We start from the raw sequence: 55,955 nt of genomic DNA on the forward strand, positions 1-55,955 counted from the left end.
GCGGCTCGGGCCGCGTGCGCGTGCTGAAGATCGACGGCGTCGACCTGCAGCCGTGCGGCGGCACCCATGTACGCAACACCGCCGACGTCGGCCCCATCGTCATCACCAAGATCGAGAAGAAGAGCGCCAAGACCCGCAGGGTCGTGCTCGGCATCGCCGAGCCAGCCGCAGGCTGACGCGCTTCGGTCGTGCGCCGCTTTGCCGCTCAGCCGGGAAAAAACGGCCTGAGGGAGGCCGTCCTTTGCCGACTCGGCGGTTCACTGTTCCCGATAGGCGTCGTGGCATGCTTTGCACGTTTGTGCGGCAGGCCCGAAGCTGGCCTTGATCTGCGCCAGGTCGCCGGTCTTCGCCGCTGCGTTCAGCTTGGCGACGGCATCCTGCATCTGCTGCGCCTTCTCGCGGAACTTGGGCATCTCCTTCCAGATCTCCGGCTTGGCCTTGGTCTCGCCCAGGTCGGTCTCCGGCCCGAACGCGGCCCACGGCAGCTTCGAGACGAACTCGACCACCGCGGCATTCTCGGCCGCAGCTTTCGCGTCGAAAGGCACGCGGCCATTGGCCATCGCGCCGATGCGGCCGAAATGCTGTCCCATCACGAACAACGCGCTCTTGCGGTATTCGATCGCATGTTCGGGTTTCGCGAACTGGGCGGCGGCTGGTGCAGCCATGGTCAGTGCGGCCAGGGCCGCCAGGCAGGAGAGCAGGTGTTTCATCAGGAGCGGCTCCTTGTAAAGGGCAGGGGTGGTGGCGTGGGGGCCGAGCCGTCTCGGCTGCGAAGACTGCATCGGCCCCCGGTATACGCACCAGGCCCCGTACTTATTCCCTTGCGGCGAACGGCCGGCCCCGGGTAAAAACTCGTGGTCGATCGACCGGAGCCGCCATGAAGACGAGAGTCTGGGATCTGCCCACCCGCCTGTTCCATTGGGCGCTGGCGGCCTGCGTGATCGGTCTGGTGGTCACGTCGAAGATCGGCGGCCATGCGATGGCCTGGCACTTTCGCCTCGGCTACGCGGTGCTCGCACTGCTGCTGTTCCGCCTGGTGTGGGGGATGGTCGGCGGGCACTGGTCGCGCTTCGGCAGCTTCCTGTATGGGCCGGGCACCATCGTGCGCTACCTGCGCGGCCAGGGCGAGGCCCGGCATCGCGTCGGCCACAACCCGCTCGGCAGCCTGTCGGTGTTCGGGCTGCTGGCCGTGCTCGCCGCGCAAGCCGGCACCGGGCTGTTCGCCGACGACGAAATCGCGAACATGGGCCCGCTTGCGCGTTTCGTGTCCACCGAGCTGAGCCTGCGCCTGACCTGGTATCACAAGGTCGTCGGCGAGCCGCTGGTGCTGGGGTGGGTCGCGCTGCATCTGCTGGCGATCGTCTTTCATGCCGTCGTCAAGCGCGAGCGACTGGTCGTACCGATGATCACCGGCGACAAGGAGCTGGCGCTGCCGGCCCCAGGTTCGGCCGACACGGCAACATCACGGCTGCTCGGTCTGTGCATCCTGATCGTCTGCGCCGGCGCGGTCGCCTGGCTCGTGAGCCTTTAGACTAGGGCCTGTCAACGAGGCAACGCCGCTTTCCCGCCTGATGGAATCGCCCCAGATACGACTCGTCAGCCCCGATTCGCCGACGCTGTACGACGCCACCCGTGAGATCTTTCGCGAGTACGCGCAGTCGCTCGGGGTCGATCTCGGTTTCCAGGACTTCGAGCGCGAACTCGCGACGCTGCCCGGCGAGTACGCGGTGCCGGCCGGCCGGCTGCTGCTGGCCTTCGTCGACGAGGAACTGGCCGGCTGCGGCGGCTTCCGCCCGATCGCCGATGTCGACTACGCCAATGCCTGCGAAATGAAGCGGCTGTACGTGCGCAAGCCGTTCCGCCGCTTCGGCCTCGGCCGCACCATCGCGCAGCAGCTGATCGACGATGCGCGCCGCAGCGGCTACTCGGTGATGCTGCTCGACACGCTCGACGAGATGGAAGCGGCGCGCACGCTCTACACGACGCTGGGCTTCGAAGAAATTCCTCCGTACTACTACAACCCGCTGCCCGGGGCGCACTACCTGAAGGCCGTGCTCGACTGAACACGGTGCAGCCGCAGGCGTGAAAACTGCTGCGTTGCCCTCCTGCGGCAGGGTTTGTCTTGATGGACGCATGCCGCTCATCCGCGACGATGGGCCGGGCGCCCGTTGACGCTCGTCAGCACGCATCGCAGGAGGACCGATGAACGCCTTCAAGCACCTGCTCAAGACCGCCGGCAGCCACCCCCCGGTCGGCACCTGGATCCTGTCGGCCGACCCGCTCGTCGCGGAAGCGATCGGCCATGCCGGTTTCGAATGGGGGGTGCTCGACATGGAGCATGCACCGGCCGACATGATGGACGTCGTGCATTTGTTGCAGGCCGTCACGTCGACCCGCATGGTGCCGGTGGTGCGCGTGCCATGGAACGACCCGGTGACAGTCAAGCGCGTGCTCGATGCCGGCGCAACGAGCGTGATGTTCCCGTTCATCGAAAGCGCCGATCAGGCGCAGCGCGCCGTGGCGGCCACGCGCTATCCGCCGCGGGGCGTGCGCGGCGTGGTCGGCATGAGCCGTGCGAGCCGCTTCGGCACCAACCTGCAGTATCTGACGCACGCCGACGAAGGCCTGTGCACGATCGTCCAGATCGAAACGCCGGATGCGGCGGAACGGGCCGAGGCGATTACGACGGTCGATGGCGTCGATGCGGTCTTCGTCGGGCCGGCCGATTTGTCGGCGGCGATGGGCCACATCGCCCACCCGGCACACCCCCAGGTGCTCGATCTGATGAGCCGCATCGTGCAGCGTTGCAAGCGCGCCGGCGTGCCGGTGGGCACGGTCGGCGGCACGCCGGATGCCGTCGCGCAGTACCGGGCGATCGGCTTCGATTTCGTCGCTGTCGGCTCCGACCTGGGGCTGATGATGCGCGGCGCAATGAACGCCCTGTCGGCGCTGAAGACGCAAGATGTCGACATCGTTCACTCGGTGACGGTCGGCACGCTGACCGGCGCCACCAGCCACGGATCGTGAACGGCCTCGGTTACAGCGAGGTACGCCCTTAGCATCCGTGTCGCCCCATCCTTGGGCTTTCCGAACTTCTGCGACGACCCTCCATGACCTCTACTGTGACGACGCTTGAGCTGCGCGCGGGTGCGCTGCGCGTGGCACTGCGACCCGACCTCGGCGGCTCGATCGCCGGCTGCTGGCACCACGACACGCCGGTGCTGCGCTCGACCGAACCGAACGCGCTCGAGACGCCGCGGGCGGCAGGCTGCTACCCGCTGGTGCCGTACTCCAACCGCATCGCCCAGGCCCGCTTTCCGTGGGCCGGCCGCGAGCACCGCGTGCGCGCCAACGTGGAGGAGGGCAGCCCGCATGCATTGCATGGCGTCGGATTGCGGCGCGCCTGGACGCTGGTCGAGGCCGGCGAGCGGCATGCACAGCTGCAGCTCGATCACCCGGGCGACGAGGACTGGCCCTTCGCCTTCACGGTCACCCAGCAGGTCACGCTCGACGAACACACGCTCGAACTGGCGATGCATTTCGTCAACCGTGATGCCGAGGCCGCGCCGGCCGGCCTCGGCTGGCACCCGTTCTTCCCCAAGCGCAGCCGCAGCCGCCTGCATGCCGAACTGTCGGGCCGCTGGGACACCGACGACGAGCGGCTGCCGTCGCGCCACGTGCCGCAGGCCGGCATCGACGCCGACGTCGCCTACCTTGACTTCGATCACTGCTTCACCGGTTGGCAAGGCAGCGTGCGCATCCGCGACGAGAGGTTCTCGCTGCTGCTCACGTCGGCGCTGCCCTGCCTGGTCGTCTACACGCCGCCGTTGCGCGACTGCTTCGCCGTCGAGCCGGTGAGCCACGTGACCAACGCGCTGAACATGCAGCCCCCGCAGGCGCACGGCATCGTCACGCTCGCGCCCGGCGCCGCCATGTCGGCGGCGATGAAACTGAACATCCAGGAGGTGCATGCATGAGTGCCGCTCGGCCGCCAGAAGGCGCGAATTCCCTCCCCGAGAGACAGGCGCATGGCGCCAAGGGGGCCCCATGAGCGGCTCCCCGGCGCACGAGGTGAGGCTCGCCGTCGAACAGCCGGCGCTGCTCGGGGAGTCGCCAATGTGGCACCCGGTCGAGCAGGTGCTGTACTACTGCGACATCCCCGGCCACAAGCTGCATCGCTTCGACCCGACGAACCGCGCCCTCGACACCTGGAGTTTCGACACCGATGTCGCCTGCTGCGCGCCCGCGGCCAATGGCACGCTGCTGCTCGGCATGCGCGATGGGCTGTGGCGCTTCGACCCTGCCACCGGCCGTCGCGCCCAGCTTGCGGCAGCGCCCTACGATCCTGCCACCGAGCGCTTCAACGACGGCAAGTGCGACCCGGGCGGACGCCTGTGGTGCGGCACGCTCTACGAGCCGCGCAAGCCTGCACTGGCGGCGCTGTACCGGCTCGACGCCGAGGGGCGGTTGACCCGCGAGGGCGACGGCGTGACCGTCTCCAACGGACTCGCATGGAGCCCCGACGCACGCACGATGTACTGGACCGACACCACCAGCCACACGATCTTCGCGCTGGATTTCGACGTTGCGAGTGGCATCGCCACCGGCCGGCGCGTGTTCGCCAGCTTCGAGCGCAAACACGATGGCCAGCCGCTCGACGCCTATGGCGGCCGGCCCGATGGTGCGGCTGTCGATGCCGAGGGCAACTACTGGGTGGCGATGTTCGAGGGCTCGCGCCTGCTGCAGTTGTCGCCGCAGGGCGCCGTGCTGCGCGAGGTGCGGCTGCCGGTGCGCTGCGCGACGATGCCGTGTTTCGGCGGCGCCGACATGAAGACGCTGTATGTCACGACCTCGCGCGAGAAGCGGCCCGCCGACGAACTCGCGGCGCAGCCCTGGGCCGGGTGCGTGCTGCAGTTGCGCGTCGATGTGCCCGGGCTGCCGGCCAACGTCTACGCCGGGTAGCGCGGCGTGCTGCGACGCTGTGTCCGTTGGCGCATGCGCAGCGTCAGCTTGAGCCGCCAGGCCATCTTGACGCCGACGTAGCCCAGGCCGGCACCGACCACGGCGAACAGTGCCATGCCGACCAGTGCCGGCACGCCGACCGCATGCAACCAGCCCATCAGCCCGATGTCGCCCGTGGGCACCAGCGGCGGCGGCGCCTGCACGAGCAGGCTGCCCACCTGATAGGCCAGCCACAGCCAGCCGCCGACGGTCAGCGGGTTGGTGACGAAGGTGATCGCCGCGGCCACCGGGATGTTGCCGCGCCACCAGACGCAATGCAGCGTCGCAAACACGATCTGGGCGAACGGGATGATGAAGGCCCAGAACACGCCGACCGCAACGCCTCGTGCAACGGTTTCGCCGCGCATGCGCCACAACTCGGGCGCGAGCAGGTGTTGCGATACCGGGCGCAGCCAGCGGTTGCGCGCCAGCTCCTCACGCCGGGGCAGCGTGTCTTTCAGGCGTCGCGCCAGCAGGTCCTTCATTGATGCCATCCGCGCATCCTCTCATGTCGCACGCACGTGCGAGCACCTTCATGTGCGCAGGCAGTGCCCGCCGTGGTGCACGAAGGAAACGACAGCCGGCCGCGAAGGGGCCCCGTGAAAGCCGTCTGACAGGGTGACGGACCGGTGCGGGTTTCCACGTATAATCCCGCGGATTTGCCGCAATCAGCCCGTTACCGAGCGCCATGACCGCGAAACATGCCGACCATGGTGAACTCGATACGCGCCCAGGTGCGGACGACGAAGCGACTTTCAAGTCCCTGAGCCACGAAGAGGCCCAGGCCTTGATGGCGCAACACCCGCCGCTCTCACCCTGGCGGGTGGTCGCGGTGCAAGCCGCGGCAGGCGTGGTGGTGGCGGCCTTGTGGTTCGCCGCCACACGTGAGGGTGGGGCGGCCTGGTCGGCACTGTATGGTGCCGCCGCCGTGGTGCTCCCGGGGGCCTTGATGGCCCGTGGGTTGACCAGCCGGATTTCCAGAGCCAGTCCCGGCGCGGCCGTGTTCGGGTTCCTGTTCTGGGAGTCGCTGAAGATTGCGCTGGCCGTCGCCATGCTGGTGGCGGCCGCAAAGGTGGTGCCCGATCTGAGTTGGCCGGCGTTGCTGGTCACGATGGTCGTGTGCATGAAAGTCAGTTGGCTGACCCTGCTGCGGCGAGGTCGGCGGAAACAAACGTCATAACGACAGTTCGAGAGAAACGATGGCTGCCGAAGGACAAGGACCGACCCCCGGTGCATATATCCAGCACCACCTGGAGCATTTCCAGAACCGCACGCAGGAAGGCATCGTCAACTTTTCGTTGAGCGAGCCGGTCCTCAAACTGGATTCGCTGTTCTGGGCCATCGTGCTCGGCGTGATCGGCTGCTTCTTCCTGTGGCGCGTCGCCCGCGCAGCCACCTCCGGTGTGCCGGGGCGCCTGCAGGGTTTCGTCGAGATGATGGTCGAGATGGTCGACACCCAGGCCAAGGGCATCATCCACAACGAGGCTTCGCGTCGTGCGATCTCCCCGCTGGCCCTGACCGTCTTCGTCTGGATCTTCCTGATGAACGCCATGGACCTGCTGCCCGTGGACCTGATCCCGCGCATCTGGGAAGGCGCCTATGCCGCCGCGGGCCACGACCCGCACCACGCCTACATGCGCGTCGTGCCGACCGCCGATCTGTCGATCACGCTGGGCCTCGCGATCACCGTGCTGCTCGCCCGCATCTACTACAACATCAAGATCAAGGGCGCGGGCGGCTGGATCAAGGAGCTGTTCTCGGCCCCGTTCCACGCTCATGGTTTCATGGCGGTCGTGCTGGCGCCGGTCAACTTCATCATGCAGATGATCGAGTTCACCGCCAACACCGTCTCGCACGGCATGCGGTTGTTCGGCAACATGTTCGCCGGCGAGCTGGTGTTCATGCTCATCGCGCTGCTTGGCGGTGCGGCGGCCCTGTCCCTGGGCGGCTCCTTCCTGTTCGCCGGCCACGTCATCGCCGGCACCATCTGGGCCATCTTCCACATCCTGATCATCACGCTGCAGGCCTTCATCTTCATGATGCTGACGCTCGTGTACCTCGGTCAGGCGCACGACAAACATTGACGCGTCGCTGCAGTACTTTGTTTTCTCTTTTTTTCGTCCGTCAACTCACTTCTCTATCTAAATAGGAGCAATCATGGAAAACGTGTTGGGTCTCGTCGCTCTGGCTTGCGGTCTGATCATCGGCCTGGGCGCCATCGGTGCCTGTATCGGTATCGCGCTGATGGGCGGCAAGTACCTCGAAGCTTCGGCCCGTCAGCCCGAGCTGATGAACGAACTGCAAACCAAGATGTTCCTGCTGGCCGGTCTGATCGACGCGGCGTTCCTGATCGGTGTCGGTATCGCGATGCTGTTCGCCTTCGCCAACCCGTTCGTCGTCGCCGCCTAAGCGCTCCTTTCTCCTTAAGCAACTTTCCCAAGTTCTAACCGAGAGAGGTCGAAGCCGTGAATCTGAACGCAACGCTGTTGGCGCAGATCGTCGTCTTCGCGATCCTCTGGTGGTTCACGATGAAGTTCGTGTGGCCGCCGATCACGAAGGCGCTCGATGAGCGCGCCAAGAAGATTGCCGATGGCCTGGCCGCGGCCGACAAGGCCAAGCTGGAGCTGACGGCAGCCAACAAGCGCGTCGAGGAACAGCTCGCCCAGACCCGCGAAGAATCCACCAAGCGGATCGCGGACGCCGAAAAGCGTGCGCAAGCCATCATCGACGAGGCCAAGAAACGGGCCGACGACGAGGGCGCCAAGATCATCGCCCAAGCCAAGGCGGAAGCCGAGCAGCAGGTGATCCAGGCGCGCGAGGCCCTGCGTGAGCAGGTGGCCGCGCTGGCCGTCAAGGGTGCCGAGCAGATCCTCAGGCGCGAAGTCAACGCCGGCGTTCACGCCGAGCTGTTGGGTCGCTTGAAAACCGAGCTTTGATCATGGCCGAGCTCGCAACCATCGCGCGTCCCTATGCCGAGGCCCTTTTCGAAGTGGCCGGCAAGGGGGACCTGAACCAGTGGGCCGCCCAGGTCGATCAACTGGCGGCCGTGGCGTCCGATGAACAACTGCAGCAATACGCCGACCACCCCAAGGTGTCGGCGCAGCAGGTGTTCGACGTGATCGTCTCGGTCGTCAAGACGCCGCTGTCGGACGGTGCGAAGAACTTTCTTCGCGCGCTGATCGACAACGGCCGGCTGGTCGCCCTGCCTGAGATCGCCGCACAGTTCCATGCGCTGAAGAACGCCCGCTCCGGCGTGGCCGACGCGAAGGTGTACAGCGCCTTCCCGATCGAGCAGGCGCAGTTGGCGGAACTGACGGCGACGCTCGAGAAGCGCTTCGGCCGCAAGCTGCAGCCCACCGTCGAGCTCGATCCCGAGCTGATCGGCGGGGTGCGCGTGGTGGTCGGCGACGAGGTGCTCGACACCTCGGTCAAGGCCCGCTTGGAACGCATGAAGGTCGCGCTGACCGCCTGAGGTCGCGCCGCTGGGGTGTACGTAGGACCTGGGCTGGCCCTCGAGGGCAAGCCCAGGGACATTCGGGCGTGAGCCCGGACAGCCGTTGCGGCCGAAGGCCGAGGACGAGACTGGGAGCAAGCAATGCAACTGAATCCCGCTGAAATTTCTGAACTGATCAAGAGCCGCATCGAGGGTCTCGGCGTGGCTGCGGACATCCGCAATCAAGGCACCGTGGTATCGGTGACGGACGGCATCTGCCGCATCCACGGCCTGTCCGAGGTGATGGCGGGTGAAATGCTCGAATTCCCGGGCAACACCTTCGGCCTCGCGCTCAACCTCGAGCGCGACTCCGTCGGCGCGGTGATCCTGGGTGAGTACACCCACATCTCCGAAGGCGACACGGTCAAGTGCACCGGCCGCATCCTGGAAGTGCCGGTCGGCCCCGAGCTGGTCGGCCGCGTGGTCAACGCGCTCGGCCAGCCGATCGACGGCAAGGGCCCGATCAACGCGAAGATGACCGACGTGATCGAGAAGGTCGCGCCGGGCGTGATCGCACGGCAGTCGGTGTCGCAGCCGCTGCAGACCGGCCTGAAGTCGATCGACGCCATGGTGCCGATCGGCCGCGGCCAGCGCGAGCTGATCATCGGCGACCGCCAGACCGGCAAGTCGGCCGTCGCGGTCGACACGATCATCAACCAGAAGGGCCAGGGCGTGACGTGCGTGTACGTCGCGATCGGTCAGAAGGCCTCGACGATCAAGAACATCGTGCGCGCGCTGGAGCAGAACGGCGCGATGGACTACACCATCGTCGTTGCCGCTTCCGCTTCCGAGTCTGCCGCGATGCAGTATGTGTCGGCCTACTCGGGCTGCACGATGGGCGAGTACTTCCGCGACCGCGGCCAGGACGCGCTGATCGTCTATGACGACCTCTCGAAGCAGGCTGTCGCCTACCGTCAGGTGTCGCTGCTGCTGCGCCGCCCGCCGGGCCGCGAAGCCTTCCCCGGCGACGTGTTCTATCTCCACAGCCGCCTGCTCGAGCGCGCCGCCCGCGTGAACGCCGACTACGTCGAGAAGTTCACCAACGGCGAAGTCAAGGGCAAGACCGGCTCGCTGACCGCACTGCCGATCATCGAGACGCAGGCCGGCGACGTGTCCGCGTTCGTGCCGACCAACGTGATCTCGATCACCGACGGCCAGATCTTCCTGGAAACCAACCTGTTCAACGCCGGCATCCGTCCCGCCATCAACGCGGGTATCTCGGTGTCGCGCGTCGGCGGTGCGGCCCAGACGAAGCTGATCAAGAACCTGTCCGGCGGTATCCGTACCGACCTGGCGCAGTACCGTGAGCTGGCGGCCTTCGCGCAGTTCGCCTCCGACCTCGATGAAACCACCCGCAAGCAACTCGACCGCGGTGCCCGCGTGACCGAACTGCTGAAGCAGGCCCAGTACTCGCCGCTGCCGATCAGCCTGATGGCTGCCTCGCTGTTCGCGGTGAACAAGGGTTTCATGGACGACATCGACGTGAAGAAGGTGCTCGCCTTCGAACACGGCCTGCATCAGTTCCTCAAGACCAGCCACGCCAAGCTCCTCGACAAGCTCGAGGCCGACAAGGCGCTGGACAAGGACGCCGAGGCCGAACTGCAGGGCGCGATCGCTGCGTTCAAGAAGAGCTTCGCCTAAGCACGTCTGAACAAGGAGTCCCGTCATGGCGGCAGGCAAGGAAATACGCGGCAAGATCAAATCGGTGGAGAACACCAAGAAGATCACCAAGGCCATGGAGATGGTTGCCGCGTCGAAGATGCGCAAGGCGCAGGACCGCATGCGTGCGGCCCGGCCTTACGCTGACAAGGTGCGCAACATCACGGCCAACCTCGCCCAGGCCAACCCTGAGTACCGGCCCGCGTTCCTGCAGAAGAACAGCGGTACCGGCCAGGTGGGCATGATCGTTGTCACCACCGACAAGGGCTTGTGCGGCGGCCTGAACACCAACATCCTGCGCGCCACCACGGCCAAGCTGAAGGAACTGGAAGCCCAGGGACTGAAGGCGCAGGCGGTGGCGATCGGCAACAAGGGTGTCGGTTTCCTGGGCCGCATCGGCGCGAAGGTCGTCTCGCAAGTCACGCAGCTGGGCGACAAGCCGCATCTCGACCGCCTGATCGGGCCGGTCAAGACGCTGCTCGACCAGTACGCCGAAGGCAAGCTGGATGCGGTCTATCTCTGCTACACCCGTTTCATCAACACGATGAAGCAGGAACCGGTGGTGATGCAGTTGCTGCCGCTGGCGGCCGACACGCTGCATGCCGACAAGGGCAGCCATGCGTGGGACTACCTCTACGAGCCCGACGCGCCGACCGTGATCGACGAGCTGCTGGTGCGTTATGTCGAGGCGCTGGTGTACCAGGCGGTGGCCGACAACATGGCCTCCGAGCAGTCCGCTCGCATGGTGGCGATGAAGGCTGCGACCGACAACGCAGGCAACCTGATCAGCGAGCTGAAGCTCGAATACAACAAGACGCGTCAGGCGGCGATCACCAAGGAATTGGCAGAGATCGTCAGCGGTGCGGCCGCCGTCTGACAGCGCGGCTGTCGTAGGCTTCCAACGGAATATTGATTGAAGGAACGAAAAATGGCTGAAGGCAAGATCGTTCAGTGCATCGGCGCCGTGGTGGACGTGGAGTTTCCGCGCGACGCGATGCCCAAGGTGTACGACGCCCTGAAGATGGAAGGCGGCGCGCTGACCCTCGAAGTGCAGCAGCAGCTGGGTGACGGCGTGGTCCGCACGATCGCGCTGGGCTCGACCGACGGCCTGCGCCGCGGGTTGATGGTGCGCAACACCAGCGCGCCGATCACGGTGCCGGTCGGCAAGGCGACGCTGGGCCGCATCATGGACGTGCTCGGCAACCCGATCGACGAGCGCGGCCCGGTGAGCCACGAGCTGGCCGCCTCCATCCACCGCAAGGCCCCGGCCTACGACGAGCTGAGCCCGTCGCAGGACCTGCTCGAGACCGGCATCAAGGTGATCGACCTGATCTGCCCGTTCGCCAAAGGCGGCAAGGTGGGTCTGTTCGGTGGTGCCGGCGTCGGCAAGACCGTGAACATGATGGAGCTGATCAACAACATCGCCAAGGCCCACTCGGGTCTGTCGGTGTTCGCGGGCGTCGGCGAGCGCACCCGTGAGGGCAACGACTTCTATCACGAGATGATGGAAGCCGGCGTCGTGAACAGCGACAACCTGAGCGAGTCGAAGGTGGCGATGGTCTACGGCCAGATGAACGAGCCGCCGGGCAACCGTCTGCGCGTGGCGCTGACCGGCCTGACGATCGCCGAGTCCTTCCGCGACGAAGGCCGCGACGTGCTGTTCTTCGTCGACAACATCTACCGCTACACGCTGGCCGGCACCGAAGTGTCCGCGCTGCTGGGCCGCATGCCTTCCGCCGTGGGCTACCAGCCGACGCTGGCCGAGGAAATGGGCAAGCTGCAGGAGCGCATCACGTCGACCAAGGTCGGCTCGATCACGTCGATCCAGGCCGTGTACGTGCCTGCGGACGACCTGACCGACCCGTCGCCTGCCACCACCTTCGCCCACCTGGACGCCACCGTCGTGCTGTCGCGTGACATCGCTTCGCTGGGCATCTACCCCGCGGTCGATCCGCTCGACTCCAACAGCCGCCAGGTCGACCCGAACGTGGTCGGCGAAGAGCACTACAACACCACCCGCGCGGTGCAGGCGGTGCTGCAGCGCTACAAGGAACTGCGCGACATCATCGCGATCCTGGGCATGGACGAACTGGCGCCGGAAGACAAGCTGGCCGTGGCCCGTGCGCGCAAGATCCAGCGTTTCCTGTCGCAGCCGTTCCACGTGGCCGAGGTGTTCACCGGCGCCCCGGGCAAGTATGTGCCGCTGAAGGAAACCATCCGCGGCTTCAAGATGATCGTCAACGGCGAGTGCGACAGCCTCCCCGAGCAGGCCTTCTACATGGTCGGCACCATCGACGAAGCCTTCGAGAAGGCCAAGAAGATGCAGTAAGCGGCGCATTCGGCGCCCGGGCGTCGTTGCCGTGCTCGCCGGACAGGAAGTCCGGCTGTGCGCGGCGCCTAGCCCGGACACCGACTGCTTGCTTTCTGCACCTTCTTGTACGCTAAGCAAGGACTGACCATGGCAACCATACAAGTCGACGTCGTCTCCGCGGAAGAGTCGATCTTCTCGGGCGAGGCGAAATTCGTCGCGCTGCCGGGCGAGGCGGGCGAACTGGGCATCCTGCCGCAGCACACGCCGCTGATCACCCGCATCAAGCCGGGGGCGGTGCGCATCGAGCGGGCCGACACCGGCGAGGAAGAATTCGTGTTCGTCGCCGGCGGCATCCTGGAGGTGCAGCCGAATGCCGTCACCGTGCTGGCCGACACCGCGATCCGCGGCAAGGATCTCGACGAAGCCAAGGCCACCGAAGCCAAGCGCCTGGCCGAAGAAGCGATGAAAAACGCCAAGAGCGACATCGATTTCGCCAAGGCCCAGAGCGAATTCGCGGCGATGGCCGCGCAGATCGCCGCACTGCGCAAGTTCCGCCGCAAGTAAGCCGCGGCCCTCGCGCCCGAACGGCGACGCCCGCCGGCCGCAAGGCCTGAGCGGGCGTTTCTTTTGGGCAGGGGCGCTCAGTCGACGGAGCGTCGCCCTGATCGGCCGCGACGGTCCGGCCGGGCCGGCACGTCAGCCGACATGCGGCCGATTCACCAGTTCATTGGGATTGGTTTCGCCTTGGCTCAGCGGGAAGTGCCGCACCAGCAGTTCGGTCACGGCATCGACGGCCCGCACCAGCCCTTCTTCGATGTGCCCGGCGCGAAAGGTGTCGCTCATGCCGTGCACGATCTCGTCCCACTGCGCCGGCGACACATGGCGTGCCAGGCCGCGGTCGGCGACGATCTCGATGCGGTGCTCGACCAGCAGCAGATAGATCAGCACGCCGTTGTTGAACTCGGTGTCCCAGACCTGCAGCTTGCCGAACATGGCAAGCGCGCGTTCATGCGCGGTTGCGCCGCGCCACAGGTAGCTGAGCGGCAGCCCGCCTTCGATGCACAGGCGGATCTCGCCGCTGTGCCGGGCCTCGCTGGCCTGCACTCGCTGCTCGAGCCGCTGCAGGGCGTCGGTGCCCAGCAGCCGGCGGGTGTCGGCATCGTCCCACCAGCGGTGCTTGAAGAGTCGGATCAGTTTATTCATCGGTGCGGTCCTTCTTACCAGCCACCGGACGCGCCACCGCCACCGAAGCTGCCGCCCCCGCCGGACGAGAAGCCGCCGCCGCCGCCACCAAAACCGCCCCCGCCGCCGCCCCAGATGATGGGGGTGCCGTGCCGGTAGCCCCGTCCCCGGCCGGGGCGAGCGCCGGCACCGACACCCAGCACCAGCACCAGGATCAACCCGACGACGGCGGCGGCGCCGGCGATGACCAGGCTGGAGGTGAACCACCAGCCGATCGCGCCTATCGCGCCACCCGTCCCGAGCGCGCCCAGTTTGCGGCCCAGCATGCCGGTGAGGACGGCACCGATGATCGGCGCACCGACGAAAAGAAAGACGGCCAGGTCGCCGAACTGCAGGCCCGGCGCGTCGGTGGCGCCGTTCCGCTCGGGCAACGGCAGGCCTTCGCCGGCGATGCGCGACGACAGGTGGTCGATCGCAGCAGACAGTCCGCCGGCGAAGTCGCCGGCCTGGAAGGCCGGCTTCATGACCTGGTCGATGATGCGCCGTGCGATCAGGTCGGGGATGGCGCCTTCCAGCGCCCGCGCCACCTCGATGCGCATGCGCCGGTCGTTCTTGGCGACCACCACCAGCACGCCGTCGCCGACGTCGCGACGGCCGATCTTCCAGTCGTCGGCCACACGGTAGGCGTAGGCGGCAATGTCTTCCGGCGCCGTGGTCGGCACCATCAGCACGACGATCTGGCTGCCGCGTTCGGTTTCGACCGCCTGCAGCTTGGCTTCGAGTGCGGCACGGTCGGGCCCGCTCAGCGTGCCGGTCTGGTCGATCACGCGGCCGGCCAGCGCGGGCACCGGCAGCACGTCCTGTGCCGACGCCGGAGCACCGGCGACCAGCAGCAACAGGAGCACCAGGCAGCGCGCCAGCCAGGGGCGCAGCGCCGCGGTCATCGGCTGCGTCCCGCTCAGCGCGACGCGCCGAAGTCGACCGTCGGGGGCGCCGAGATCGCGGCTTCGTTCGCCACGCTGAAGTTCGGCTTGGGCTCGTAGCTGAAGACCATGGCCGTCAGGTTGCTCGGGAAGCTGCGTGCCAGCGTGTTGTACTGCTGCACCGCCTTGATGTAGGTGTTGCGTGCGACGGTGATGCGGTTCTCGGTGCCTTCGAGCTGCACGCGCAGGTCCTGGAAACCCTGGTTGGCCTTGAGGTTCGGGTAGGCCTCGCTGACCGCCATCAGCCGAGACAACGCGCCCGACAGCTCGCCCTGCGCCTGCTGGAAGCGGTTGAAGGCTTCGGGGTTGTTCAAGGTCTCGGGCGTCACCTGGATGGAGGTGGCCTTCGCGCGGGCCTCGATCACCCGGGTCAGCGTTTCCTGCTCGAAGTTGGCCTCGCCCTTGACGGTGGCCACGATGTTGGGGATCAGGTCGGCACGCCGCTGGTACTGGTTCAGCACTTCGGACCAGGAAGCGCTCACTTGCTCGTCCAGGCGCTGGAAGTCGTTGTAGCCGCAACCGCCCAGGCCGAGCACCAGGCTCAGTGCCAGCAGCCCGCGGGTCGTCAGTCGTCGTGCATTCATCGTCGGGTCTCCATCTTTCGATCTGTGTCGGCTAGACCGAGATGGGGATGCCTCGGCCGCGTTCAACAGGCCCCATTGTGCGGGGCCCGGCGGGGCACAGAGGTACCGGGCCGTTACGGCTCGATCGAGGCACCGCTCGCCGGTCGCCAGGCGGGTTGCCATTGCGGCAGGCGCTGCAGCTGGATGCGCCGCACCGCGGGCGGCACGGGCCGCAGCCCGTCGAGCACGAGGGCGACGCGTTTGCGGTCGATCTCGCCGGTGCGTCGCCAGTGTCGCACCTGCGCATCGGGGCTGCGCAGCAGGCTGGCGAGCCACGAGGCCTCGATCGGCGTCAGCTCGGCAGCCGGCTTGCCGAGGTAGCGCTGCGCTGGGGCTTCGCCACCGCAGCGTCCTTCGCCCCACGGCGCGAGCGACAGGTACAGCTGCAGGATGCGGGCCTTGCCGAGGGTGCGCTCCATCTCCACCGCATAGAGCAACTCGCGCAGCTTGCGCACATGGGTGCGGTCGTCGCCGGTGTAGACCAGCTTGGCGAGCTGCTGCGTCAACGTGCTGGCACCCCGCGTCGGCGCGTCGTCGCGCTGGTTGCGCTGCCAGGCGGCGTTGATCTCGGCAAGGTCGTAGCCGCCATGCTCGTGAAAGCGCTGGTCTTCCGCCGACAGCACGGCCAACGGCAACCAGCGACCCCAGCCCGCAGCGCCCTTCGGCGCGGCGCAGGCGCGCGGCGCACCGGCGCCGACCAGTGCTTCGGTGCCCAGCCCGTGGACCTGGAAGCCCTCGACCTGCGGGCGCAACTGCCAGGCGCCGGATGGCAGGCTGGTGCGCAGCTGCACGCTGGCCTCGCCTTCGATACGGGCCTGCTGCAGCTCGGGAATGTCGGTGCCGAACAAGGCGTAGTAGGACGCGATCGGTGCACGCTGCAGGTGAACCTGCAACGCCAGCGCACTGCCGCTCAACTGCCCGCGCCAGGCGCCGCGAACGGCCTGCTCGTCGCGGCCCAGGGCCAGCGTGCCGCGAAACTCGCTCTGGCCGTTGCGCTTGATCGTCCACGCAGCGCGGGGCAGGCTCACCGCCGTCTCACCGAGCGCCGGCAGCTTCAGCACGCACGGCTCGCAACGGCCGTACAAGGTCTGGCCGTCGCTGTACGCCTGCCACTGCACCACGCCGGCAGACGTGCGCAGCCGGCGCCCGTCCAGCAGCCACATGCCGAGCGGGTGCGTGCCGGCGCGGATCAGCGCGGGCACGCTCAAGCTCCGCTCGAACGGCCCGAGCCGGACGGTCGTCGACCATTCGTCAGGGCCGGCGGCCACGGTCCGCAGCATCAGCAGCAGCCCGGCCGCGGCAACGACGACGAAGGTCAGCGCGGCGACCCCCAAGCCGATGAGCCACTTTTTCGCACGGTTCATAGCGGTCTCGCGATCGTGATGGCCTGCCACGGGCCGGTGGAATGCCCGAGCGCGGCAGCCCAGAACCAGCCGGAGGTGTCGGTGTGGGCCAGGCCTTGCGCGTCGACGATGCGCTCGCAGACCCGCACCCTTTGGCCGTTGCGCTCGGCCACGAAACAGCGCCACAACCGTTGCTCGCCGTCGCGTTCCAGCCGCGCATCCGTCACCTCGTAGCCCAGGCCGCGGTAGCAGTCCGCAGCCGGGTGCAGCATGCGCGTCGCGGCACGCACCTCACGCACCACCAGCACGTTCTCACCGTCGGTCAGGCGCACGATGTGGCCGGGAAAGCGCTGCGCAAAGCGTTCTTCGACATCGCTGAGGCTCATCGGCCGCAACGGGCGGCCATTCCATTCGCGCGGCCATTCCGGCGACGAGGTGGTGGACGGTGCCGCCGCGGGGGCTGCGCCCCACCATGGCAGCAGCGCGCTCAGCACGAGCACCGCGGCCCACAGCAGCTTGCATTCGAGTCGATGACGAGGCGACTCAGCCATGGCGAGCGCTTCCTTTGAACATCACGGCCGCGACGGCGCCGCACACCAGCGTCAGCATGGCGAGGCCCACCGCTTCGTGTGCCCAGCCGGGGATGCCGTGCCACCGGGCTTCCATCAACACCAGCAGCGTGTTGCGCACGGCGTTGCCGAGCAGCACCAGCACGCCGACCCATGGCAGCTGGCTCAGCGTGCGGGCGTCGCGCGAGCCTGCCACCCAGGCCATCGCGCAGGCGGTGAAGTACGCCAGCCAGGCCATCTGCACGCCCGAGCAGGGCGCATCGACGATGACCCACTGGCCGTCGACCTGCATCGCGCTGCCGCTGCGTTCCGCGGCGACGCCGCCCAGCTGCAGTGCCCAGGTGCTCAATTGCGCAGTCAGCACGCGCAAGGGGTAGCCGGCATAGAACTGCAGCGACGAGACGACCGGCAGGGCCAGCACCGACAGGCCGGCGAGCGGCAGCACCGGCATGCCGGGCGGCAGCAGCGCGGCGACCGCGCAGGCCAGCGCGATTGCTGCGATCAGCGCACCGACCAGCGGCGGGGCGACCAGGTGCGCTGCGGTAGCTGCGGCGGTGGCGAGCAGGGCGCCCGCCAGGGCCCACGGCGCCGGTGCGGCGTGCATCTGCGGCGCCGCGCGCCAGATCGCCAGCAGCAGCACGCCGAGCGCGGCGAGCCCGAGCGGGTCGTCCGAGCCGTCGGCGACCCGCGCCGCGGCCCAGCGCCAGTGGGGCCACAGCGCGGCGGCCTGTGCGAGCAGCCAGACCCAGGGCGGCAGGCGGTCGAGACGATCGCGCCAGCGGCCGACCCGGGTGGTCGCGACCGGTGCGGGCCAGGACATCGAGGCGGAGGTCATCGCAAGGCTCCGGCGCATGTCATTCGCTGCGGTGGCGTTGCGCGGCGCGGCGGCGTGAGAACGCGGTTGCCGCGACGATGCCCAGCGTCACCAGCAGCGCCAGCCACGCGGCCGGTTCCGGCGTGCTCGGCACCGCAGCGCCGACCGCGAGGTTGCTGACGCCCTGCGGCATCGGGGACGGCTGGTCCACGCTGGCGCTCTGCTCGGGCCGAGGATTGCGCACGATGCGATCGACCGCGATGAAGCTGGTGTACTGCGTCAGCAGGCTGTAGCGCAGGCCGAGCTCGGTGATCGCGGTCTTGAACGTGTCGCCGCCTTCCAGCGCCTCCTGGTCGGACAACTGCGCGATGCGATGGCGTGCCCACAGGTAGCGCAACGCGGCCGAGGTCTGGTCGCTGCGGCCGGCCATCGCGAGTTCCTGACGGTAAGGCCCCTGTGCCGCCTGTCCCTCGACGACCAGGCGAGCGCCGGCGAGTGCATTCGCGTCGCCGCGCCACTTGCCGAACAGCACCACCGGCCGGCCGCCGAGCACGTCGGGCAGTTGCCTGGGTTCGATGTCGTACACGTCGATGCCTTCGAAGCGCGCTTGCACGCGCGTCAGCACCGGTGCTTCGATGATGCGGCGCAGGCGCTCGGCCTGTGCGGCGGCTTCGCCGACCTTGGTGACGATGAAGGCCTCGCCCTGGCCGGCCCGTGCGATGCCTTCGATCAGGTGCCGATTGACCGAGCTGCCGATGCCGAAGGCGAAGACGTTGGCCTGGTTCAGGTTCTTGCGCACCAGCTCGAACACTTCTCGTTCGACCGTCACGTAGCCGTCGGTCACGACGATCACACTGCGCGACAGATCATGGCTGCGCGGCAGCTCGGCGATGCGGCGCAGCGCCGGCACGATCTCGGTGCCGCCACCGCCGCGCACCTCGTCGATGGTGCGCAAAGCCTGGGCGATGTTGGCCGGCGTGGCGGGCACCGACTGTGGTGCGAGCATGCGGTTGCTGCCGGAAAACAGCATGACGTTGAAGGTGTCGCTCGGCCGCAGGTTGCCGATCAGGTGCTGCAGCAGCGTCTTGGCGGTGTCGAGCGGGTAGCCGTGCATGGAGCCCGAGATGTCGACCACGAAGATGTAGTCACGCGGGTTGATCTGCTGCACGGGGATCGCCTTCGGCGGCTCGACCATCGCGAGGAAGAAGTTTTCTTCTGCGCCCTGGAACAGCATCACGCCCGATTCGATGCGGTCACCGGCCAGCCGGTAGTCGAGGATGAAGTCGCGGTCGTTCGCCGGGCCGGCGTTCGGCGAGAGGTTGACCTGCGCGCGCCGTGTGTCGAGCCCGCTGACTTCGATGGCGTGCGAGGTCGAGCGCACCTCTCGCACGGTGATCGGGGCGTCGATGGCGAGTTGCATCTCGAAGCCGTGCGTCGGCGGCTCGTGCGCCTTCAGGTAAGGCGTCGCGACCCACTTCTCGTGGGCGCTTTCCGACGAGGGGCTGTTGTAGCGCGGTCCGACGACGGTCGGGAAGACGAACTGGTAGCGGCCCTCGGTCGGCACCAGCAGTTCGGTGTAGCGCAGTTCCACCGCCACGTCGTCGCCGGGCAGGATGTTGGCCACCTGCATCTGGAACACGTTGGGGCGATGCTGTTCGAGCAACGCCGCCGTCTGGCCGGCCGCCTTGGCCGCCTGGTATTCGATGCGGGCCTGCTGCTTCTCGCGGATGCTGGCCGTCAGCAGCCGCTCGCCGAGCCGCACGTTCATCGCGTAGACGGCCGACTGGGTCGAGCCGGGGAAGACGTAGCGTGCTTCGAGGGCGCGCTGGCCCTCGTTGCGATAGTGCTGCGTGACGGTGACGTCGGCGATCACGCCGGTGATGCGCACGTCGACCCGTGTCGACTTGAGCGGCAGGCGGTCGGTGGCCGGGTCGTCGCTGGCGACGTGGAAGTAAGGGCTCTCGGCCTTCGTTGCCTCCGAGTCGTCGGCGCGGGCGGGGTTCCAGGCCGTCAGTGCGAGCGTCGAGACGATCGCGATGAACAGGACGGTCCAGAGGTCCCAGCCGCGGGCGTTTCCCTCAGCGTGAGTGGGCTTGTTGTCTTGCACGGAGGCTCCTTCTGCGGGTCGCCGGTGGGGCGACGATGGGCGGAAGGATCGGTCGTGAGTACGAAGCGCGTTCGAAGCTGGTTGGCGGGTTTTGTGAAGTTCGGGTGAAGGGCGCGCGCGCGGCACCTACTGCCGACCCGTTCGCACCCCGGCTGCGCCCGAGTGCTACCGTGCCACCGGCAGCGACAACGTCGCCACGGCACCCTGCTCAGGCCCGTTGTGCAGAGCAGCCCGCCCGTCATGCAGCCCGGCCACTTCCTTGACGAACGCCAAGCCCAAGCCGGTGCTCTTCTTGCGACTGTGCGGCCGCGCCAGCGAATAGAACTTCTCGAACACCCGCCCCTCGGCGTAGGCCGGTATGCCGGGTCCCTGGTCCGTGACGACGACGTCGACGTGCCGGCCATGCCGCGTCAGACCGAGCCGCACCGTCTGCCCGGCGGACGAGAAGTCGATGGCGTTGTCGACCAGATTGGTGACGGCGCGCCGCAGCAGGAAGGCATCGCCTTCCACCGTCACGTCTGGCAGAGCGGCATCCAACACCACGGCCACCTGCCGCGGCGCTGCGATGCCTTGCGCGCTCTCTGCGATTTCCTGCACCAGGGGGCGCAGCGCCACGGGCGCGACATGGTCGAGCCGTCGGCGCGTTTCCAGTGAGGCCAGCTCGAGCATGCGATCGACCAGTTCCTGGATGCGCTGCGTTTCGCGCGTGATGTTGCCCAGAAAACGCTGCCGGTCGGCTTCGGGCATCGGCTCCTGCAGCAGTTCGGACGCACCGCGGATCGCCGACAGCGGGCTTTTCACCTCGTGCGTCAGTGTCTGCACGTAGTCGGCCACGTAGTTGCGCCCGGCGATGGCGTCGCGCATTTCGTCGTAGGCGGCGGCCAGCATGCCGGCCGCCCGGCGCGCCAGGCGCAGCGGGTTGAAGCCACGCTGGGAGCGCACGTAGCGCACGTAGTCGGCGATCAGCCCCAACGGCCGCACCAGCCACACTGACAGGATGACCGCGAGCAGCAGCACGGCCGCCACCGACGTGAGCCCGACCAGCAGTGTCTTGCGCCGCGCGACCTCGATGAACTGCCCGAAGCTCAGCACCGGCTTGCCCACCGTGACGACGCCGACGATCTCGTTGCGCAGCCGGATCGGCGCCGCGACGTACATCACCGCGGTGCGGTGGTTGCCGGCGATGTCGGGTGTGGTGCGGGCGCCGTAGCGGCCTTCGAGCGTCAGCTTCACGTCGCGCAGGTGCAGGAAGTTGGCGTTCTCGTTGCGGCCGGTGGAGTCGTACAGCACGCGGCCGTGGCGATCGGTCACGTAGACGCGCAGCTCGACGCGGCTCTTGATGAAGCCGTAGATGTCGGCCTCGAAGCGCTTGGCGTAGAGCGACTGGAACAGCGGCGCCAGACCGGCGACGTCGAGCGTGCCGTCCTGCTCGGACTGCTCGACCAGCGTCGCGAGCAGATGCGCGGTCTCGACCAGCGATTCCTCGGCCGACTCGCGGTAGCGCGGATCGATGTCTTCGAGCAGCCGCAGCATCAGCACGCCGACGCCGAGCGCGTAGACGAGCAGGATGCCGATGAAGATGCGGTTGCGCTTGGTCACCGGGAAGGCCGACGGCGCTACAGCGTGGCCGGCAGGTCCTCGGCCAGGGCGTAGCCGGTGCCGCGGTGGGTGCGGATCGGGTCGAGTTGCGGCGCCACGGCCTTGAGCTTGGCGCGCAGGGTCTTGACGTGCGCGTCGACGGTGCGGTCCAGGCTTTCGCCGGGGTCGTCCCAGACCCTCTCGAGCAGCACGTCGCGGGTGTACACGTGGCCGGGTCGCGAGACCAGCGTCTTCAGCAGGCCGTATTCATAGCGTGACAGCTCCAGCACCTGCCCGTAGTAGCGGATCTGCCGGCGGCCCTCGTCGACCTGGAAGGGCGCCGGCGCGGCCGCTGCATCGGTGGCCGCGCGTTCCTGGCGGCCGGCACGGCGCAGGATGGTGCGCACGCGGGCGACCAGCTCGCGCGGCGAGAAAGGCTTGGCGACGTAGTCGTCGGCACCGAGCTCGAGGCCGACCACGCGGTCGATCTCGTCGCTGCGGGCGGTCAGGAAGACGATCGGCAGGTCCCACTGCTCGCGCACGCGCTTGAAGATCTCGAAGCCGTTGTGGTCGGGCAGCCCGACGTCGAGCAGCATCAGCGCCGGCAGCGGCGGCTGGCGCAGCTGTTCGAGTGCGGCAGCGCCGGTGGCGCACCACACCGGCTCGAAGCCGTCGGTGCGCAGCGCATACGCGAGGGTGTCGGCGATGCCGGGCTCGTCTTCGACGATCAGGATGCGGGGTTTGGCGGGCAGCATGATTCGAGCCGGATGATACGGCCCTGCCGGCGATAATCCACCGATGTTTGCCCCCCTCCAGAACGACTGCTTCCTGCGGGCGCTGATGCGCCAGCCGACCGACCACACGCCCGTGTGGCTGATGCGCCAGGCCGGCCGCTACCTGCCCGAATACAACGCCACCCGCGCCCGGGCCGGCAGCTTCATGGGCCTGGCGACGAATCCCGATTTCGCGACCGAGGTCACGCTGCAGCCGCTGCAGCGCTATGCGCTCGATGCCGCCATCCTGTTCAGCGACATCCTGACGGTGCCCGACGCGATGGGCCTGGGCCTGAGCTTCGCGGCCGGCGAGGGCCCGCGCTTCGCGACCCCGGTGCGCGACGAGCAGGCGGTCGCGAAGCTCGCGGTGCCCGACATGGCGAAGCTGCAGTACGTGTTCGACGCCGTGGCCAGCATCCGTCGCGCGCTGAACGGCCGCGTGCCGCTGATCGGCTTCTCGGGCAGCCCGTGGACGCTGGCCTGCTACATGGTCGAAGGCAGCGGCTCCGACGACTACCGGCTGGTCAAGACCATGCTCTACCAGCGCCCCGACCTGATGCATCGAATCCTGCAGGTCAATGCAGACGCGGTCGCCGCTTACCTGAACGCGCAGATCGAGGCCGGCGCGCAGGCCGTGATGATCTTCGATTCCTGGGGCGGCGTGCTGGCCGACGGCGCGTTCCAGAAGTTCAGTCTGGCCTACACGCAGCGGGTGCTGCAGCAACTGAAGAAGGCCCATGCCGGCCAGCACATCCCCCGCATCGTCTTCACCAAGGGCGGCGGGCTGTGGCTGGAGGCGATCGCGGCGCTCGATACCGACGCGGTGGGCGTGGACTGGACCGTCAACCTCGGGCAGGCGCGTGCGCGGGTGGGTGAGCGCGTGGCGCTGCAGGGCAACCTGGATCCGGCGGTGCTGTTCGCGTCGCCCGAGCAGATCCGTGCGGAGGTCGCGCGCACCCTGGAGAGCTTCGGTCCGTCGCTCAACGCGGACGGCTCGCACGCTGGCCATGTGTTCAACCTGGGACACGGCATCAGCCAGTTCACGCCGCCGGACCGCGTCAGCGTGCTGGTGGACGCCGTGCACGAATATTCGCGCGGCATGCGGGCACGGTGAGTGCTTCGCCACCCCGCGTTTCGGGGGCGGCGCCACGCGGAGAACAGGCATGAAAACCTCCTGCTACCAAGTCCGAACAGACCTTGCAGCAACTGGGGTTAACCCGAAAAATTTGGCGTTGACGCTTGACTTATCCCCAAAACGGGCGATGTGACTTTCGACACGACGTTTTGCGGCGGCACAGCATGGGTTTTTGTGAAGTGTGTGCTAAGTCCTTGATTTACTTAGGTATGAAGGATTGCCTTGTGCGGCGTCAAACCAGCGCAAGTGCCCGTCCCACAAGCAGTTAGCGCGCGTTTGCGCAGGTTGCCCACAAAGTTTTCCACAGGATCCGTGGATAGCTTTAAAAGCCGTTTTGAATCAAGCGCTTACGGGCCATTCTTGAGGGACTGGGAGAAATGACAGGGCTAACCGGACCGGGCGCACCAAGTCGTTTCGTGCGGGACGCGCACGAGAAGGGCCCGGCGTGGTAACGGTCGCAGTCGTCGTCGACACACCGCAGCACAGCACCGTGCGCGGCGCCCTGAGCTACGACGCGCAGGTGCCGCTGCCTGCCGGCTCGCTGGTCCAGGTGCCACTCGGGCGGCGCACGGTGTGCGGGATCGTGTGGCCGCAGGGCCCGCAGCCCGAGCCGGGTGTCGAGTTGAAGCCGGTCGGCGAGGTGTTGACGCAGTTGCCGCCCTTGCCGGCGGCCTGGTGCGCGCTGGTCGAGTTCGCGGCCGGGTACTACCAGCGCAGCGTCGGTGAGGTCGCGCATGCGGCGTTGCCGGCCGATCTGCGCAAGCTCGCCGACAAGCAGCTCGCGCTGCGGTTGAAGAAGCTCGCGAAGCTGCAGCCTGCCGGAGGCACCGCGCCAGCGCTGCCGACCCTCACGGCCGAACAGGACGCGGCGCTGGCCGGGCTGACGGGTGACGCCGCGCAGGTGGCCCTGCTGCACGGCAGCACCGGCAGCGGCAAGACCGAGGTCTACCTGCGCGCCGTGGCGCGGGCGCTCGATGCCGGCCGCCAGGCCATGGTGCTGGTGCCGGAGATCAATCTGACGCCGCAGCTCGAGGCGCGTTTTTCCGAGCGCTTTCCCGACCGCGTGATCGTTTCGCTGCACAGCGGTCTGACACCGGCACAGCGGCTGAGGCACTGGCTGGCCGCGCACCTGGGCCGCGCCGACATCGTGCTGGGCACGCGCATGGCGGTGTTCGCCTCGCTGCCGCGGCTGGGGCTGGTCGTCGTCGACGAGGAGCATGACCCGTCGTACAAGAGCCAGGAAGGCGCCCGCTACTCGGCACGCGACCTGGCGGTCTACCGCGGCAAGCTGGAAGGCGCGACCGTGTTGCTCGGCTCGGCGACCCCGTCGCTGGAAAGCTGGCACCAGGCCGAGCGCGGGCGTTACCTGAAGCTGGCGATGCCGACACGCGTCGGCGGAGGCGTCTTGCCGCGCGTGCGCTTCGTCGACATGAACCATGTCCCGAAAGACGTTGCGCACAGCCACGCGTTGTCGCCGCCGCTGCTCGACGCGCTGCAGCGACGTGTCGCGCAGGGCGAGCAGAGCCTGGTGCTGCTGAACCGCCGCGGTTACGCGCCGGTGCTGCAATGCCTGGAGTGCGCGTGGAAGAGCGGCTGCCCGCATTGCAGTGCGTGGCGGGTGTTCCACCGCGTCGACCGCACGCTGCGTTGCCACCACTGCGGTTACACCGAGCGCGTGCCGTCCGCCTGCCCGGAATGCGGCAACCCGGACATCCAGCCGGTCGGCCGCGGCACCGAGCGGCTGGAGGAGCAACTCGCCGTCAGCCTGCCCGGTGCGCGCGTCGCGCGCATCGATGCCGACACGACCCGGTTGAAGGGCACGCTGGAGGCCCAGCTCGCCAGCGTGCATGCCGGCGAGGTCGACGTCCTGGTCGGCACGCAGATGGTCGCCAAGGGGCATGACTTTCGCCGCGTGACGCTGGTCGCGGCGGTGAATCCCGATGCGGCGCTGTTCAGCAGCGACTTCCGTGCCGGTGAACGGCTGTTTGCCTTGCTGATGCAGGCAGCGGGCCGCGCCGGCCGCGACGCCGGGCAGGCCGAGCGCAGCGTGATGCTGGTCCAGACCTGGCATCCGACGCATCCGCTCTATGCGGCATTGCGGGCGCACGACTACGACGCGTTTGCCGCCGACACCTTGAAGGAGCGTGAGATGGCGGGCCTGCCGCCACACGCGCATCTCGCGCTGCTGCGCGCCGAGGCCCGTACGCAAGAGGCTGCGCAGGCCTGGCTGGCGGCGGCCAGCAGCACGGCCGACGAGATCGGCGCATCGGCCGCGGGCGTGACGCTCTATCCGCCGGTGCCGATGAGCGTGGCCCGAGTGGCCAACATCGAGCGCGCCCAGATGCTGGTCGAGTCCGGATCGCGGCCGGCGCTGCAGCGCTTCCTGTCGCAGTGGCTGCCGCAACTGCACGCACTGCGCGGCGAGCACAAGGCGCTGGTGCGCTGGGCGGTGGACATCGACCCGTTGGCGATCTGAAGCGTCCTCACGCTGTCCATCCCCACCCTGTTGGCTTGGATGCCGCCGCCTTCCGGGGTATCGTTGCGCGCCAACGAACCCGGAGGGAAGCCATGTCGACACCATTCAATTTCAGCCCCAGCGGCCCCTACAGCCTGATGCGCATCGGCGAGGCCTGGCGCAACCGCCCGGGCCTGCTGACGCTGTTGTGCACGTTCGTCGGCATGGCGGTGCTGTTCGGCATCGGCTTCGCGACCGGCGTGCCGGTGCTGGTGGCGCTGTTCATGCTGGCCGGCTATGTGCTGATGCTGCTGGGCACCGTGACCGCCGGCCACCAGTTCATGGACCAGGCGCAGGGCCGGCCGATCACGCCGACGCTGCCGGCCTTCACCGCCAGCCCGATGGTGGTGCTGCGCATGCTGGGGCTGTTGCTGATCCTCGGTGCGGCGCTGCTGGTGTGGTTCCTCGCCGCCGCGGTGCTGCTGTACCTGTGCAAGATCCCTGGCATCGGCGGGCTGCTGTTGATCGTCGTGCTGCCGGTCCTGACCTTCACCGGGGCGCTGCTGTTCCTCGGCCTGTATGTCGCCTGGGCGCTGTCGGCACCGGCGCTGTTCGAAGGGCATTCGCTCAAGCGCGCACTGTCGCAGCTGTGGGCCGTGGCCTCGCAGCGGCCCCTCGAAGCCTTTTTGCACCTGGTGCTGTTGTTCCTGGTGGTGGGCTTCGTCGCGATGCTGGTGGGCGGCTTCGTCGGCATGGGCTTCATGGCCAGCGCGGGTCTGTCGGCTTCGATCCTGGACGGCATGCCGTTCGGCGGCATGGGTTCGATGATGAACGGCATGGACGGCTACGGCGCAGTCGGTCCGTCGGTCAGCGTGATGTACGGCGGCATGATCGGCGCAGGCATCGTCTGGGCCGTGGTGGGCGCCGTGTTCGGTGCGTTGATGCTCTACGGGCTGTGCCTGACCTACCTGAAGCTGACCAGCGGCTTGAACGTCGAGGCAGCCGAAGCGGCCTTGGACACGGCGCTTGCGAAGACCCGCGAGAAGGCGCAGCAGGCGGCCGACGAAGCCCGCCGGCGTGCACAGGAGGTGCAGGAGGCGGCACGCCAGCGCGCCGAGCAGGCACGCAAGGCGGAGCCGTCCGCCACGACGGCACCTGCGGCCGCCGCCGCGCCGGCCCCTGCACCCCCCTCGGCTCCGGCCGCTGAGGAGCGCACGGTCATCATGCCGTCGCCTGCCGCACCGGCGGCGCCGGTGACGGGCAATGCGGCGCAGCTCGCCTGCCCGTCATGCCACTCGCCGATCTCGCCCAACGACGTGTTCTGCGGCAGCTGCGGGCACAAGCTGAAGTAGCGCCAGCAGTTCCGGGCGGGCAACCGTCCCCAGACGCCTAGCTCAGCACGGCGACACGCCCCCGGGCCGCGCTCAGCACGCCGCGCACCGTCTTTTCGTCGATGCCGGCCTCGCGCGCCAGCTGCGCCGCCGGCCGTACGGCCGATTCGCGCACCAGCCAGTCGATCAGCCGCTGCGTCATGCGGCGGCGAGATTGCACGCCCGCCATCGACGGTGTTGCCGTCTGCCCGCACGCGGCACAGCGCCAGCGTGTCAACTGGACACTGAGCCAGGTCGGGCGACCGTCGTGCGGCAGGTCGCGCAGCTGGCGCGTCAGCAGGCCGTGTCGCGACATGCGCGCCGCCGGACCGCAGCGCTCGCAGTGCGGCGCACGGACTTCGGCGCGAGCCGCGATGCGGCGGTCGGGGCCGATGTCGTGCACCGCATCGATGACGACCTCTATTTCGCGCCAACGCGCCCACGGGGCAGCTTCCATCGTGGTGCTCATCATGCGGCTGCCGGTCGTCGTGCCCACTGCGCGAAGGCGGCGTCCACTGCCTGCGGCTCGCGGGCGTGCCAGCGGTTGACGCCACTGACCAGGGCCAGGATCGACGCGCTCAGGATGCTGGTGTGCAGGCCGACACCGAAGGCGCTGCCGGCGATGCCGGGCCAGGCCAGCTCGACAAAGGCCACGGCTTGCGCATCGGAGCCGCCCTGCAATGCGCGCTCCTCGTAGCTGTCGATGCGCACAGGCAGCCCCAGCGCATGCACGGCCGCGTCCAGCGGGCCGTTGCCGCTGCCGTGCAGTTGCATGCGCCGGCCCGTCGCCTCCACCGTGAGCTGGATCTCGACACGGCCGTCGCGTTCGTGGCTTTCATGCGAGACATAGCGCAATGGCGGGCGCGATGCCAGGTATTCGTCGTCGAACAACTGCCACAGCGAGCGGGCGCTCAACTCGCTGCCGCTGGCGTCGGCCACGCGCTGCACCGCGGCGCTGAACTCGACCTGCAAGCGGCGCGGCATCACCAGGCCGTAGCCCGACTCGAGCAGGTAGGCAATGCCGCCCTTGCCCGACTGGCTGTTGATGCGCACGATCGAGTCATAGGTGCGCCCCACGTCGGCCGGGTCGATCGGCAGATAGGGCACCTCCCACACGGCATCCGGCCGTTGTGCGGCCATGCCCTTCCTGATGGCGTCCTGGTGGGAGCCGGAGAAGGCCGTGAACACGAGGTCGCCGACATAGGGGTGGCGCGGGTGGATCGGCAGCTGCATGCAGTCTTCCACCGTGCGCGCCACCTCGTTGATCTGCGAGAAGTCGAGGCCCGGGGGGACGCCCTGGCTGTACAGATTGAGTGCCAACGTGACCAGGTCGACGTTGCCGGTGCGCTCGCCGTTGCCGAACAGGCAACCCTCGACGCGGTCGGCGCCGGCCATCACCGCCAGTTCGGCCGCAGCCACAGCGGTGCCACGGTCGTTGTGGGGGTGCACGCTGAGCACCAGGCTGTCGCGCCGCCGCAAGCGGCGATGCATCCATTCGATCTGGTCGGCATAGAGATTGGGCGTGCTCATCTCCACCGTGGCCGGCAGGTTGACGATGGCCCGGTGTTCCGGCGTCGGCTGCCACACGTCCATGACGGCGTCGACCACCTCGCAGGCGAAGTCGAGCTCGGTGCCGCTGAACACTTCGGGGCTGTACTGGAAGGTCCAGTGCGTGCCGGGCTGTTGAGCGGCCAGGTCACGCACCAGGGTTGCGCTGCGCACGGCCAGTTCGCGCACCTCGTCGCGGCCCATGTCGAAGACGATGCGACGGAAGGCCGGTGCCGTGGCGTTGTACAGGTGCACGATGGCGCGCGGCGCGCCGCGCAGCGATTCGAAGGTGCGACGGATCAGGTCTTCGCGCGCCTGCGTCAGCACCTCGATGGTCACGTCCTCCGGGATGCGGTCCTCCTCGATCAGCCGGCGCACGAAGTCGAAATCCGTCTGCGACGCTGACGGGAACGCCACCTCGATCTGCTTGAAGCCGACGCGACACAGCATCTCGAACATGCGCAGCTTGGCAGGGCCGTCCATCGGCTCGAACAGCGCCTGGTTGCCGTCGCGCAGGTCGGTGCTCATCCAGATCGGCGGCTGCGTGATCGTGCGGCTCGGCCAGGTGCGGTCGGCCAGCGCGACGGGGGGAAAGGCACGGTACTTCGAGGACGGGTGGCTCAACATACTGAAGCTTTCGGTGGTGAAAAAGGAAGACGCAAAACGACCAGGGCCAGCTCGGAGGCTGGCCCTGGGTCGGGGGAAGATTCGGGGGAGGGGATCAGCGGCGCGTGAGGCGCGGCTTCCAAGACCCGAGGCGGCCCAGTCCAGCCAGCAATGAAGTGGCTAGCGCTAGTAGCAGCAGGGTCTTGGTGGAGGTCATGGCGGCAGTGTTGGCGAACGAGGCGGGCATTGTCAATCGGTCCACGCGAAAGTCCGGGCGCGACGGCAGGACAAGGGGCGCCCGGCGCCCAAAAAAGGGGCCCGCGAAACGACGCCGGGCCCCAAGGCGACAAGCGGTGTATCAGGCGGCCGAGACCCAGCGCGCGATCTCGTGCATCAGCGCGATCCAGCCGGTGGCGAAGACCGCCATGCCGGCCTTCCGGCGCCAGTCGTCCAGGCTTGCGGTTCTGATGCGGCTCATCTCGGTTCTCCTTTTTTCCAGGCGGCCTCGGCCGCCGTCGGCTTACTGCACGTCGGGCGCGGTCACGCCCAGCTTGCGCGCGATGGCGTCGCCGTAGTGCGGGTCGGCCTTGGCGAAATGCACCAGCTGGCGCTGGATGATGTCCAGCGGCACCCCCCGCATTGCGCCGGCGATGTTGCTCGTCAGGCGATCGCGCTCGTCTTCCTTCAGCACCCGGAACAGGTTGCCGGCCTGGGTGTACGGATCGCCGTCCACCGTGTGGTCGTAGCGGTCGGCGTCGCCGCTGACCTTCAGCGGCGGCTCCTTGTAGGCCGGGGCCTGCTTGGGAGCCGAGGCAAAGCGGTTCGGCTCGTAGTTCGGGCCCGAGCCGCCGTTGCCGTCGAAGCGCATCGCACCGTCGCGCTGGTAGGTGTGGTACGGGCACTGCGGCTTGTTGACCGGAACCTGCTGGTAGTTGGTACCGACGCGATACAGATGGGCATCGTGGTACGCGAAGATGCGGCCCTGCAGCATCTTGTCGGGCGAAAAGCCGATGCCCGGCACCACGTTGGCCGGCGAGAACGCCGCCTGCTCCACTTCGGCGAAGTAGTTCTCGGGGTTGCGGTTCAGCTCCAGCACCCCGACCTCGATCAGCGGGTAGTCCTTGTAAGGCCACACCTTGGTCAGGTCGAACGGGTTCCAGCCGGTCTTCTTCGACCAGCTCTCGGCCTCGACTTCGGGCATCACCTGCACGCACAGGCGCCACCTGGGGAATTCCTTGCTGTCGATCGCGTCGAACAGATCGCGCTGCGCATAGTCAGGGTCCTCGCCTGCCAGGCGCACCGCGTCGGCGACGCTCAGGTTCTTGATGCCCTGCATCGAGCGGAAGTGGAACTTGACCCAGAAGCGCTCGCCGACGGCATTCACGAAGCTGAAGGTGTGGCTGCCGAAGCCGTGCATGTGGCGATAGCCATCGGGCGTGCCGCGGTCGGAGAACAGCGTCGTGATCTGGTGCAGGGCCTCGGGAGACTGGCTCCAGAAGTCCCACATCATCGTCGGCGACTTCAGGTTGGTCTGCGGGTCGCGCTTTTGCGTGTGGATGAAGTCGGGGAACTTGCTTGGGTCCTTGATGAAAAAGACGGGCGTGTTGTTGCCGGCCAGGTCCCAGTTGCCTTCTTCGGTGTAGAACTTGACGGCGAAGCCCCGCGGGTCGCGCTCGGTATCGGCCGAGCCCTTCTCGCCGCCGACCGTCGAGAAGCGCAGGAACACCGGCGTCTGTTTGCCGACGGTGTGGAACAGGGCGGCACAGCTGTACTGGGTGATGTCGTTCGTGACGGTGAAGGTGCCGTAGGCCGCCGAACCTTTCGCATGAACGACACGCTCGGGCACACGCTCGCGGTTGAAGTGCTGCAGCTTTTCGATCAGGTGGAAGTCCTGCAGCAGCACCGGGCCGCGCGGCCCGGCGGTCAGCGAGTTCTGGTTGTCGGCGACGGGGATGCCGGAGGCAGTGGTGAGGGTGGTGCGGTGGCTCATGGTCGGCTCCTGGACGGTCAAAGGGCTTCAGCCAGGGCGGCCATCAGTTCGAGGACGAGTTCGTACATGGGCGGCTCCTTTGGCTATCGGGCAACGAATAGGTATTGCTCAATGCTATGGAGAGTACGCGCCCGATCAATTTCGAGGAAATTGATCCTCGAAAAATCGGCAATAGTCGAAAGTTATTGAGCAGGCGGTGCCGCCCGCGGCCTCACGGCGGCGACCAAGCCGGGGCGAGCAAGCCGGACAGGCAGGGCAGCAGATGATCCAGGTTCACCGGCTTGGCCAGCACCGCATTCGCGCCGGCCGCCAGCGTGCTGTCGCTCACGTCGGGCGCGGTGCTGGACGACAGCGCGACGATCGGTACTTCACGCAGGCTGGGCATCGCCCGCAGGCGGCGCACGACACCCAGGCCACCGAGGTCGGACATCGTGGTGTCGAGCATGATCAGGTCCGGCAGGATGGCGGGCGCCAGGGCCAAGCCATCGTAGCCGCCTGCGGCGTGGAACACCTCGAAGCCGAGCGGGCCGAGCAGGGTGGCGAGCTGCAGCCGGCTGGGCAGCGCGTCGTCCATGACCAGCACCTTGTGCCGCCGGCCCGCGTCGAGCAGGGGGGCGGCACCCTCCTCGGCAGAGATGCCGTTGCGCAGTTCAAACCAGAACGTATTGCCTTCCCCGAGCCGGCTGTGCACGTGGATGTCACTCCCCATCAACTGCACGAACTGTCGGCAGATGGCCAGTCCCAGGCCGGTGCCGCGGCTGCGCAGGTGGGCGTCGCCGACCTGCTCGAAGGGACGGAACAGGTGGTGGATCTGTTCTTCGCTGATACCGATGCCGGTGTCCGAGACCTCGAAGCGCAACTGGGCCGGACCGGTGCGTGCGACGCGCAAGGCAACCTGTCCACGTTCCGTGAACTTCACGGCGTTGTCCAGCAGGTTCAGCAGCACCTGGCGCAGGCGGCGCTCGTCGGCGTGGATGCGCAGCGGCAGGCCGGGCGTGCAGTCGCAGACGAAGCTCAAGCCCGGTTTCTGCTCGGCCTTCACGCGGATCAGGCTCGCGATGACACCGAGGAATCTGGGCAGCTCGACGTCGGTGGGCATCAGCTCCAGCTTGCCGGCCTCGATCTTGGCCGAGTCGAGGATGTCGTTGATCAGCGTCAGCAGATGCTCGCCGCTCTCGCGGATCGCGTTGATGCCGACGGCCTGCCGGGCCGTCAGCGTCTGGTCGCATTGCAGCAGTTGGGCGAAACCCAGGATGCCGCTGAGCGGCGTGCGCAGGTCATGGCTCATGTTGGCCAGGAAGACGCTCTTGGCCTTGTTGGCGACCTCGGCCTTCTCCTTGGCCGCCACCAGTTCGGCCGTGCGCTCGCGCACCACGTCCTCCAACTGGTCGCGGTGGCGTCTCAGCGCCTCTTCGGCCTGCGTGCGCACCGTGATTTCGGCGTGCAGCGCCTCGACTGCGCGCGCCAGTTCGGCGGTGCGCTCGGCCACGCGCACCTCCAGCTCGGCATGCGCCCGCCGCAGCGCCTCCTCGGCCTGGCTGCGGCCCATCGCGTAGCGGATCGTGCGTGCCAGCAGCCGGCTGTCCACGGCCCCCTTGACCAGGTAGTCCTGGGCGCCGAGTTGCAGCGCCTGCAGCGCGACGTCTTCGTCGGTGAGGCCGCTCAACACCACCAGCGGCGGTACGCGCGGCACCAGCGACAGCAGCCGCTGCACCGTCTCCAGCCCGGTGCTGCCGGGCAGGCCCAGGTCGAGCAGCACGACGTCGGCCGGCTGTCGGCGCAGGCTTGCGGCGCCGTCCTCCAGCAGCACCACCCAGCTCAGCAGGCAGCGCGGCCCGGGGGCCTGCGCCAGCATCACCTCGATCAGCCGGGCGTCGGCCGGGTTGTCCTCGATCAGCAGCACCGTGATCGGATCGTTCATGACCCGCTCCTGGGCGGCAGCGTGACGACCGACAGCCAGAATTCTTCTATCGTCTGCACGATGCGCATGAACTGTTCGAAGTCGACCGGCTTGGTGACGTAGCAGTTGGCATTCAGGTGGTAGGCACGGATCACGTCCTCCTCGGCTTGCGAGGTGGTCAGGATCACGACGGGTATGGTCTTCAGGGACGGGTCGGACTTGATGGTCTCGAGCACCTCGCGGCCATCCTTCTTGGGCAGGTTCAGGTCGAGCAGGATCAGGTCCGGTCGGGGCGCCTGCTGGTAAGGCGCGCGGCGATAGAGGAAGTCGAGCGCCGCGACGCCGTCCTCGGCCACGTGCAGCTCGTTGCGCACCTTGCCTTCCTTGAACGCCTCGCGTGTCAGACGCACGTCGCCGGGGTTGTCTTCGACCATCAGGATCTCGATGGCCCGGGGCGGTGTTCTGCTCGACATGTACGCCTCCCTCACGGCTGGATGCGTCGCCCCACTATAGCCATCCGGTACTCTGCCGGGACACCTGATTTCCCGGGGGGTTGGGGGCGGGAGTGCCAGGCGGGCACATTCAGGCCTCGCCGCGGAAGCCCTTGACCCAGTCCAGGATGGCGCGAGACTGGAAGTGCGCCGCCAGCTGGCGCAGCCGCTGGGCGAACGGCCGATATGCCGCGTCCAGGGTTTCGATGCGGTCGGCGTGGGCGCGGATGCTGCGCATGTTGCCGATCTGGGCCAGCCGATACAGCGCCTCGAGCTCGTCGGGGGGAGGGGGCGTGATCGCCTGCGGCGTCGCATGAGCTGCCGTCGGCCCGTCGGCGGGCCGCCAGGTCAGCCCCAGCAGCGAACCGATCTCGTGCAGCAGGCGGGTGAGGTCGATGGGCTTGGGCAGGAAGGCGTCGGCACCGGCCGCCAGGCTGTTGAGGCGGTCCGCCGGCGAGGCGCGCGCGGAGACGATGATCACGGGGATCTGCTCGCAACCCGGTGTGCGGCGCAGCACCTGGGTGGCTTGCAGTCCGTCCATGTCCGGCATCACGTTGTCCATCAGCACCAGGTCGGGGTGCACGGCCTGCGCCTGCTCAACGGCGGCGCGACCGTCGGCGGCCTCGCAGATCTCGAAGCCCAGCGGCTGCAGCAGGTCAAGCAGCATCGCCCGGTTGCCGGGAGTGTCGTCGACCACCAGCACCCGCTTGCGCGCGCCGACGTAGCCGACGTACGGCAGGGCCGCAGGCGGTGCTTGCGGGCTGCCGGTCGCCGGCCGCAGCTCGAGCGCAAAGCGGAAGCGGCTGCCTGCGCCCACGGCACTGTCGAGTTCGATGCTGCCCCCCATCATGTGTACCAGCTGGCGGCTGATCGCCAGGCCCAGGCCGGTCCCCTGCGGGCGCTGCTCGGGCGCGCCCGCCTGCTCGAAAGGCAGGAAGATGCGCTCGCGGTCTTCCTGGGGAACACCGGCGCCGGTGTCGGCCACCTCGAAGCACATGCGTTGCGGCGGCTCGAAGTGCACGCGCAGCCGGACGCTGCCGCGGTCGGTGAACTTCACGGCGTTGTCGAGCAGGTTGAGCAGCACCTGGCGCAGTCGCCGCTCATCGGCCATCACGGTATGCGGGATGTCGGAGGCGGCCTCGTAAGCGAACTCCAGGCCCTTCTGCTCGGCCTTGATGCGCATCATGTCGGCCAGCGACCGCAACAGGCGCGGCAGCGCCACCTCGGCGTGCTGCAACTCGAGCTTGTCCGCCTCGATCTTGGCGAGGTCGAGCACGTCGTTGATCAGCGTCAGCAGATGCTCGCCGCTGGTGCGGATGGTGCGCACCCGGTCGCGCTGAGCGGAGTCGAGCGCCGTGTCGTTCTCCAGGATCTGCGCAAAGCCCAGCACCGCGTTCAGCGGCGTGCGCAGTTCGTGACTCATGTTCGCCAGGAAGGCGCTCTTCGTGCGGTTAGCGACCTCGGCACGTTCCTTGGCGGCCTGCAGTTCGGCCGTGCGTGCCTGCACCAGCTCCTCCAGATGGTCGCGGTGGCGGCGCAGCTCTTCCTGGGCATCGTGCCGCTCGGTGATCTCGGTGCCGAACCCCTCCAGATACTGCAGCCGACCGGCATCGTCGCGCACCTCGCGCAGACTGACGGCCATCCAGATCGGCCGGCCGTCGCGGCGCAGCAGGTTGAGTTCGTGCGCGATCACGGCATGACGCTGGCGCAGCTGTGCCAGCAGCGCGTCGCGGTCGCCCGGCTCGACGTACAGCGACGCGACGTTGGGCACGTGCTCGAGCAGCTGCTGCGGCGAGTCGTAGCCGAGCATGCGCGCGTATGCGGGGTTGGCGCTCAGCAGGCTGCCGTCAGGGCCGACGCGCCAGATGCCTTCAAGCGCGTTGGCGTAGATGCCGCGGTAGTTCTCTTCGCTGCGCCGCAGGTCCGCGAGCGTGCACTGCAACTGCTCCGCCATCTGGTTGAACTTGACGGCCAGCACGCCGATCTCGTCGCGCGTGCCGACCCGCACGCGACTGTCCAGGTCGCCCGACGCGATGCGCTCCGCCGCCTGCGCCAGTTCGGCCACCGGTGCCGCGATGCCGCGCGCGAGCGACACCGCGGCGGCTGTGGCGGTGAGCGCCAGCAGCCCGCCCGCCGCAGCCAGCTGCAGCAGGATGTCCGACAGGATGGCCTGCTGCCGCCCGACGGCGGCCTGCAGGCGGTCCTGCGTCTGTTGCCACGCGTCCTGCTGCGCCGCTCGTGCGTCGCGCAGCGCGGCGTAGATGGCGATCAGGCTTTCGTTGCGCCCGCTCACGCCGGGTTCGCCGGGATGGCCGAGCGTGGCGGCCTCGCGGGCGATGGCGGCAAGCGCGCGGTTCAAGTCGCTGCCGGGCTCCAGCACCGCGATGTCGGCGCGCAAACCGTCGAGCCGATGCTGCACCGCCTGGCGACTTTCGTGCGACTCCAGCGTGGCCAGGCGTTCGATGTCCGCCTCCAGCGACGAGAAGTCCACGCGCATCGCCTGCAGGCGGCCCAGCCGCTCACTGAGTGGCGGCACCTCGGCCGACGCCGCCCCCACCTGCACCAGTTGATAGAAGCTGGTGCCCATGGCCAGGAACACCAGCGACACCACCAGGGCGAAGCCGAACAGGATCTTGCGTTGTACCGACGACCCGATCGCGCGCAGCATCAGCGGGTGCCCCGGTGCACGATGCCTGCGTTCTTGAGCATCGACGGGGCGAACGCGACACCCAGCCGATCGGCGAGTTCGAGGTTCAGGCCCAGCACCGCGCGCTGGTTCTCGGCCACGGGGATGTCGGCAGGGCGAGCGCCCCGGAGGATCTTCAGCGCCACGCCCGCCGCGTGCTCGCCCTGTTCCTCGGGGACCTTGCCCATCGTGACGAGCACCAGCGGTGTCATGTAGCCGTCCACGTAGCCGGTGGGGATGCGGGTGTTCCGCAGCATGAAGTCGCGTGCGGCGGCTTCGTCCCAGTCCTCGATGCCGGCGTAATTGCCGGTCAGGAGCATGTCGGCCCGGCCTTGCAGTTCGACGAAGGCCCGACGGAACGCCTCGAAGCTGCGCACCAGCCGGACCTGCATGCGGCCCTGGAAAAAACGTTCGTTGTAGATGGCGACCACCTTGGCCTGCGTTTGCGTGTCGCCGCTCAGGTAGGCCACCCGGTCGCCTTTGGCGTGCTCGCGCAGCGCGCGCACCAGCGGCGGCACCAGGTCGACCTCGATCATGCCGGTGACGTTCGGCGCCGGAAAGCCGTAGGCGCCTGCGTCCCAGTTGACGCCGGCGAACACCACCGGCAGCGTGCCGCCCCGGTAGAAAGGGGCCGCCAGGTACCGGGCCGCGGCGTCGTCGGTGACGATCAGCACGTCGGGCTTGAAGGACTCGACCGCGGCCTTGGCGCGCGCGGCCGCTTCGCGCGCATACGGCTCGCCGGCGCGGCGCGCGGTGTCCATGCGCTCGATGCGCAGTTCGACGCCGGAGCCCTGCAAGGTGGCGGCGATGCCGCGACCGATGCCGTCGTTCCAGGCGTTGCCTTCATGGTAGGAGTCGACCCACAGGATCTTCTTGCCGGCCAGCTCGGCGCGAGCCGGCTCGACCCTCGGCGCGGCCGGCGGCTGGCAGCCCTGCAGCACGGCCAGGCCGAGCGCGGTCGCGGCAAGCCGTGCTGCGGCGCGCTTGCGAAATGACAACAGACGCATGGCAGGTCTCCTCGGACCATGCGGGCCGGCCCTGCCGGCTCCGCTTCATATCGTCCCTGGTGATGTTCTCGGGCCCTCGTCGATGCCGGCGGCGGGCTCCATCGGCAGCGTGAAGTGGAAGGTGGAGCCGGTGCAGCCGTCGGAGTCGACCCAGATGCTTCCGCCATGCCGCTCGACGATCCGCTTGCACAGCGCCAGGCCGATGCCGGTGCCCGAGTATTCGGTGCGGCCGTGCAGCCGCTGGAACAGCACGAAGATCCGCTTGAAGTATTCCGGCGCGATGCCGATGCCGTTGTCGCGCACCCGGAAATGCCAGTCGGCGCCGCTTGCGCATGCGCCGACGTGCACTTGCGGGGGCGTCGCACGCCGGTACTTGATGGCATTGCCGAGCAGGTTCTGGAACAACTGCACCAGTTGCACCCTGTCTGCCGTCACCGTCGGCAGCATGTCGTGCGTGAGCTCTGCGCCGCTTTCTTCCACGGCCAGGCCCAGGTTGTCGATGGCCGCGGCGAGTGCGGCGTTGCAGTCGGTCGGCTCGAACGGCCGCGCCTTCGTGCCCACGCGTGAATAGGCGAGCAGATCGTTGATGAGCGCCTGCATGCGCTTGGCGCCGTCGACCGCGTAGCCGATGAATTCGTCCGCGTCCGGGTCGAGCCGGCCCCGATAGCGCTGGGCGACCAGCTGCAGGTAGCTCGCCACCATGCGCAGCGGCTCCTGCATGTCGTGCGATGCCACATAGGCCAGCTGCTCGAGTTCGGCGTTGGAGCGCTGCAACGCCTCCTGCACGCGTTCGCGCGCGGCGATTTCCCGCTGCAGCGAGGCATTCTGCTCGGCCAGTCGCCCGTGCAGGTCGCGCAGCGCGAGGTGTGTGCGCACTCGGGCCAGCAACTCGGCCCCGTCGATCGGCTTGATGACGTAGTCGACGGCGCCGGCGGCAAAGCCGGTGAGCTTGTCGTCGGTGCCTGCCAGGGCGGTCATGAAAATCACAGGGATGTCGCGCGTGCCGGACATCGCCTTCAGGCGCCGGCAGGCCTCGAAGCCGTCGGCTCCCGGCATCACGACGTCCAGCAGGATCAGGTCGGGCCGCACGAAATCTGCCCGCTCGACCGCCTCGTCGCCCGTCTGCGCGACCACGACGCCATACCCATGCTGCTCGAGATGGCCGGTCAGCACGCCGAGGTTGGCCGGCATGTCGTCGACGATGAGGATGGTCTTGCCGGCGGCGCCGGCAGTGGCGGCGTTCGTGTCCATTCCGGCCCTCGTCCTGCCTGCTTTCAGTGTAGGAACTTTGCCGCGCGACGGGCATGGGGCTTTACCAGGGGCTGCGTTGCAACTCGCGGTCGTGTTGCAATGCAGCCGGACGGCAAGGGAAGGAACGGCGGGTTGAAGCTCAAGCACATCGAAGTCCTGCACGCGATCATGGTGGCCGGCACGCTGAGCGGGGCGGCGCGCCTGCTGAACGTGTCGCAGCCGGCCGTCACGCAGACGCTGCAGCATGCCGAGCTGCAGCTCGGCTACCTGCTGTTCAAGCGCGTGCGCAACCGCCTGGTGCCCACGCAGGAGGCGCTGGCGCTGTACAGCGAGGTCGACAAGCTGTTCGGCCAGCTGCAGTCGGTGCGGACGCTGGCGGCCAACCTCAGGGACCCCGCCGAGCACGAGCTGCGCATCCTGATTCCGCCGTCGTTGTCGTCGCACCTGCTGCCGCTGGCTCTCAAGCGCTTTCGACGCAAGTACCCTGCGGTGGCCCTGAACATCCGCACGCTGCATTCGCGCGACATCGCGCTGGCGATCGCGTTGCGCGAAGGCGACGTCGGCGTCGTGTACGGCACCCATCCGCACCCTTCGGTGGAAGAAACACCCGTGGCGACAGGGCACCTCGTCTGCCTGTCGCCCGATGCACCAAAAGGGCGCAAGACGGTCGAGCTGTCGGAGCTGTCGGGCAAGCCGCTGATCCGCATCCACCCGCAGGACCCGATCGGTTTCGTGATCAACGACATGGTTCACCGGCTCGGCATCGAATTCGTCGGCGGCATCACGGTGCAGACCTACCAGACCGCGTTGTCGCTCGCGGAGCATGGCTTCGGCCCTGCGCTCGTCGACCTCTTCACGGTGGCCGGACGCCGCAGTGACACGCTGGCGATACTGCGCGTCGAGCCTGCGGTGCCGGTGCAGCTGAACGCCCTGTGGCCCCAAGCCGGTGCCGAGCTGAGCGCCTCGCGCTACCTGATCGAGTGCATCCGGCAGGTCGCGCAAGCCATTGTCGATGCCCGCTGACGGCAAGGCATAAGGCTGGCTTATAGACGCGCCCCGCTTTCATATTGGCGCGGCGCGCGCTCAATCCGTACAGTGCCCCTCATCCGTTGTCATCCTTCGAGGGGTTCATCATGGGTCTGCGTTCTACCTTCATCGCCGTGGCGGCCGCGCTGGCGTGTTCCGTTGCCGGCGCCCAGTCCGGCACCCTGGAGCGCATCGCGCAAACGGGCGCCATCAAGGTGGGGCACCGTGAGAGTTCGGTGCCGTTCAGCTACCTCGACGGCAGCAAGCCGATCGGGTTCGCAATGGACCTGTGCGCGCGCATCGTCGAAGCGGCAAAAACGCAGCTGAAGCGGCCCGACCTCAAGGTCGAGTACCAGCCGGTCACGTCGCAGAACCGCATTCCGCTGATTCAGAACGGCACGGTCGACATCGAGTGCGGATCGACCACCAACAACACCAACCGGCGCGAGCAGGTCGAGTTCGGCATCAACCATTTCTACACGGGCACGCGCCTGCTGACGCGCAAGAGCTCTGGCATCCAGAGCATCGACGACCTGAAGGGCAAGACGCTGGTGTCGACCACCGGCACGACCAACATCGCACTGCTGCGCAAGCATCTCTTCGAGCAGAAGATCGACGCGCAGCTCGTTCCCGCGAAGGACCACGCCGACTCGATGCTCTACGTCGAGTCCGGACGTGCAGCCGCCTTCGGGATGGACGACATCCTGCTCTACGGCCTGATGGCCAACGCCCGCAACCCGCAGGACTGGGCCGTGGTCGGCGAAGCCCTCCAGGTGGAGCCCTACGCGATCATGCTGCGCCGCGACGATCCGGGCTTCAAGAAACTGGTCGACGACACGCTGCGCAGCGTGATCAAATCGGGCGAGTTCGAGGCCCTGTACAAGAAGTGGTTCCAGTCGCCCATCCCGCCCAGGGGCACGAACCTCAATGTGCCGATGAGCGCCGAGCTGCGCAAGCACCTGGGTGCACCGACGGACCGCCCGGCGTTGTGAACCGGCACCGGGACCCGGACGTGACGATCATGCAAGGCATCAGGGTCGGCGCGCTGCCGCTGGTGGGTGTGCTGGGCGGCATGGGGCCTGCCGCGACGGCGGACTTCCACCGCAAGCTGGTCGCCGCGACGCCGGCCCGGCGCGACCAGGACCACGTGCCGTTGCTGATCCATTCGATCCCGCAGATCCCGGACCGCGCCGCCAGCATCCTCGACGGAGCCGACTCGCCGGCTCCTGCGCTGGTCTGCATCGCTCGCAGCCTCGAGGCCGCAGGGGCCGAGCTGCTGGTGATGCCCTGCAACACCGCGCACTTCTGGTATGACGAGCTGCGGCAGGCCGTCGGCGTGCCGGTGTTGCACATCGCCGATCCGGTGATCGAGGCACTGGTGCAAGGTGGCAGTTTCTCCCGCGTGGGCTTGCTCGGCACGCGGGCCACCGTGGCTGCCGGCTTGTATGCGAAGCGTGCTGCGCAAGGGCCGGCGCGTGCACGAGGCATCGAATGGCTGCAGCCGTCACAGGCCGAGCAGCATGAGGGAGTCGATCCCGGCATCGAGGCGGTGAAAGCCGGCCAGCTGGGACGTGCCGAATGGTTGCTGCGCGAGGCGGCGGAGCGCCTGGTCGACCAGGGCGTCGACGCCATCGTGCTGGCGTGCACCGAGATCCCGCTGGTGCTGCAGCACGCGGCCGTTCCGGTGCTCGATGCCACCCAACTGCTGGCCGAGGCCACCGTGCGCTGGGCGCTGCAGCCCGCACGCCTGGCCACCGTCACCTGAACCCGCACACAGGAGGGTCGGAAAATGAACGCACTGCTGCCGGTGCGCGGGCTGGGCCGCGCCATGGTGCTCGCTGCAACGGCGCTGGCGTGCCACGCCGCCGGCGCAGGCCCGGTGCTCGACCGCATCCGCCAGGCCGGCACGATCGTGCTCGCGCACCGCGAATCGTCGGTGCCGTTTTCGTACGTGGGGCCGAACGGCCAGCCCATCGGCTACGCGCTCGATCTGTGCACGCACATCGCGGAAGCGGTGCGCAAGCAACTGGGGTTGCCGGCGCTGGCGCGCCGCTACGTACAGATCACACCGGCCAACCGCGTGCAGTTCATTGCGCAGGGCCGGGCCGACCTCGAATGCGGATCGACCACCAACACCGCGGAGCGGCGCGAGCAGGTCAGCTTCACCGTGCCGCACTACATCACCGGGGCGCGCTATCTGGTGCGGGCCGACAGCGGCATCGAGAAGCTCGAAGACTTCGAAGGCAAGCGCGTCGTGTCGGTTCCCGGCACTGCGCCGATGAAGGCCATCGTGCGTGCCAACGCCGAACGGCTGCTGCGCATCACCGTGATCGAGGCACCGGACCTCGACGCCGCCACGGCGATGGTGGAAAGCGGGCAGGCCGAGGGCTTCGTGATGGACGACGTGCTGTTGTACGGCCAGCGCGCCAAAAGCCGCCAGCCGGGCTCGCTGCAGGTGGTGGGCAAGTTCCTGACCATCGACCCGCTCGCGATCATGCTGCCCAAGGGCGACGCCGAGTTCAAGAAGCTGGTCGACGCCGAATTGCGCCGGCTCATCTACAGCGGCGAGGCTCGGGCGATGTACGAGCGCTGGTTCGTGCAGCCGATCCCGCCGAAGAACGAGTCGCTGAACCTGCCGATGAGCTACCTGCTGAAGGACTTCTGGAAGTACCCGACCGACCAGGTGCCCTATTGAACGGTTTCACGCCGTCTTGCCGCCGAACAGGCCCACCGCGAACGAGAAGCTCAGGAAGGCGAGGGCCGTGGACCACAGGATGATGCGCGCGATGCGGCCGTTGTCGGCGCCGTAGCGCTCCGCCAGCAGCGAGACATTGCTGGCCGACGGCAACGCGGCCGCGAGTACCAGCACCGTCAACGAGAAACTGTCGAGCGGCACGCCGAGCCGGATGAACAGCAGCCCGATCGCCAGCACGAGTGCCGGGTGCACGACCAGCTTGACGAACACCACCGGCGCAAAGTGGGCGAACGGCGTTCGGGTGTGCACGGCCTGGTTGGCACGCCACAACACCGCGCCGATCGTGAACAGCGCCACCGGCGTGGCCGAGTCGGCCAGCATCTTGACGATCTGGGCCACCGGGCCCGGCAGCGACAGTTGTGCGACCGAGAACACGGCGCCGAGCGCGATCGACCACGGCAACGGGTTGCCGAGCGCACCGCGCAGTGCTTTCTGCACGCCTTGCCGCAAGTCGCCGGCACCATGGCTTTGTGCCAGCGCCAGACACAGCGAGCTGGTGAAGAACAGGTCCGACAGCACCGTCATGATGACCGGGCCGGCGGCGCGCTCGCCCATCAGCGCGACCAGCAACGGCACACCCATGAAGCCGGTGTTGGGGAAGGCGGCGACCAGCGCGCCGAAGGCCGAGTCCTTCAAGCCGATGCCGGTGGCCAGCGAATGGCTGACGGTGAGGAACACGACGAGCATCGCGCAGCCGACGTACAGCGCCAGCCAGATCGGATTCAGCAACTCGGCGATCGGTGTGGTCGAGCCGAAGCGGAACAGCATGCAAGGCAGCGCGAAGAACAGCACGTAGGCGTTGAGCCCCGGGATGGCCGCTTCCGGCAGCACCCGCGCGCGGGCGGCGAGGTAGCCGCACAGCACCAGCGCGAAGAAGGGCAGGGTGACGTTGAAGATGGCTTGCATGCGGGCGGCAGTATCGCAAGGGCGGCCAGGGCTTGCCTGACGTCCGGCTGAAAAGCGGCGCGGGGGCCGGAGATCGGTCGGGCGGGGGGTGTTCGGCCGTCGACGCGACAACTTGAGGGGCCGAAGCTCGTGCAGTGCTGCACGCTCGACGCCGTGCCGGCGCGCGCCGGGGGGTCGCTTCGGTATGATCGGCCGCTTCGCCGGTGCGCCGTTTCGGCGCGTCGCTGGTCCCGTGTTCCCTCCGTGTCGTCGCCTCCCCCCAGCCTCAATCCCGCCCAGCTCGAAGCCGTGCACTACCTGCAGGGGCCGTGCCTCGTGCTGGCCGGCGCCGGCTCGGGCAAGACGCGCGTGATCACGCACAAGATCGCGCGCTTGCTGCAGGCGGGCTACCAGCCGGGCCAGATCGCGGCCATCACCTTCACGAACAAGGCCGCCGAGGAGATGCGTGAGCGCGCGAAGGCGCTGGTAGGCCCACGCGCTGCGAAGCACCTCGTGATCAGCACCTTTCACTCGCTCGGCGTGAAGCTGCTGCGCGCCGACGGGCAGCGCCTGGGCCTGAAGGAGAAGTTCTCCATTCTCGACAGCGACGACGTGCTGTCCATCCTGCGCGACGCCGGCAGCACCACCGACGCCGCGCTGGCGCGCCGCTGGCAGTGGACCATCAGCCTGTGGAAGAACCAGGGCCTGAGCAGCGACCAGGCCGAGGCGGCCGTACAGAACGACGACGAACGCGTCGCCGCCCGCGTGATGCGGCTGTACGAGGAGCGTCTGCTGGCTTACCAGGCGGTCGACTTCGACGACCTGATCGGTCTGCCGCTGAAGCTGTTGCAGCGCGACGACGAGGCTCGTGCCAAGTGGCAGGACACGCTGCGGTACGTACTGGTCGACGAATACCAGGACACCAATGCGGTGCAGTACGAGCTGCTGAAAGCCCTGGTCGGCGAGCGCGCGATGTTCACCGCGGTGGGCGACGACGACCAGTCGATCTACGGCTGGCGCGGCGCGACGATCGAGAACCTGAAGCGGCTGCCGCAGGAATACCCGCAGCTCAAGGTGATCCCGCTGGAGCAGAACTACCGCTCGACCGGCAGCATCCTGCGGGCGGCCAACAACGTGATCGCCGCCAACCCCAAGATCTTCGAGAAGAAGCTCTGGAGCGAATACGGCGACGGTGACCCGGTGCGCGTGGTCGAGTGCGACAACGAGGAGCACGAGGCCGAGCGGGCGGTGGCGCGCATCCAGTCGATCCGCGCCGGCGCCACCACGCAGGCACCGGCCGAGTGGAGCGACTTCGCGATCCTCTACCGCGCGAACCACCAGGCGCGCATGCTGGAGCAGGCGCTGCGCAAGGCGCAGATCCCGTACAAGGTGTCGGGCGGGCAGAGCTTCTTCGACCGCGCCGAGATCAAGGACCTGTGCGGCTGGCTGCGCCTGCTGGTCAACAACGACGACGACCCGGCCTTCCTGCGCGCCGTGACGACGCCCAAGCGCGGCATCGGCCACCAGACACTCGGGCACCTGGGCGAGTTCTCGGCCAAATGGAAGGTGAGCCTGTTCGAGGCGCTGTTCGCCGACTCGCTGAGCACCGCGGTCAATGCCCGCGCGATCGGTTCGCTGCACGAGTTCGGCCGCTACGTGAACGACCTCGAGTACCGCTTCCGCCACACGGTGGGCAGCGAGGACGCCAAGCCGGTGCTGATGGAATGGCTGAAGGAGATCGGCTACGAGCAGCACCTGTACGACGGCGAAGACAACGAGAAGATCGCGGCCAACCGCTGGCAGAACGTGCTCGACTTTATCGACTGGGTGGCCCGCCGTTGCGGCGGCCAGCTGGAGACCGAAGGCGGCGTCACGGAAGAGACCGAGCGCAAGAGCATCCTCGACGTCGCGCAGTCGATCTCCGTCATCCTCAGCCTGGCCGAGCGTGGCGGCGACCCCAACGTCGTGACACTGTCCACGCTGCATGCCTCCAAGGGCCTGGAGTGGCCGCACGTGGTGCTGGCCGGTGTCAACGAAGGGCTGCTGCCGTTCAAGAGCGAAGACGAGGAGATGACCGCGCAGCGGCTCGAGGAAGAGCGCCGGCTGATGTACGTGGGCATCACCCGTGCGCGCACGACGCTGGCGGTCAGCACGCTGAAGCGCCGCAAGAAGGGCCGTGAGTTCGTGCAGGGCATCCCGAGCCGCTTCATCGGCGAGATGAAGCTCGACGAGAAGACGATGAAAGAAGACCCGCGCGAGAAGCTCAAGGCGTTGCGGGCGGAGTTCGCGAAGCGTGCGGCGCAGGCCAAGGCGGCATAGCGCAGGCGGCACCCTGGCGCCCTGAAGGCCGCTACCTGAATGGGAATGCCGTGGCCGCCGAGGTCGCGCCAGCGTGTGCCCCGCTTGAGCTGATGCCGACGCAGCGCTGCGCGAGCGGCCGCGCTGCGAGTTCGGCGCGTACCGCAACGGCGAGCGCGTGCTGATCGCACCGCCGGCACCCGAATGGCTCGGCGACTGCTCGCGCTACGGCGATGACCACCGGCTCAGGCTGCCATCGCCAATGCGCCCCGGGCGCCGAGTCACGTCGAGGCGCGACCGTGCGCGCGGCCGAACGAGACGAGTAGAGTCGCTGGACTCGTCTCGACACTCACGCACCGCCCTGACCCATGAGCTTGCACGCCCCGATCCCCATTCTTCGCATCTTCGACGAACCGATCGCGATGCGGTTCTACCTCGACTACCTCGGCTTCGCCGTCGACTGGGAGCACCGCTTCGAGGACGGGTTGCCGCTGTACGCCCAGGTGTCCCACGGCGAGTGCGTTCTGCACTTGAGCGGGCACCATGGCGATGCGACGCCGGGTTCGGCGGTCCGCATCGGCTGCGCCGGCTTGCGCGCCTACCTGCTGGAGTTGCAGTCCCGCGGCCACCCCAACGCCCGGCCCGGCATCGAGACGCAGCCGTGGGGGATGGACGAAATGGCGCTCACCGACCCGTTCGGCAATCGGTTGGTGTTCTTCGAGGGCGTCAATGAAAGTTGACGAATCCGCATCCGTCAACTAGAGTTGACGCGTGACGTTTCCACCCCCCCTTCCGCCATCCGATGATCCGGCCGAGGCGCTGGCCGCCGTCGTCGCCTTGCGTCTGATGGCCGACAAGCTCGAGCGCAAGGCGGTTGCGAAGGCGCTGCAGCAGGGGTGGTCCTGGGCGCAGGTTGCCGAGGCCCTGGGCGTCACGAAACAGGCGGCGCACAAGCGGCTGTCGGGTGTCGTCTCGGCACGGCGCTGAATGGCGCCTTTGTGGCCGCCCCTCGATCGACGGAGGTTCGGATGTTTCAACGATTCAGGCAACGCCTGCGCGACATGGGAACGATCAGGTTGCTGTGCGAGGGCGCAGAACGGCATGCACGCGGCAACGGCGAACCGCAGCCGGGGGCCGAACACTTCCTGCTCGCATCGCTCGATCTGCCGGACGGTTCCGCGCGGCGCGCTTTTGCGCGGGTGCACGCCGATGCCGATGATTTCTGCGCCGCCGTGGCGCGCCAATACGATCAGGCGCTACGCAGCGCCGGTGTGGAGCAGGCGGCATGGCCCGCCGGGGACGATGCGTTGCCTGAGCCGCAGCGGCCATCGCTGTACCGTGCGCAGGCGTCGGGCCAGGCGGTCATGCAGCGCCTGGCTGAACTGCGTAAAGCCGACCCGGCAGCACCGCTGCGCGGTGCCCACGTGCTGCTCGTCGTGGCCTCGATGGAGCACGGCGTGGCGGTGCGTTCCCTGCGAGCCATGGGCGTGGAACCGGAGGCCTTGATCGCGGCGGCCCGGAACGAGGCCGCCGCATGAGGCCTTGCCCCGCCCTGTCCCGCTGCCTGCCGTGGGCCGTCTGCGGCAGTGCCGCGTTGACCATCTTCGGCAGCCTGGGCGGGTTCGGCTATCCGTGGATGGCATGGGTATTCAAACCGCTCACGACGCTGCTCGTGATCCTTTTTGCCGCCTTGCGCGTCGGCGACGTGCCACGCCGCAGACGCTGGGTGCTGGCCGGGTTGCTGCTCTCCCTGGTCGGCGATGTGGCGCTGCTGTGGCCGCAAGCGGGTTTCGTGACCGGCCTGTCGGCCTTCCTGTTGGCCCACCTGTGCTACATCGTGGCCTTCACGGCGACCGCGCGGCTGGCTGCCGCCTGGGGCCCGTTTGCCGGCTATGCGTTGCTGGCCGTTGCGGTGCTGTCGCCACTGTGGCCCGACGTGCCGGCCGGTCTGCGCGGGCCGGTGCTGGCCTACGTCGTCTGCCTGGCGGCCATGGGCGCTCAGGCGGCTGCATGGTGGCGCCGCAGCGAGGCGGGGGCAGTGCGCCGCGAAGCAGGCGTCGCGGCGGTTGGCGGGGCGCTGTTCCTGGTCTCCGACAGCTTGCTTGCGGTAAACAAGTTCGCCGGCCCGTTGCCGGGCGCCGCGCTGTGGGTGCTGTCGACCTACTGGGCGGCGCAGTGGTGCATCGCGTCGTCGTTGCGCGCCGGCCCGGGTGTGCCAGCCACGCGGGCGCGCGTTGCCGAGGCCTGAGGGCGCCGGTCCGTCGGGCGGCGGCCCGCTGGCAACCGGCGTCAAGCGTGGCACACCACCTGGTTGCGTCCCGAGCGCTTGGCCTCGTAGAGGGCGGCATCCGCTCTCTGAATGGCGAGGTCGATGTCCTCGCCGCAACGGTAGACCGCCGTTCCGATCGAGGCGGTCACCTTGTGCTCGCGGGGCAGGCCCTCCACCGTCATTGCTTCGATCTCCAGGCGCAGGCGCTCCAGGGGCAGCAGGGCCGCACCGGCCTGGCATTCGGTCAGGACCACGATGAATTCCTCGCCGCCATAGCGGCCGACGGAGTCGTTGCCTCTCAACCCGGCGTGCAGCACGGTGGCGACCGCCTTCAGGACCCGGTCGCCCATGGCGTGGCCATACAGGTCGTTGATGCGCTTGAAGTGGTCGATGTCGAGCATCGCGATGCACAACGAGGCGCGGGTGCGTTCGCACCGGCTTTTCTCCTTGGCAAGAATGTCCCGGATGGTGCGCCGGTTGTACAAGCCCGTGACTTCGTCGAAGCTCGCGACGACCTCGATGCGCTGCAAGGCCTGTTTCAACTCCTCGTTGGTGGATCGAAGCCGGATGCGCAAGCGGTTGATGTAGCCGCCGATCCACGCGACCCAGACGACCACGGCGGCGAAATGAACCAGTTGCACGCCTTCGTTGGTGGCCGACCACGGCTGTCGCCTGAGCCACAGATCGAGCCCGACGCCCGCAGCGTACATGGCGAGGAAGCACGCCCCGACGGCCAGCAGCGCGCCGGTCGACAACCGGAACGCGCCGAACATCAGCGTGACGGCATACAAGCCGATCAGCAGGCTCCGGATGTCCGGGCCTTCGAACGCGAGCCACGACAGGGCCGCCCCGGCGGTCAGCAACTGGGCCACGGTCAGGCTGGGGTCGGCAAAGCGCCGGTTGATGCCGAGCACGAAGGTGAGGGTGAACACCGTCACCGAGCAAGCCACTGCGCCGGTGAAGTGCAGGGCCGCCGCGTAGCTCAGATGGCCGAACCACGCATAGGCATACGCAAGAACGACGGTCAGCAGGGAAGAAGCTGCGGCCATGAAATGGCGGAAGACGCGCAGGCGTTGCCGGCGCTCCAGGGGGTCCGGCGCGCTCGATAGGGCGGGGGGCATGTCATCCATTGCTGCGTCACGTCGCCCGCCGGGCAAGCAGCGTTCGCCGGCACGGCGCATGCCGCCGGACCCCGGCCGCTCAAGGGCAGACAGTGCCTGCCGGCATTCTTTGTGCCGGGCCGAGGGGCGACGGCCGGCGGCGCCGGTCAGAGCGCCGCTGGGGGCCGGGAGAGGTTTGCGTTACAAGAAGCCCAGCACCCGCTGGCTGCCGAAGTTCGACAGATGGGGCAGCACCGCATCGAGTTGCCCATCGCTGGCGCCGAACCACTTCAGCAACGTGGCGGCGTACTGGTCGACGCTCACTTTCGGGATCCAGCGGCCGTGCAGCTCCCAAGACTGCACGCCGACGTCGTCGGGGCCGCCGAGCGCCAGTGTCGGGTAGCTGCCGTAGGTGGTGCGGCCTTTCACGGCGCCGCCGAGCACCAGGTGGTGGTTGCCCCAGGCATGGTCGGTGCCGCTGCTGTTGTTCGGCTTGAAGGTGCGGCCGAAGTCGCTCTGCGTGAACAGCGTGACCTGCTGCGCCATGCCGATCGCCTTCATCGCGTTGTGGAAGCAGGCCATCGCGTCGCCCAGCATCTTCAGCAGCGATGCGTGCTGCCCTTGCAGCACGTTGCTCGCGACCTGGTTGCCGTGGGTGTCGAAGCCGCCGAGCTGCGAGAAGAAGATCTGCCGGTTGCCCTGCACGGTGGCATTGCCGTGAATCAGCTTGGCGACCTGGTAGAGCTGCTGGCCGATGCCGGTGGTGACCTTGCCGTCGACGATCAGCGGCGCGAAGGCCTGGGTGATCGCGGACACGGCGTTGGCGTCGCCGGGCTGCGTCTTGACCAGGGCCCCCAGCCGGTCGGAGGTGGCGAACGCATCGCGCTGCTGTTTCGCGTAGGCGTCGAGCAGCTTGTTCTGGTGCGAGTCGGCATACAGCGCGTCGAGCGCGGCCTTGCGTGCCGCGATCGGAGCCCAGCTCAGGTTCTGGTGCCCTTCGATGCCGAAGGTTGCGCCCGGCGCCGGCAGCACCAGCGGCCCCTGCAGCTCGGACAGGCCGAAGCGCCCGTTGCCGCCGACCGAGATCACCGGGTTCGCCGTGCCGAGCACCGCGGCGGCGCGGCCGCCCCAGCCGGTCCGGGTGTGGGCATCGGTGCTGGCCGTCTCCCACAGCACCTGCTGGTCGGAATGCGAGAACAGGCTGTCGGGAATCAGCTGCGAGGCGTTGGACGCGGCGCGGTATTCGGCCTTGGTCAGCGGCTGGTACAACGGCCCGACGTTGAACACCGGTGCCAGCGCGCCGTCGGCCCAGGCGGTGCCGAGCGCCGACAACGACGGGTGCAATCCGTAGTCGGTGCCGGTCAGCCGCACCAGGCTGGACTGCGGCAGTGCCAGGTGCGCCCGCACGGCGGCATATTCGTTGTAGCGCGTGTTGTCGGTCGGCGTGACGGTGTTCAGGCCGTCGTTGCCGCCGTAGAGGAACACGCACACCAGCGCGCGGTAGTCGGCGGTCTGCGCGGCGCTCGGCGTCAGCATCAGGCTCGACAGGCTGGTGGCGCCGAGCGCCGAGGCCAGCGTGCTGCCGCTGAACTTGAGCCACTGCCGGCGCTTCATGGTCAGCTGCGCTTCGGCGTGAGGGGGGAGGGATTTGCTCATGGCGGTCACCGGATCACGTGGTACTGCGGGGCACTGAACACCAGGTAGACGGCGGTCTTGACCCGGTTGCGCAGGTAGCTGTTGTCGCTGTTGGGCGCGAAGGCGGTCACCGCGGCGATCACCTGCGTGCGCGCATTCGCCGGCAGCGGCTGCCCGAACGCGAGCAGCGAGAGCCGGTCGACCAACTTGGCCGGGTCGGTGGCGTCGGCGTCGAAGCCGGCCAGGTCGACACGTGTGCCGACGGCATTCGGCACCGAGGCGCTCGGCGCGGAACCGCCCCAGTTGACGAGGTAGTTGACGTAGTTGATGCGCTGCAGCGCGCCGTTGGCGTTGTGGATACCGAAGGCCGGCCCGACCAGCCCGGTGCCCGGCACGGGATAGTCGGGCGGGTAGAAGTTGAACACCGACGGCGGGCGGAACACGTGCTGGCGCAACGTGTCACCCCACCACCAGCTGAACGCGTCGCCGTCGGTGCGGCCGCTCAAGGCGCGCAACACGCCCGCCATCACCTGGGCCGGCTCGCGCAGCCGACCGGCGTTGTTGCCCGGCGTTTCGGTGCGGGCCTCGGCGTCGAGCAGCACGGCGGCGACGGTGGCCTTCAGGTCGCCCCGTTGGCCGGTGCCGAACCCCTGGTGGCGCCCGCTGGTGAATGCCGACGCGACGCGCTGCACATAGGCCGGCGACGGGTTGCTGGTCACGAGGTGCTGGATGAGTTGCCGGCCGATGAAGGGCGCCATGTTCGGGTGCTGCATCAGGCTGTCGAGCACGGCTTCCAGCGCCTGCGGCGCCGCGTGACCCGCAGGCAGCGACACGCCGGACAGCAGCTGGCGCGCCTGCGTGTCGTGGTATTGCGCCACCGGTACCATGTCGCCGCCGTAGTAGCGGCAGTTCGTGCCCTGTGGCCAGCAGCCCCACCGCGTGGCGCCGCCCGCAGGGTAGGTCCAGCCGGTCAGCGCATACGCATAGGCGCGCACGCGCTCGTTGTCATAGGTGGGCGCGCAGGCCCCGCCCTTCAACGTGCCGTCGGTGTTGAGCTCGCAGGTGCCGATCGAGAACAGCTGCAGCAGTTCGCGCGCGAAGTTCTCGTTCGGAGCGGCCTTGTCGTTGTTCGCGTTATTCAGGTAGTCGCCCATCACCGGCGACAGCGCGACCTTCTTCAACACGTTGCGGTAGTTGCCGAAGGCCTCGTCGAGCAGGGCGTTGTGGTAGTTGCGCAGGCCGTAGGTGGCTTCGACTTCGAGGTTGGACACGACGACGATCTGCTGCAGCGCGAACGCGACGCGCTGGCGCAGTTGATCCGGTTTGCCGACCGCGTTGCGGTAGAAGTCCCACACCAGCGGAATGCTCGACGACCAGTCGCGCCAGCAGGTGTCGCCGCGGCCGTCGCAGAAATTGCCCGAGCCGGTGTACTGGTGCACCTCGCCGCCCCCCCCGCTGGTGTAGCGCGACTTCGGCGCCGACATCTGCAGGGCCACCCATCGGGCGGCGCCCTTGGCGCGGATGTCGGCGATCAGGGCTTCGGTCGGGCCGAAGCTGGCCTGGTCGGCCAGGCGCACGGCATCGCGTGCGGTGGTGGGCTGGGCTTGCGGCACCTCGGAAGCGGGGCCGCCGGTGCCCCCGCCGATGTCGCCGCCCCCGCTGGCCGGAGGCGGCGAGGAGCCGCCGTTGTTGCTGCCCCCGCCCCCGCCGCCGCAAGCGGCGAGCAGCAGCGCGAAGCACAGCGCGGTCAGCGGGCGTGGGTAGCGATGCCATGCGGCATCGCTTGGGGTATTTACGCGTTTCAAGAAGCACCCTCCAGCGCAATGGCGCCCTGATCTGCCGAAAAACGTCAGGCGGGGCTGACGGTGGCAGTCAGTTGCGCAACCACGCGTTTCTTCAATCGCTGACCGCGGAGGCCGGCGTTACGGTTTGACGGATTGCCTGCCGAAGGGTGCAAGTTCGGGGCCGGCGGTGCCGCCGGCGAAGAGGAGGGCCGGGGCCGGCCTGGAGCACGCTATTCGCCCGTCAGCTCCACCGGGCGAAAGGGGCTGGACGCCAGCTGCAGGCTGATGATGGACGCTGCCTTGCGCAGGTCGACCTCGTCGAAGACCGTCCAGGCCCGCGGCGTGTGGCGTTGCTCGATGCACAGCACGCCGTAGGTGCGGCCGTTGACCCGATAGGCCGCGTCCAGCAGTGCACGCACCTGCTGCGGCACGAGGTAGGCGTCGCGCATGCCGGCGAGGTGGGGGTCGGCCAGGGTGTCGGGGCATTTGTAGATGCCGTTGCAGGCCAGCGCCGCGAGATAGTCGTGGTACTCGTGCTCGTGGAGTTCGGCGCCTTGCGGCAGCTGGCCGGGCTCGCTGCTGAAGGCCGCCACGCACACCAGGCGGCGCGAGCCTTCGCTGCCGACCAGCCGCCACAGGCTGGACATCGAGCAATTGAAGCGTTTGTGCAAGGCGGCCGCCACCTGCTGGCGGTACAGCGCGAGCCACTTCTCGTCCGGTGCGTCGTCGCCAGGCTCGCGCATCTGGTCGGCGTCGCGCAGGATGCGGCCGGCATGTCTCAATTCGGTGAACAGATCTTCGCGTGCGGACATGGCCGTGGAATTCCGGTCCCTCTTCTCGATGGCCGCATGGGGGCAGCCTGCGCAGGATACCCCGGCCGAAGGCGCCAGTAACAACCGGTGATCTGGCCGCCCGGCGCGCTGGTCCGGGATGTCGCATTCAGGGGGCTTGCCGTACGGCCTCCACCTGCACCCGCAGCAGCACCTCGTCGGCCACGAACGGCAGCCCGAAACTCATGCCGAAATCGCTGCGCTTTACGGTGGCCTCGAAGTCGCCGCCGCACACTTCACGCCCGAACAGCGGGTTGCGGTAGCAGTTGAAGCGCACCGCCTTCAGCGAGACCGGCGCACTGGTGCCGCGCAGCGTCAACTCGCCCGGCACCTCCGACACGCGTTCGCCGTCGAAGCGCAGGCGGCCGGCGACGAACCAGGCCTTCGGGTGCTCGGTGGTCGCCAGCAGGTCGGCCGCTTTCAGCCGCGCGTTGAACGGGCCGATGCCGGTGTCCATCGCGGTCGCGTCGATCTCGACCGAGACCTCGCCGGTGCGGGCCGCGCGGTCGAGCACCACCTGGCCTTGCACCCGCGCGAAGCGCCCGCGCGAGGTCGAGGTGCCGAAATGCAGCACCTCCCAGGTGATGCTGGTGTGGGTGGGCTCGATCAGGTAGGTGACGGGCTCGGCGCGGGCGGCGGGGCCGCACAGCGCGAGCAGCGAGGCGAGCAGGGCGATCGGTTTCATGCCCGGATTGTGCGGTCGGGGGTCTGGGCCGTGCAGAAAAGAAAAAGCCCTCGCGAGCGAGGGCCGGTCCATCGCAAGCGCTGGATGCTTACTGCTTGATCGCCTCGACCTGCACCAGCAGTCGCACGTTGTCCTGCATGCCCATCTTCAGGCCGTAGTCGACGCCCCACTGGCTGCGCTGGATGGTGGTCTCGAAGTCGCCGCCGCACACTTCGCGCTTGAGCATCGGGTTCATGTAGCAGTTGAAGCGGTTGGCCTTCAGCGTGACCGGGTTCGTCTTGCCCAGCATCGTCAGCGTGCCGGCCACCTGCGTGACCTTGTCGCCGTCGAAGGTGAACTTGTCGGCCACGAACTTCGCGGTCGGGTGCTGCGCGGCGTTGAAGAAGTCGGGGCCTTGCAGGTGCTTGTTGAAGGGCGCGACGCCGGTGTTGATCGAGCTCATGTCGATCGTCAGCTCGACCTTGCCGGTCTTGGCGGTGCGGTCGAACTGCACCGATCCTTCCTTCTTGTCGAAGCGGCCGCGGTTGGTCGAGGTGCCGAAGTGGTCCGCCTCGAACGTCACGAACGTGTGGGTCGGATCGACGTTGTAGGTGGCCGGCTCGGCGTGGGCGCCGACAGCGGCAACGAGCAGCGAGGCGGCAAGCAGGGTCTTCTTCATGGGTCGGTCGTCCTGTGGAGGAGGGTTGGGGGGAAGGAAAGGGGACGGGAGGCGGGAACCGGTCACAGCGGCGCGACGCCTGTCAGCGCAAGCTTGAACTTCACCTGCACGTCGTCGGCGACCATCGAGGTGTCGGCCCACTCGCCTTCGCCGATCTTGAAATCGAGGCGCTTGAGCGTGAAGGCGCCGCTGGCGGTGGTGTTGCCGCCGGCCTGCGTCAGCGTGACGGGCACGACGACGGGCCGGGCGTTGCCCTTGATGCCCAGCTGGCCGGCGACCTCGAACTTGCCGCCGCCGAGCGCCTTGACGCTGCTCGAGCGGAAGGTGGCCTGGGGAAATTTCGGCACGTTGAACCAGACCGGCTTGACCAGTTCGGCCTCGGTTTCCGGGACGCCGAGCGCGGCGCTGCCCAGGTCGACGGTGAAAGCGATCTTGGCGGCTTCGGGTTGCTTGGGGTCGAACGCGACCTGCGCATCGAACTTCTTGAACTTGCCTTCGACCGGCACGCCCATCTGCTTGCTGACGAAGGCGATCTCGCTCTGCGCCGGCAGCAGCTTCTGCTGCGCGAGCGCGGGGGCCGCGGCCCAGCCTGCGACGGCTGCGAGGGCGAAGGTGGGCAGGAGTCGTTTCATGTCGTGTTCCCGGAAGGAAGAAGTAGGCGGAAGAGGATCTCAGCGGCCCGGCACCATGCGCGCCAGCAGCCCGTCGCGGTCGACGAGCTGGTGTTTCAGCGCGGCGGCGACGTGCAGCACGACCAGCGTGGCCAGCGCATAGGCCAGCCAGCCGTGCCACGGCTTGATCGCCTCGGCCAGCGCTTTGTCGGCCGGCACGAAGTCGGGCAGCGGGAGCACGCCGAACCAGACGATGGGAAAGCCCGCCGCGGAGCTGTAGGCCCAGCCGGCCAGCGGCACCGCGAAGAACAGCAGGTACAGCGCCACGTGGGTGCCGTGGTGGGCCGTGCGCTGCCAGGCCGGCATGCCGGCCAGCACCGCGTCGGGCAGCGGCGGCGGGCGACGCCACAAGCGCCACAGCAGCCGCCCGGCCGACAGCGCGAGGATGCTCATGCCGGCCCACTTGTGCCAGTTGTAGAGCTTCAATCGGGTCGGTGACATCGACAGCCCGGTCATGTACAGGCCGACTCCGAACGCGCCGACG

55 protein-coding genes (2 of these 55 only partly in view) are annotated in these 55,955 nt (G+C 68.2%); 27 read left to right on the forward strand and 28 right to left on the reverse strand.

Translation table 11 applies throughout. The features are described from left to right. Window positions 1-176, forward strand: the final stretch of a protein-coding gene (locus M8A51_RS19320; RefSeq protein ID WP_251780164.1) for an alanyl-tRNA editing protein. 556 nt of this gene lie to the left of the window's left edge; 176 of the gene's 732 nt are visible here — the last part of the coding sequence; its start codon lies off the left edge, out of view; the stop codon is at window positions 174-176. A gap of 81 nt (window positions 177-257) precedes the next feature. Here M8A51_RS19320 and M8A51_RS19325 read toward each other — a convergent pair whose 3' ends face one another. Continuing rightward, the gene (locus M8A51_RS19325; RefSeq protein ID WP_251780165.1) at window positions 258-710 is read right to left on the reverse strand and encodes a c-type cytochrome; all 453 of its coding nucleotides are present in this window, start codon (window positions 708-710) and stop codon (window positions 258-260) included. 167 nt (window positions 711-877) lie between these two features. On the opposite strand from M8A51_RS19325, the gene M8A51_RS19330 reads away from it, so the two are divergent. From M8A51_RS19330 to M8A51_RS19350, 5 genes are all read left to right on the forward strand, one after another. Next, complete coding sequence (locus M8A51_RS19330) at window positions 878-1,531, forward strand: cytochrome b/b6 domain-containing protein (protein WP_251780166.1); 654 nt, start codon at window positions 878-880, stop codon at window positions 1,529-1,531. Between the two features lie 40 nt (window positions 1,532-1,571). Next, a complete protein-coding gene (locus M8A51_RS19335; protein ID WP_251780167.1) occupies window positions 1,572-2,063 on the forward strand; it encodes a GNAT family N-acetyltransferase in 492 nt (163 codons plus the stop codon). Between the two features lie 139 nt (window positions 2,064-2,202). Continuing rightward, complete coding sequence (locus M8A51_RS19340) at window positions 2,203-3,027, forward strand: HpcH/HpaI aldolase family protein (protein ID WP_251780168.1); 825 nt, start codon at window positions 2,203-2,205, stop codon at window positions 3,025-3,027. An 83-nt stretch (window positions 3,028-3,110) separates the two neighbouring features. Then, window positions 3,111-3,977, forward strand: coding sequence for an aldose 1-epimerase (locus tag M8A51_RS19345; RefSeq protein WP_251780169.1), 867 nt, complete (start codon window positions 3,111-3,113; stop codon window positions 3,975-3,977). A gap of 70 nt (window positions 3,978-4,047) precedes the next feature. After that, entirely contained in the window at window positions 4,048-4,962 is a 915-nt protein-coding gene (locus M8A51_RS19350) for an SMP-30/gluconolactonase/LRE family protein (RefSeq protein WP_251780170.1), read from the forward strand. Here the strand turns inward: M8A51_RS19350 and M8A51_RS19355 are convergent. Continuing rightward, a complete protein-coding gene (locus tag M8A51_RS19355) occupies window positions 4,950-5,495 on the reverse strand; it encodes a DUF2062 domain-containing protein (protein ID WP_251780171.1) in 546 nt (181 codons plus the stop codon). The genes M8A51_RS19350 and M8A51_RS19355 overlap by 13 nt on opposite strands. Window positions 5,496-5,689: 194 nt before the next feature. On the opposite strand from M8A51_RS19355, the gene M8A51_RS19360 reads away from it, so the two are divergent. From M8A51_RS19360 to M8A51_RS19400, 9 genes are all read left to right on the forward strand, one after another. Continuing rightward, window positions 5,690-6,181 carry an ATP synthase subunit I gene (locus M8A51_RS19360; RefSeq protein WP_251780172.1) on the forward strand — a complete coding sequence of 164 codons (492 nt, stop codon included), beginning with the start codon at window positions 5,690-5,692 and terminating at the stop codon, window positions 6,179-6,181. Between the two features lie 19 nt (window positions 6,182-6,200). After that, a complete protein-coding gene (gene atpB, locus M8A51_RS19365; RefSeq protein WP_251780173.1) occupies window positions 6,201-7,085 on the forward strand; it encodes a F0F1 ATP synthase subunit A in 885 nt (294 codons plus the stop codon). Window positions 7,086-7,158: 73 nt separating this feature from the next. Then, the gene (gene atpE / locus M8A51_RS19370) at window positions 7,159-7,410 is read left to right on the forward strand and encodes a F0F1 ATP synthase subunit C (protein ID WP_251780174.1); all 252 of its coding nucleotides are present in this window, start codon (window positions 7,159-7,161) and stop codon (window positions 7,408-7,410) included. 56 nt (window positions 7,411-7,466) lie between these two features. Further along, on the forward strand, window positions 7,467-7,937 hold the full coding sequence (locus M8A51_RS19375) for a F0F1 ATP synthase subunit B (protein ID WP_251780175.1): 471 nt from the start codon (window positions 7,467-7,469) through the stop codon (window positions 7,935-7,937). A gap of 2 nt (window positions 7,938-7,939) precedes the next feature. Next, window positions 7,940-8,473 carry a F0F1 ATP synthase subunit delta gene (locus M8A51_RS19380; protein WP_251780176.1) on the forward strand — a complete coding sequence of 178 codons (534 nt, stop codon included), beginning with the start codon at window positions 7,940-7,942 and terminating at the stop codon, window positions 8,471-8,473. A gap of 123 nt (window positions 8,474-8,596) precedes the next feature. Then, window positions 8,597-10,135 carry a F0F1 ATP synthase subunit alpha gene (gene atpA, locus M8A51_RS19385; protein ID WP_251780177.1) on the forward strand — a complete coding sequence of 513 codons (1,539 nt, stop codon included), beginning with the start codon at window positions 8,597-8,599 and terminating at the stop codon, window positions 10,133-10,135. Window positions 10,136-10,160: 25 nt separating this feature from the next. Next, window positions 10,161-11,030, forward strand: a complete 870-nt coding sequence (gene atpG / locus M8A51_RS19390; protein ID WP_251780178.1) for a F0F1 ATP synthase subunit gamma — start codon at window positions 10,161-10,163, stop codon at window positions 11,028-11,030. Window positions 11,031-11,081: 51 nt separating this feature from the next. After that, window positions 11,082-12,482: a F0F1 ATP synthase subunit beta gene (gene atpD, locus M8A51_RS19395; RefSeq protein WP_251780179.1), complete on the forward strand. Its 1,401-nt coding sequence runs from the start codon at window positions 11,082-11,084 to the stop codon at window positions 12,480-12,482. Window positions 12,483-12,611: 129 nt separating this feature from the next. Then, on the forward strand, window positions 12,612-13,028 hold the full coding sequence (locus M8A51_RS19400; protein WP_251780180.1) for a F0F1 ATP synthase subunit epsilon: 417 nt from the start codon (window positions 12,612-12,614) through the stop codon (window positions 13,026-13,028). A gap of 132 nt (window positions 13,029-13,160) precedes the next feature. Here M8A51_RS19400 and M8A51_RS19405 read toward each other — a convergent pair whose 3' ends face one another. The 9 genes from M8A51_RS19405 to creB all read right to left on the reverse strand — a co-directional run bounded on the left by M8A51_RS19405 (window position 13,161) and on the right by creB (window position 22,418). Then, on the reverse strand, window positions 13,161-13,667 hold the full coding sequence (locus M8A51_RS19405) for a TPM domain-containing protein (protein ID WP_251780181.1): 507 nt from the start codon (window positions 13,665-13,667) through the stop codon (window positions 13,161-13,163). A 14-nt stretch (window positions 13,668-13,681) separates the two neighbouring features. Further along, a complete protein-coding gene (locus M8A51_RS19410) occupies window positions 13,682-14,590 on the reverse strand; it encodes a TPM domain-containing protein (protein ID WP_251780182.1) in 909 nt (302 codons plus the stop codon). A gap of 14 nt (window positions 14,591-14,604) precedes the next feature. After that, complete coding sequence (locus M8A51_RS19415) at window positions 14,605-15,213, reverse strand: LemA family protein (RefSeq protein ID WP_251780183.1); 609 nt, start codon at window positions 15,211-15,213, stop codon at window positions 14,605-14,607. Window positions 15,214-15,326: 113 nt separating this feature from the next. Beyond that, a complete protein-coding gene (locus M8A51_RS19420) occupies window positions 15,327-16,616 on the reverse strand; it encodes a biosynthetic peptidoglycan transglycosylase (protein ID WP_251780184.1) in 1,290 nt (429 codons plus the stop codon). Beyond that, entirely contained in the window at window positions 16,613-17,146 is a 534-nt protein-coding gene (locus M8A51_RS19425; protein WP_251780185.1) for a hypothetical protein, read from the reverse strand. The genes M8A51_RS19420 and M8A51_RS19425 overlap by 4 nt, the downstream gene beginning before the upstream one ends. Further along, window positions 17,139-17,999: an exosortase Q gene (gene xrtQ, locus M8A51_RS19430; protein WP_251780186.1), complete on the reverse strand. Its 861-nt coding sequence runs from the start codon at window positions 17,997-17,999 to the stop codon at window positions 17,139-17,141. The genes M8A51_RS19425 and xrtQ overlap by 8 nt, the downstream gene beginning before the upstream one ends. Window positions 18,000-18,018: 19 nt before the next feature. Next, window positions 18,019-20,085 (reverse strand): VIT and vWA domain-containing protein, encoded by a 2,067-nt coding sequence (locus tag M8A51_RS19435; RefSeq protein ID WP_251780187.1) that lies wholly within the window; start codon window positions 20,083-20,085, stop codon window positions 18,019-18,021. 165 nt (window positions 20,086-20,250) lie between these two features. Beyond that, window positions 20,251-21,684 (reverse strand): two-component system sensor histidine kinase CreC, encoded by a 1,434-nt coding sequence (creC, locus tag M8A51_RS19440; RefSeq protein WP_251780188.1) that lies wholly within the window; start codon window positions 21,682-21,684, stop codon window positions 20,251-20,253. Window positions 21,685-21,701: 17 nt separating this feature from the next. Next, window positions 21,702-22,418 carry a two-component system response regulator CreB gene (gene creB, locus M8A51_RS19445; protein WP_251780189.1) on the reverse strand — a complete coding sequence of 239 codons (717 nt, stop codon included), beginning with the start codon at window positions 22,416-22,418 and terminating at the stop codon, window positions 21,702-21,704. A gap of 43 nt (window positions 22,419-22,461) precedes the next feature. On the opposite strand from creB, the gene hemE reads away from it, so the two are divergent. From hemE to M8A51_RS19460, 3 genes are all read left to right on the forward strand, one after another. Next, on the forward strand, window positions 22,462-23,550 hold the full coding sequence (gene hemE, locus M8A51_RS19450) for a uroporphyrinogen decarboxylase (RefSeq protein WP_251780190.1): 1,089 nt from the start codon (window positions 22,462-22,464) through the stop codon (window positions 23,548-23,550). A gap of 466 nt (window positions 23,551-24,016) precedes the next feature. Then, a complete protein-coding gene (locus tag M8A51_RS19455) occupies window positions 24,017-26,047 on the forward strand; it encodes a primosomal protein N' (protein WP_251780191.1) in 2,031 nt (676 codons plus the stop codon). A gap of 92 nt (window positions 26,048-26,139) precedes the next feature. Further along, the gene (locus tag M8A51_RS19460) at window positions 26,140-27,378 is read left to right on the forward strand and encodes a hypothetical protein (RefSeq protein ID WP_251780192.1); all 1,239 of its coding nucleotides are present in this window, start codon (window positions 26,140-26,142) and stop codon (window positions 27,376-27,378) included. Between the two features lie 37 nt (window positions 27,379-27,415). On the opposite strand, the gene M8A51_RS19465 is transcribed toward M8A51_RS19460, so the two are convergent. The 8 genes from M8A51_RS19465 to M8A51_RS19500 all read right to left on the reverse strand — a co-directional run bounded on the left by M8A51_RS19465 (window position 27,416) and on the right by M8A51_RS19500 (window position 38,875). After that, window positions 27,416-27,853, reverse strand: a complete 438-nt coding sequence (locus M8A51_RS19465) for a transposase family protein (protein WP_251780193.1) — start codon at window positions 27,851-27,853, stop codon at window positions 27,416-27,418. An 11-nt stretch (window positions 27,854-27,864) separates the two neighbouring features. Next, the gene (leuA, locus tag M8A51_RS19470) at window positions 27,865-29,571 is read right to left on the reverse strand and encodes a 2-isopropylmalate synthase (RefSeq protein WP_251780194.1); all 1,707 of its coding nucleotides are present in this window, start codon (window positions 29,569-29,571) and stop codon (window positions 27,865-27,867) included. A 499-nt stretch (window positions 29,572-30,070) separates the two neighbouring features. Beyond that, window positions 30,071-31,540, reverse strand: coding sequence for a catalase (locus tag M8A51_RS19475; RefSeq protein ID WP_251780195.1), 1,470 nt, complete (start codon window positions 31,538-31,540; stop codon window positions 30,071-30,073). Between the two features lie 211 nt (window positions 31,541-31,751). Then, complete coding sequence (locus tag M8A51_RS19480; RefSeq protein ID WP_251780196.1) at window positions 31,752-33,461, reverse strand: response regulator; 1,710 nt, start codon at window positions 33,459-33,461, stop codon at window positions 31,752-31,754. Then, window positions 33,458-33,913, reverse strand: a complete 456-nt coding sequence (locus M8A51_RS19485) for a response regulator (RefSeq protein WP_251780197.1) — start codon at window positions 33,911-33,913, stop codon at window positions 33,458-33,460. The genes M8A51_RS19480 and M8A51_RS19485 overlap by 4 nt, the downstream gene beginning before the upstream one ends. Before the next feature lie 109 nt (window positions 33,914-34,022). Then, window positions 34,023-36,599 (reverse strand): ATP-binding protein, encoded by a 2,577-nt coding sequence (locus tag M8A51_RS19490; protein WP_251780198.1) that lies wholly within the window; start codon window positions 36,597-36,599, stop codon window positions 34,023-34,025. Continuing rightward, entirely contained in the window at window positions 36,599-37,624 is a 1,026-nt protein-coding gene (locus M8A51_RS19495; protein WP_251780199.1) for an ABC transporter substrate-binding protein, read from the reverse strand. The genes M8A51_RS19490 and M8A51_RS19495 overlap by 1 nt, the downstream gene beginning before the upstream one ends. 45 nt (window positions 37,625-37,669) lie before the next feature. Further along, window positions 37,670-38,875 (reverse strand): ATP-binding protein, encoded by a 1,206-nt coding sequence (locus tag M8A51_RS19500; protein WP_251780200.1) that lies wholly within the window; start codon window positions 38,873-38,875, stop codon window positions 37,670-37,672. A gap of 132 nt (window positions 38,876-39,007) precedes the next feature. Between M8A51_RS19500 and M8A51_RS19505 the strand changes: the two genes are divergently transcribed. The 4 genes from M8A51_RS19505 to M8A51_RS19520 all read left to right on the forward strand — a co-directional run bounded on the left by M8A51_RS19505 (window position 39,008) and on the right by M8A51_RS19520 (window position 42,596). Continuing rightward, entirely contained in the window at window positions 39,008-39,898 is an 891-nt protein-coding gene (locus tag M8A51_RS19505; protein ID WP_251780201.1) for a LysR family transcriptional regulator, read from the forward strand. Window positions 39,899-40,008: 110 nt separating this feature from the next. After that, the gene (locus tag M8A51_RS19510) at window positions 40,009-40,893 is read left to right on the forward strand and encodes an amino acid ABC transporter substrate-binding protein (RefSeq protein ID WP_251780202.1); all 885 of its coding nucleotides are present in this window, start codon (window positions 40,009-40,011) and stop codon (window positions 40,891-40,893) included. 29 nt (window positions 40,894-40,922) lie between these two features. Next, on the forward strand, window positions 40,923-41,666 hold the full coding sequence (gene cuyB / locus M8A51_RS19515; RefSeq protein WP_251780222.1) for a cysteate racemase: 744 nt from the start codon (window positions 40,923-40,925) through the stop codon (window positions 41,664-41,666). 24 nt (window positions 41,667-41,690) lie between these two features. After that, on the forward strand, window positions 41,691-42,596 hold the full coding sequence (locus M8A51_RS19520; protein WP_368408572.1) for an amino acid ABC transporter substrate-binding protein: 906 nt from the start codon (window positions 41,691-41,693) through the stop codon (window positions 42,594-42,596). Window positions 42,597-42,602: 6 nt separating this feature from the next. Here M8A51_RS19520 and M8A51_RS19525 read toward each other — a convergent pair whose 3' ends face one another. After that, window positions 42,603-43,562 (reverse strand): AEC family transporter, encoded by a 960-nt coding sequence (locus tag M8A51_RS19525; RefSeq protein ID WP_251780203.1) that lies wholly within the window; start codon window positions 43,560-43,562, stop codon window positions 42,603-42,605. A 243-nt stretch (window positions 43,563-43,805) separates the two neighbouring features. On the opposite strand from M8A51_RS19525, the gene M8A51_RS19530 reads away from it, so the two are divergent. The 5 genes from M8A51_RS19530 to M8A51_RS19550 all read left to right on the forward strand — a co-directional run bounded on the left by M8A51_RS19530 (window position 43,806) and on the right by M8A51_RS19550 (window position 48,087). Continuing rightward, complete coding sequence (locus M8A51_RS19530) at window positions 43,806-45,860, forward strand: ATP-dependent helicase (protein WP_251780204.1); 2,055 nt, start codon at window positions 43,806-43,808, stop codon at window positions 45,858-45,860. Between the two features lie 347 nt (window positions 45,861-46,207). Beyond that, window positions 46,208-46,579 (forward strand): glyoxalase superfamily protein, encoded by a 372-nt coding sequence (locus M8A51_RS19535; RefSeq protein ID WP_251780205.1) that lies wholly within the window; start codon window positions 46,208-46,210, stop codon window positions 46,577-46,579. Window positions 46,580-46,610: 31 nt separating this feature from the next. Continuing rightward, window positions 46,611-46,826 (forward strand): helix-turn-helix domain-containing protein, encoded by a 216-nt coding sequence (locus tag M8A51_RS19540; RefSeq protein WP_251780206.1) that lies wholly within the window; start codon window positions 46,611-46,613, stop codon window positions 46,824-46,826. A 41-nt stretch (window positions 46,827-46,867) separates the two neighbouring features. After that, complete coding sequence (locus tag M8A51_RS19545) at window positions 46,868-47,377, forward strand: Clp protease N-terminal domain-containing protein (protein WP_251780207.1); 510 nt, start codon at window positions 46,868-46,870, stop codon at window positions 47,375-47,377. Beyond that, the gene (locus M8A51_RS19550; protein ID WP_251780208.1) at window positions 47,374-48,087 is read left to right on the forward strand and encodes a lysoplasmalogenase; all 714 of its coding nucleotides are present in this window, start codon (window positions 47,374-47,376) and stop codon (window positions 48,085-48,087) included. The genes M8A51_RS19545 and M8A51_RS19550 overlap by 4 nt, the downstream gene beginning before the upstream one ends. A gap of 41 nt (window positions 48,088-48,128) precedes the next feature. Here the strand turns inward: M8A51_RS19550 and M8A51_RS19555 are convergent, their stop codons facing one another. The 8 genes from M8A51_RS19555 to M8A51_RS19590 all read right to left on the reverse strand — a co-directional run. Beyond that, window positions 48,129-49,229 (reverse strand): GGDEF domain-containing protein, encoded by a 1,101-nt coding sequence (locus M8A51_RS19555; protein ID WP_251780209.1) that lies wholly within the window; start codon window positions 49,227-49,229, stop codon window positions 48,129-48,131. Between the two features lie 180 nt (window positions 49,230-49,409). Beyond that, window positions 49,410-50,864: a DUF1501 domain-containing protein gene (locus M8A51_RS19560; RefSeq protein WP_251780210.1), complete on the reverse strand. Its 1,455-nt coding sequence runs from the start codon at window positions 50,862-50,864 to the stop codon at window positions 49,410-49,412. Window positions 50,865-50,869: 5 nt separating this feature from the next. Beyond that, window positions 50,870-52,648 (reverse strand): DUF1800 domain-containing protein, encoded by a 1,779-nt coding sequence (locus tag M8A51_RS19565; RefSeq protein ID WP_251780211.1) that lies wholly within the window; start codon window positions 52,646-52,648, stop codon window positions 50,870-50,872. Window positions 52,649-52,857: 209 nt separating this feature from the next. Next, window positions 52,858-53,439, reverse strand: coding sequence for a GAF domain-containing protein (locus tag M8A51_RS19570; RefSeq protein WP_251780212.1), 582 nt, complete (start codon window positions 53,437-53,439; stop codon window positions 52,858-52,860). A gap of 127 nt (window positions 53,440-53,566) precedes the next feature. Then, window positions 53,567-54,142, reverse strand: a complete 576-nt coding sequence (locus M8A51_RS19575; RefSeq protein WP_251780213.1) for a YceI family protein — start codon at window positions 54,140-54,142, stop codon at window positions 53,567-53,569. Window positions 54,143-54,230: 88 nt separating this feature from the next. Next, window positions 54,231-54,800 carry a YceI family protein gene (locus tag M8A51_RS19580; protein ID WP_251780214.1) on the reverse strand — a complete coding sequence of 190 codons (570 nt, stop codon included), beginning with the start codon at window positions 54,798-54,800 and terminating at the stop codon, window positions 54,231-54,233. A 62-nt stretch (window positions 54,801-54,862) separates the two neighbouring features. Further along, the gene (locus M8A51_RS19585; protein ID WP_251780215.1) at window positions 54,863-55,432 is read right to left on the reverse strand and encodes a YceI family protein; all 570 of its coding nucleotides are present in this window, start codon (window positions 55,430-55,432) and stop codon (window positions 54,863-54,865) included. A 39-nt stretch (window positions 55,433-55,471) separates the two neighbouring features. Then, window positions 55,472-55,955: the 3' portion of a cytochrome b gene (locus tag M8A51_RS19590; protein ID WP_251780216.1), read on the reverse strand. 74 nt of this gene lie beyond the right edge of the window; 484 of the gene's 558 nt are visible here — the last part of the coding sequence; the start codon falls outside the window, past its right edge; its stop codon occupies window positions 55,472-55,474.

Origin of the sequence: Caldimonas mangrovi (assembly GCF_023721835.1) — a bacterium.
GTDB classification, from domain to species: domain Bacteria; phylum Pseudomonadota; class Gammaproteobacteria; order Burkholderiales; family Burkholderiaceae_C; genus Caldimonas; species Caldimonas mangrovi.

Bases quoted from the DNA above. Each gene is read 5' to 3' on its own strand.
- M8A51_RS19410 (WP_251780182.1), bottom strand. From the start codon at position 14,590: ATGACCGCGGCGCTGCGCCCCTGGCTGGCGCGCTGCCTGGTGCTCCTG.
- atpB (WP_251780173.1), top strand. From the start codon at position 6,201: ATGGCTGCCGAAGGACAAGGACCGACCCCCGGTGCATATATCCAGCAC.
- atpD (WP_251780179.1), top strand. From the start codon at position 11,082: ATGGCTGAAGGCAAGATCGTTCAGTGCATCGGCGCCGTGGTGGACGTG.
- M8A51_RS19570 (WP_251780212.1), bottom strand. From the start codon at position 53,439: ATGTCCGCACGCGAAGATCTGTTCACCGAATTGAGACATGCCGGCCGC.
- atpG (WP_251780178.1), top strand. From the start codon at position 10,161: ATGGCGGCAGGCAAGGAAATACGCGGCAAGATCAAATCGGTGGAGAAC.
- hemE (WP_251780190.1), top strand. From the start codon at position 22,462: ATGTTTGCCCCCCTCCAGAACGACTGCTTCCTGCGGGCGCTGATGCGC.
- M8A51_RS19480 (WP_251780196.1), bottom strand. From the start codon at position 33,461: ATGAACGATCCGATCACGGTGCTGCTGATCGAGGACAACCCGGCCGAC.
- atpA (WP_251780177.1), top strand. From the start codon at position 8,597: ATGCAACTGAATCCCGCTGAAATTTCTGAACTGATCAAGAGCCGCATC.
- M8A51_RS19550 (WP_251780208.1), top strand. From the start codon at position 47,374: ATGAGGCCTTGCCCCGCCCTGTCCCGCTGCCTGCCGTGGGCCGTCTGC.
- M8A51_RS19465 (WP_251780193.1), bottom strand. From the start codon at position 27,853: ATGGAAGCTGCCCCGTGGGCGCGTTGGCGCGAAATAGAGGTCGTCATC.
- M8A51_RS19545 (WP_251780207.1), top strand. From the start codon at position 46,868: ATGTTTCAACGATTCAGGCAACGCCTGCGCGACATGGGAACGATCAGG.
- M8A51_RS19485 (WP_251780197.1), bottom strand. From the start codon at position 33,913: ATGTCGAGCAGAACACCGCCCCGGGCCATCGAGATCCTGATGGTCGAA.
- M8A51_RS19475 (WP_251780195.1), bottom strand. From the start codon at position 31,540: ATGAGCCACCGCACCACCCTCACCACTGCCTCCGGCATCCCCGTCGCC.
- M8A51_RS19510 (WP_251780202.1), top strand. From the start codon at position 40,009: ATGGGTCTGCGTTCTACCTTCATCGCCGTGGCGGCCGCGCTGGCGTGT.
- M8A51_RS19330 (WP_251780166.1), top strand. From the start codon at position 878: ATGAAGACGAGAGTCTGGGATCTGCCCACCCGCCTGTTCCATTGGGCG.
- M8A51_RS19585 (WP_251780215.1), bottom strand. From the start codon at position 55,432: ATGAAACGACTCCTGCCCACCTTCGCCCTCGCAGCCGTCGCAGGCTGG.
- M8A51_RS19495 (WP_251780199.1), bottom strand. From the start codon at position 37,624: ATGCGTCTGTTGTCATTTCGCAAGCGCGCCGCAGCACGGCTTGCCGCG.
- atpE (WP_251780174.1), top strand. From the start codon at position 7,159: ATGGAAAACGTGTTGGGTCTCGTCGCTCTGGCTTGCGGTCTGATCATC.
- M8A51_RS19335 (WP_251780167.1), top strand. From the start codon at position 1,572: ATGGAATCGCCCCAGATACGACTCGTCAGCCCCGATTCGCCGACGCTG.
- M8A51_RS19380 (WP_251780176.1), top strand. From the start codon at position 7,940: ATGGCCGAGCTCGCAACCATCGCGCGTCCCTATGCCGAGGCCCTTTTC.
- leuA (WP_251780194.1), bottom strand. From the start codon at position 29,571: ATGTTGAGCCACCCGTCCTCGAAGTACCGTGCCTTTCCCCCCGTCGCG.
- M8A51_RS19575 (WP_251780213.1), bottom strand. From the start codon at position 54,142: ATGAAACCGATCGCCCTGCTCGCCTCGCTGCTCGCGCTGTGCGGCCCC.
- M8A51_RS19425 (WP_251780185.1), bottom strand. From the start codon at position 17,146: ATGGCTGAGTCGCCTCGTCATCGACTCGAATGCAAGCTGCTGTGGGCC.
- M8A51_RS19525 (WP_251780203.1), bottom strand. From the start codon at position 43,562: ATGCAAGCCATCTTCAACGTCACCCTGCCCTTCTTCGCGCTGGTGCTG.
- M8A51_RS19360 (WP_251780172.1), top strand. From the start codon at position 5,690: ATGACCGCGAAACATGCCGACCATGGTGAACTCGATACGCGCCCAGGT.
- M8A51_RS19415 (WP_251780183.1), bottom strand. From the start codon at position 15,213: ATGAATGCACGACGACTGACGACCCGCGGGCTGCTGGCACTGAGCCTG.
- cuyB (WP_251780222.1), top strand. From the start codon at position 40,923: ATGCAAGGCATCAGGGTCGGCGCGCTGCCGCTGGTGGGTGTGCTGGGC.
- M8A51_RS19350 (WP_251780170.1), top strand. From the start codon at position 4,048: ATGAGCGGCTCCCCGGCGCACGAGGTGAGGCTCGCCGTCGAACAGCCG.
- M8A51_RS19420 (WP_251780184.1), bottom strand. From the start codon at position 16,616: ATGAACCGTGCGAAAAAGTGGCTCATCGGCTTGGGGGTCGCCGCGCTG.
- M8A51_RS19520 (WP_368408572.1), top strand. From the start codon at position 41,691: ATGAACGCACTGCTGCCGGTGCGCGGGCTGGGCCGCGCCATGGTGCTC.
- M8A51_RS19400 (WP_251780180.1), top strand. From the start codon at position 12,612: ATGGCAACCATACAAGTCGACGTCGTCTCCGCGGAAGAGTCGATCTTC.
- creB (WP_251780189.1), bottom strand. From the start codon at position 22,418: ATGCTGCCCGCCAAACCCCGCATCCTGATCGTCGAAGACGAGCCCGGC.
- M8A51_RS19580 (WP_251780214.1), bottom strand. From the start codon at position 54,800: ATGAAGAAGACCCTGCTTGCCGCCTCGCTGCTCGTTGCCGCTGTCGGC.
- M8A51_RS19355 (WP_251780171.1), bottom strand. From the start codon at position 5,495: ATGGCATCAATGAAGGACCTGCTGGCGCGACGCCTGAAAGACACGCTG.
- M8A51_RS19560 (WP_251780210.1), bottom strand. From the start codon at position 50,864: ATGAGCAAATCCCTCCCCCCTCACGCCGAAGCGCAGCTGACCATGAAG.
- M8A51_RS19345 (WP_251780169.1), top strand. From the start codon at position 3,111: ATGACCTCTACTGTGACGACGCTTGAGCTGCGCGCGGGTGCGCTGCGC.
- M8A51_RS19555 (WP_251780209.1), bottom strand. From the start codon at position 49,229: ATGCCCCCCGCCCTATCGAGCGCGCCGGACCCCCTGGAGCGCCGGCAA.
- M8A51_RS19460 (WP_251780192.1), top strand. From the start codon at position 26,140: ATGTCGACACCATTCAATTTCAGCCCCAGCGGCCCCTACAGCCTGATG.
- M8A51_RS19405 (WP_251780181.1), bottom strand. From the start codon at position 13,667: ATGAATAAACTGATCCGACTCTTCAAGCACCGCTGGTGGGACGATGCC.
- M8A51_RS19340 (WP_251780168.1), top strand. From the start codon at position 2,203: ATGAACGCCTTCAAGCACCTGCTCAAGACCGCCGGCAGCCACCCCCCG.
- M8A51_RS19500 (WP_251780200.1), bottom strand. From the start codon at position 38,875: ATGGACACGAACGCCGCCACTGCCGGCGCCGCCGGCAAGACCATCCTC.
- M8A51_RS19535 (WP_251780205.1), top strand. From the start codon at position 46,208: ATGAGCTTGCACGCCCCGATCCCCATTCTTCGCATCTTCGACGAACCG.
- M8A51_RS19490 (WP_251780198.1), bottom strand. From the start codon at position 36,599: ATGCTGCGCGCGATCGGGTCGTCGGTACAACGCAAGATCCTGTTCGGC.
- M8A51_RS19325 (WP_251780165.1), bottom strand. From the start codon at position 710: ATGAAACACCTGCTCTCCTGCCTGGCGGCCCTGGCCGCACTGACCATG.
- xrtQ (WP_251780186.1), bottom strand. From the start codon at position 17,999: ATGACCTCCGCCTCGATGTCCTGGCCCGCACCGGTCGCGACCACCCGG.